A 54,700-nucleotide genomic window follows, 5' to 3' on the forward strand; every position below is an offset into this window, starting at 1 on the left:
GCAGAAAGATCGCCTGGGACGCAGAGCCCATGCACAAGCGCGATTTCGAAGACATAAAGAGGTTTGTCTCCAAGATCGACGACCCGCCATGGATGCCTCACCGCGACATGATCAAACCGATCTGGGGCAAGGAAGTGATGGATGGTCCCGAAGCGTGGGAAGAGCGCCCCGAAAACGTGCGCACCGGCTTCTGGCTCGACCTGCCTAAATCCAACATCGTCACGTGGGACATGCGCGAGGCGCGCGACGAGATGCGCCCAACATTCTTCAACCTTTTTGCGATTGGCGGCCTGATCGCCGCAAGCTTCGAATTCATGAACGATCCGGCCAAGTGGTGGCTCCACCTAGTTGGCGCAATTTTTATGATCGGCTGGTGGAGCTGGTGCATCAGCAATTCGACCTCGACGGTGCGGGGCCTCATGCGCTCCGAGATGAAAACCGTACCGACACAGCAGATGGCCATCATCTATCTGGCGCTGATCGCGCTCGGAGGGCTGTGGCTTCAGGCATATTTCGGGCTTAGCGCGCTATTTGCCGAGGCGAAGGACACGAGCTTCGAAGCCCGCGCGATCAAGGCCGCAATATGCGCCCTTTGGATCGCGCCGTTCTGGTTCGGCCTCAGATGGCTGTCGGAGCAGTATACCTACCGCGTCCTGTTCCGCTGAGGGCTTTAGTGTCTACCCAACCTGCGCGGGTTGTTCCCCGCGCTATCGCTTACCCCACCTGAGCGCGATGCATCAGCTTTGCGTCGGCCAGCACCAGCGCCATCATCGCCTCGACCACGGGCGTTCCGCGAATGCCGACGCAGGGGTCGTGGCGGCCCTTTGTGCGGACCTTGGTGGCTTCTCCGTCAGACGTAATCGAGTCCACCGGGGTCAGGATCGAGGAGGTCGGCTTGAACGCCACGCGGCAGACCACCGGCTGACCGGTCGAGATACCGCCCGCCGTGCCGCCAGCATGGTTGCTTGCGAAGACCGGCTTCCCGTCCTCGCCCGGGCTCATCGGGTCGGCGTTCTGTTCGCCAGTGAGGCGCGCTGCTTCGAAGCCGTCGCCGATCTCGACGCCCTTGGTCGCGTTGATGCTCATCATCGCGGCGGCAAGCTCGCTGTCGAGCTTGGCATAGACCGGCGCGCCCCAGCCTGCCGGCACGCCCTCGGCCACGCACTCGACCACTGCGCCAAGCGATGATCCGTTCTTACGGGCAAGATCGACCAGTTCCTCCCAGCGTTTCGCGGCCCAGCTGTCGGGGCAGAAGAACGGGTTCTGGTCGATGATGGCGTAGTTGATCGCGTCGCGCTCGATCCGGTCGCCGCCAAGCTCGCACACGAAGCCGGTGATCTTGACCTCGGGAATGATGAGCCGAGCGACCGCGCCTGCCGCCACACGAGCAGCGGTCTCGCGCGCGCTCGAGCGACCGCCGCCGCGATAGTCGCGGATGCCGTATTTTGCGTCATAGGTGTAATCGGCATGTCCGGGTCGATAGGCCTGCGCGATCTCCGAATAGTCCTTCGAACGCTGGTCGGTGTTCTCGATCATCAGGTGGATCGGCGTGCCGGTCGTCACCTGGTCGCCTTCGGATGTGGTGAACACACCCGAAAGGATGCGCACCGCATCGGCTTCCTTGCGCTGGGTGGTGAACTTGTTCTGGCCCGGCTTGCGCGCATCCATGAAGGGCTGGATATCGGTCTCGCGCAGCGGAATGCCCGGCGGGCACCCGTCCAGCACTACGCCAAGGCCGGGGCCGTGGCTTTCCCCCCATGTCGTGAATCGCAGGGACCGTCCGAAAGTGTTGAAGCTCATGGCTCCAAGCCTTTAGCGAAAGCGGCGGCGGTGTCGAGAATTCAGCCGATTTCCTACACGCAGGCGCGACGATATGGTGTGCGATCATGATGAACGGATGGAGCCTTTGCGATGCGCGAAATGCTGGCAAAAATCGGAAAGTCACACATCCTACAGCGGATTTTGCGAATTATCACCTCGAAACAGAGGCTTGAGAGACTGAGCAACTTTTCCAAACCATACCGATGCGCGTTCCACCCTCTGCTGGCGATAAGCGCGGCGCGGGGGTGGCGTTGCGATGCGCCTTGGGCCAAGAACAAACCATGATTGCAAAGCTATCAGGACGCCTCGACGAGATCGGCGAGGATTGGGCGATCGTCGATGTGCAAGGCGTGGGTTACCTCGTCCATTGCTCGGCCCGCACGCTCAGTGCGCTGGGCGAAAAGGGCGAGGCGTGCACCGTCCACACCGACCTTCAAGTGAGCGAGAACGACATGCGCCTCCTTGGCTTTGCGGAAAGCGCCGAGCGCGACTGGTTCCGCCTGCTGACACAGGTTCAGGGCGTGGGGTCGAAGGTTGGCCTCGCAATCCTCTCGGCGCTGTCGACCGGCGAATTGCGTGATGCCTGCGCCGCGGGAGACGCGGCCAGCGTGGCGCGAGCGAACGGTGTGGGGCCGAAGCTGGCCGGGCGGATCGTCAACGAGCTTAAAGACAAGGCCGGCGCGCTGCCCGGCGGCGGAATGGCGGGAGTGCCCGTGGGCGCCGCAGCCCCCGCAGGCTCGGCCAGCGCCGATGCGGTGAGCGCGCTCGAGAACCTTGGCTTCAAACCCGCCGTGGCCGCACAAGCCGTCGCCCGCGCTACCGCCGAACTGGGCGAGGATGCGCCCGAAGGCGACCTCATCCGCGTTGCTCTCAAGAAGGCTGCATCATGAAACACGCTCTCGCCCTTGCTCTTGCAACGCTCATCGCAAGTCCCCTCTCTGCCCAACAGGCGAGCCGAGAGGGTTTCGCAACCGGCCCCGTGTTCGAGGAGTTCGGCCCGCACGCGCCTGTCCCAGAGGCTGAACCGATCCCCAGCTTCTCGCGCTTCGAGATCGCCTTCGACGTCGCCACCGCTGCCGAGGACGGCGCGCGTAATCGCGGGTTCGAGAGTGCTGCCCGCTTCATGAACATGCACGTCGCAGCCGGAGTGCCTGAGGACCGCATCAAGCTCGTGGTGGTAGTCCATGGCCGAGCGGCAGGCGACTTGGTCAGCGGCGAGGGCAACACCTCCGAGCCGATGATCCGCGCCATGCTCGATCGCGGCATTCGCTTCATCCTGTGCGGCCAGAGCGCGGCAGCTCGCGGCGTCAATCCTGACGAGCTGATCGAGGGCGTCGAGATGCAGCTCTCCGCCATGACCGCCCACGCGCTGCTCCAGCAGCAGGGCTATTCGGTGAACCCGTTTTGAGCGATCTCGACCCTCCTATCCACTCCGGCGAGAACCAGCCCGGCGACCCGGACACGGCTCTGCGGCCAAAGCGGCTTGCGGAGTTCATCGGTCAGGAGGCGGCCAAGGACAATCTGCGCGTCTTCATCGATTCGGCCAGGGCGCGCGGGGAAGCGATGGATCACACGCTGTTCCACGGGCCTCCGGGCCTCGGCAAGACGACGCTGGCGCAGATCGTCGCGGGTGAGCTTGGCGTGGGGTTTCGGGCAACGTCCGGACCGGTGATCGCCAAGGCGGGCGATCTGGCTGCGTTGCTCACCAACCTCGAGCCGCACGACGTGCTCTTCATCGACGAGATCCACCGCCTCAATCCGGTGGTCGAGGAAGTCCTCTACCCCGCGATGGAGGACCGCGCGCTCGACATCATCATCGGCGAAGGGCCATCGGCAAGGAGCGTGCGGATCGATCTGCCGCCCTTCACTCTGGTCGGGGCGACGACGCGTCAGGGGCTGCTGACGACCCCCTTGCGTGACCGGTTCGGTATTCCGGTGCGCCTGCAATTCTACACCCATGACGAGCTCGACCAGGTGGTAACGCGCGGCGCGCGACTGCTCGGCCTCGACATCGAAGCGTCGGGCGCGCGCGAGATCGCGCGGCGCTCGCGCGGGACGCCGCGTGTGGCGGGCCGCCTGCTGCGGCGCGTGCGTGACTTCGCGCAGGTCGCAGGCCAGGTCACCGTGACCCGCGCGATGGCGGACGATGCGCTCACCCGGCTCGAGATCGACCGGCTTGGCCTCGACGCGATGGACCGCCGCTACCTCACCATGATCGCGGAGACCTACAAGGGCGGGCCGGTCGGGGTCGCGGCGATATCGGCGGGCCTGTCCGAACAGCGCGACACGGTCGAGGAGGTGATCGAGCCCTACCTCATCCAGCTTGGCCTGATCGCCCGAACCGAACGCGGGCGCATGCTTAACGATGCCGGCTGGGAGCATCTCGGAGTCGCAAAACCGGTGTCGCGTGGCGGCGCTCAGCCCTCGATGTTCGACGAGAACGACTAACACAGCCGCCGTTTTCGGTGTCAAAACGGGACAGCACCCCCGAAAAGCGCCCGATTCCGGCGTTCCGGCGCCGCTAACAAGCACCAAACATGGTTAACCGCATTGCCGTGATCCGGACTCCGATCCCATGACAGTATTGGATTTGGTGAAGGTGCGGGTGGGCCGCATCCAGCCAGGGCAGGCAAACAAGGTTCGGTTCTATGTCGATCAAACTGGCAACAGCGAAACTCGCAGCGACCGCTGCAGGCATCGCCCTTCTGCAGGGCGGGGCAGTGCGCGTCGCGGAGCCGATGAACACCGATCAGCCGCGCTTCACGACCGACGCCGACGGCAAGCTGGTCGAAGCGCAGCCAATCGCGGTGAAGGGCCAGCCTGAACCAATCTACGTCAAGGATCAGTCGCGCGTTCGCGAGCTTCCGCCGCTTCCCGAGCCTGATCGTCGTCGCCGCATCGTTGAGCGCACGATCGAATGCCAGCCGATTCCCGGCGGCTTCGGCGCAGCCGGTGCTGGCGCTGTTGCTTACAACGACGCGGGGCTGCCCGCAGGCGCCACAAGCGCCTACATCGACGCGGCTGAATGCCCGCCGATTGCGCAGGTCGCCTATGCACCCGCTCCGCTTCCCCCGCTTCCGCCCATCACCGGTGGCGGCGGCGGCTTTGGCGGTCCGGTCTTCGGCGGCTTCGGTGGAGGCTTTGGCGGCGGTTTCGGGGGCGGCTTCATTGGCGGCTTCTTTGGTGGCGGCGGTTCGTCATCGGGCGATCTCGGCGTCTCGACCACGACCACCACTTCGGGCGGCGATTTCAGCTCGACCACCAGCGGCGGCAGCTTCAGCTCCTCGACGAGCGGCGGCTCCAGCTCCACCTCGAGCGGTGGCAGCGGCGGCTCTTCGGGTGACATCAATATCGACATCGACGTCGATGCCTCGACATCCTCGGGCACGATCTCCTCGACCACCACGTCGGGCAGCGTGACGTCGACCTCTTCGACCGGCTCGATCAGTTCGTCGACCGGCGCAGTGTCTTCGAGCACCGGCGGCGTGTCGACCTCCACCGGCGGTGTTTCGACTTCGACTGGCGGAGTATCGAGCTCGACCGGCGCAGTCTCGACCTCGTCGGGTAACGTCTCAAGCTCCTCGGGCAATGTCTCGAGTTCGTCCGGGAACGTCTCCAGCTCCTCAGGCAACGTTTCGAGTTCCTCGGGCAACGTCAGCAGCTCGTCTGGCAACGTGTCGTCGAGTTCGTCGTCGAGCAGTTCCTCATCGAGCAGCTCTTCGTCCTCCTCATCGTCTTCGTCCTCGGGCGGCAATAACGGATCGAGCGGGGGCTCGTCCGGTGGTTCGGGCTCGTCGAGCTCTTCGGGTTCGTCCTCGTCCGGTTCCTCATCGTCCTCTTCAGGCGGTAGCGGCGGTTCGTCGGGCGGCTCCGGTTCGTCCTCGTCCTCATCGTCGAGCAGCTCTTCAAGCTCGTCGTCTTCCTCAGGCGGCAGCTCGGGTGGCATGACCAGCGGCGGCAGCAACGGTGGCAGCGGCAGTTCGTCGAGCTCATCCTCGTCGTCGAGTTCCTCGTCTTCGAGCTCGTCCTCGGGCGGAGCAACCAGCGGCGGTAGCTCAGGGAACATGACCAGCTCCACGAGCTCGTCCTCGTCCTCCAGCAGTTCCTCCTCTTCGTCTTCGTCGGGCGGTAGCTCGGGCGGCATGACCAGCACCGGCGGGTCGAGCGGTCACCCTGGCACCACGACCGGCGGTTCGTCGGGTGGATCGGGTTCGTCGAGCAGTTCTTCGAGTTCCTCGTCGTCCTCCAGCAGCTCGTCCTCGTCGGGCGGCTCGTCGGGCGGCAGCAATGGCGGCTCGTCCAGCTCTTCGTCGTCGGGTTCGAGCTCGGGCAGCTCCAGCTCCTCTGGCGGCAGCACGTCAAGCTTCGGTGGTTCGTCTTCGTCCAGCTCGTCAGGTTCTTCGTCGAGCGGCAGTTCGGGTGGCAGCACCTCGAGCTTCGGCGGAAGCAGCAGCAGTTCGTCGTCGAGCTCCAGCTCCAGCTCGTCGTCCTCGTCGAGCAGCGGTGGCACCGAAGTGCCTGCACCGCCGATGATGATCCTGTTCGGCCTTGCCGCGGCAGCGATCCTGGGACGCAAGAAGTTCAAGGTCGGTAACTCGCGCGCTCAAAGCTGACCTGGAAAGACTAAGGGCGGCACCCCCCCACGGGATTGCCGCCCTTTTGCTGTCCGATTGGTGAGCCCGCGCGACTAAGGCGTTTCGACCGCCTCGCCCGCTTCTTGCCACGCAAGGATGCCTCCACCCAGATGCGCCGCGGGTTTGCCGGTGTGAGCGGCCAGCTTCTCGCCTGCGATGCCCGAACGTCGTCCCGAGCGGCAATAGAGCACCACTTCGCGGCTATCCCCAAGGTCGAGGCTTGCCGGGTCGAAATCGCCGAGAGCAACATGCTCAGCGCCGGGAATGACGCCTTGAGCGACCTCTTCCGAGGTTCGCACGTCGATCAGGCGGATCTCGCCACCGTCGAGCTTTGCCAGAAGCTCCTCGACCGAAAGGTCGACGACGCTCGTCTCTTCGGCCGTGGCGGGAATGGCTTCCTTCGCCATCGCGAGTTCATAGCCAAAAGGCGGGCTCGAATCGCGCCCTTCGTCCTTGTCCTTGCTCGGCGCGCAGGCCGCGAGGGCGAGAACTGTTAGCGAGGACAGGACAAGGCGCGGTTCGATCATGGTTGTTCCTTAGGCGGCGAGCTTGCGCAGCACGTAGTGGAGGATGCCCCCGTTGCGATAATACTCCATCTCGTTCGCCGTATCGATACGGCAAAGCGCATTGAAGGTGAAGGTCGTGCCATCGCCGCGAGTGGCTTCGATCTCGATTGTCTGGCCCGGCGTGAGGTCGGCAAGGCCCTTGATCGAGAAGGTGCAGTCTGAATCGAGCTCGAGCGTCTCGCGCGTGGTGCCTTCTTCGAACTGCAGCGGCAGGACGCCCATGCCGACGAGGTTCGAGCGGTGAATTCGCTCAAAACTTTCGACGATGACCGCGCGCACACCCAGAAGGATCGTGCCCTTCGCCGCCCAGTCGCGCGAGGAGCCGGTGCCGTATTCCTTGCCGCCGACGACGATCAGCTGCGTGCCGTCCGCCTTGTGCTTCATCGCGGCGTCGTAAATCGGCATCTGCTCGCCGTTATAGGTGGTCACGCCGCCTTCGACGCCCGGGACCATCTCGTTCTTGATGCGGATGTTGGCAAAGGTACCGCGCATCATCACGTCGTGATTGCCGCGGCGCGAGCCGTAGGAGTTGAAGTCCTTCTTCTGCACCTGGTTCGACTTGAGATACTCACCGGCGGGCGAGTCCTCCTTGATCGCGCCAGCAGGCGAGATGTGGTCGGTGGTGACGCTGTCGCCGAGGATCGCGAGCGGCTTTGCATCCACAATGTCGGTGATCGGAGCCGGCGTCATATCCATGCCCTCGAAGTAGGGCGGGTTGGCGACATAAGTCGAACCTGCGCGCCACTGATAGGTGTCGGAAGGCTCGACCGTGATCGCTTGCCAGTGCTCGTCGCCGTCATAGACATTGGCGTAGCGGCTTTCGAACATCGAGCGATCGATGTTGGCAGCGCGGTGCTCCGCGATCTCGGCATTGGTCGGCCACAGGTCGGCGAGCATGACGTCATTGCCGTCCTGATCCTGACCGAGCGGCGTGGTGGTGATGTCCTCGGTGACGGTGCCCTTGAGCGCGTATGCGACCACCAGCGGCGGCGATGCGAGGAAGTTGGCGCGCACGTCAGGCGACACGCGGCCTTCGAAGTTGCGATTGCCCGAAAGGACCGAGGCCGCGACGATGTCGTTGCCGTTGATCGCCGCGCTGATCGGCGGGGCGAGCGGGCCCGAGTTACCGATGCAGGTGGTGCAGCCATAGCCGACAAGGTCAAAGCCGATCGCGTTGAGATCGTCCTGCAGGCCCGACTTCTCGAGGTAATCGGTCACAACCTGCGATCCCGGTGCGAGCGAGGTCTTGACCCAGGGCTTGGGCTTCATACCGCGCTCATTCGCCTTCTTGGCGACGAGACCGGCAGCAATCAGCACGTCGGGGTTCGATGTGTTGGTGCAGCTGGTGATGGCGGCGATCACGACGTCGCCGTCGCCAATGTCGTGGTCCTTGCCATCGACGCCGGTACGGTGTGGCGCATCCTTGCCATAGACCGTCTTGAGGTCGCCGTTGAACAGCTCATCCACCTCGGGAAGGATCACGCGGTCCTGCGGACGCTTGGGTCCGGCAAGGCTCGGGACGACCGAGGAGACGTCGAGTTCAAGGGTCTTGGTGAAGACCGGCTCATTGGCCGGATCGAACCACATACCCTGTTCCTTGGAATAGGCTTCGACCAGAGCGATCTCTTCTTCGCCGCGGCCGGTGAGGCGCAGGTACTCGATGGTCTTGTCATCGATGCCGAAGAAGCCGCAGGTCGCGCCGTATTCGGGCGCCATGTTGGCGATGGTTGCGCGGTCGGCGAGGGTGAGGTTAGCAACGCCTTCGCCGTAGAATTCGACAAAGCGGCCAACCACGCCCACTTCGCGCAGCATCTGCACGCAGGTGAGCACAAGGTCGGTTGCGGTCACGCCTTCGGCCATCTTGCCGGTCAGCTTGAAGCCGACGACTTCGGGAATCAGCATCGAGATTGGCTGACCGAGCATCGCAGCCTCGGCTTCGATCCCCCCGACGCCCCAGCCCAGAACGCCAAGGCCGTTGATCATCGTTGTGTGGCTGTCGGTTCCGACGCAGGTATCGGGATAGGCGACCATTTCGCCGTTCTCGTCAGCGCTCGACCAGATGCCCTTGGCGATGTGCTCGAGGTTGACCTGGTGGCAGATGCCGGTGCCCGGAGGGACAGCGGAGAAGTTCTCGAAGCTCTTCGAGCCCCACTTGAGGAAGTCATAGCGCTCCGCATTGCGCTCATATTCGAGCGCCATGTTGGCTTCCATCGCCTTGGGGTGGCCGAACTCGTCGACCATAACCGAGTGGTCGATGACGAGGTTCACGGGAACCTGCGGATTGATCTTCTGGGTGTCGCCACCGAGTTCCTTGATCGCATCGCGCATGGCGGCAAGGTCGACAACGCAAGGGACACCGGTGAAGTCCTGGAGCAGAACGCGCGCCGGGCGGTACTGGATTTCGCTGCCGGTCTTGGGATCGTTCTGCCAGTCGACGATCGCCTGGATGTGATCGCGGCCCACGGTGAAGCCTTCGTCTTCAAAGCGAAGGAGGTTTTCCAGCAGGACTTTCATCGAGGTCGGGAGCTTCGACACATCGCCAAGCTGCTCGGCAGCTTTGGAGAGTGAGTAGTAAGCGTAGCTCTTGCCATTCACGTCGAGAGTGGAACGCGTCGAAAGGGTGTCCTTGCCGGTGGCTGTCATGGGGTTATCGATCCTTTGTAGGGGCCCGCCAATGTGATCCCACTTGCGGGCGGAAAATCTGTCGCTGCAAGTGCTAGAGAGAAGGGGCTAGGTCAAGTCAAAGCGCCCGATTTGCGACCTTTTGCTAGTCGATTTGGCCCACTTGCGCGCTCAGGCCGGTTCAGGCTGCCTCTCGCGGCCCTTTCGCGTCGCCAGCCAGCACCCGGTCACAATAAGCGCCGTACCTGCCAAGGTCGGGATCGTGACCGCCTCACGGAAAAAGACCCAGCCAAGAACGCTCGCCCACAAAAAGCCTGAATATTCGATAGGAACCAGCGCTTGCGCTTCGGCGCGAGCATAGGCCCAAGCAAATGCCATGGCCCCGCAAACGGTGAGAACTCCGGCAAGAACCAGCGGGAGGATCGCTTCGGTTGCTACCGGCGTTGCGAGGAAGGGGGTGCCCAGCAGCAGGACAGCTCCGCCGACCCCGCTATGGAATGTCGCAATCTCTACCGGCCCGGCCATCTGCGACTGTCTGCGAATAACGATGAAGTTGTAAGAGTAGAGCAGGGCCGATACGAGCAGCGAGGCGAGGCCAAGCGCTGCGTCATTGTCGAAACTGTCCTGCCCGATCTTTCCGCTGATGATGACGATCGTTCCTGCGAAGCCGAGCAGGCTTGCGAAGATCGCCTTGGGCTGGATCACTTCGCCCAGCAAAATGCGCGCAAGATAGAGCGCGATAAGAGGGGCGATGAAGCTGATTGCAATGGATTCGGCGAGCGGAAGCTTGGTCAGGGCATAGAAGAAGGTCAGCGCCATGAAGGCCGAGATGATGCCGCGCTCGATATGCAGTTTGAGCGTTGCCCATTTCGGCCAGCCCGTGCGCTGCCACAGCCAGAACGGCGCGATGATCGCTGCCCCGATGAGCGAGCGCAGAATAGTCGCGGTGTAGGTTCCGGTCGTGAGCGCGGCTTCCTTCATGAAAGCGTCCATTGTCGAAAGGCACCCCACGCCCAGGGCCGCGACAGCGAAGGGTATCAGCCGGGAGAGGGGGGAAGGCTCGCTCATCGTGGGCTCGCTTTACGGCCAGTGCGCGGCTGCGTCACGCGTCTGACGCTCAATGGCTGTGCACCGATTAAGGTGAGGGCAAGCTGATTTGCTTGATAGCGCCTGTGAAACCGGAGTATATTTGGCTTCGAGACGCATTGCCGCCCGGTCGTGAGGCGGCTTTGCGCAAAGGGATGATACACATGCGTAATTGGGTGAGCAGCTTGGCAACCGGTGTCGCGGGTGCGGCACTTCTGGCGAGCGGAGCGCTCGCGCAAGACGAAACTGCGCCGATTGAGGAAGCGCCTTCTCAGCCCGAAACCCCCGCCGATGCGAGCTTCGACGAAGCCTTTCCGCGCATGGTTTCCGAGCCGCTGGTGCAGGGCGACCTTGCACCTCCCGGACCGCTGGTTCAGGAATGGGAAGTAAGCAATGTCGACGCTCTGATCAGTGTGATCGAAGGGATCGAAGCCGAAGGTCTCGATCCTGCCGACTACAACCTGACCGAGCTCAAGACGCTCGCCGCACAAGGTCGCTCCGAAGTGCTCGATGCGACGGCTTCGAAGAGCTTCGTCTGGCTGGTTGAGGACCTGCGCGATGGCCGCACTCCGATGTCGGCGCGTGTGCAGTGGTTCGTCGTCGATCCCGACCGCGACACTTATCGCACCGGCGATCTGCTGACCAAGGCTCTCGAAACGGGCGATGTCGCGGGCGTTCTTGCAGAGCTGAACCCTACGCACCCCGACTATGCTCGCCTTCGCGAAGAGCTGGCGGTGACGCCGGCGGAAGAGGCCGACAAGCGCAAGCTGATCCGCGCCAACATGGATCGCTGGCGCTGGCTCGCGCGCGATCTTGGCACGCAATATCTCATCACCAACGTGCCCGAGTATCAGCTGCGCCTGACCGTGCGCGACCGCATCATCAGCACATACCGCACCGTCGTCGGCAAGCCGGGTCGCACCGCTACCCCGCAGCTTGCCGAGATGGTGGAGGGTGTGGTGTTCAACCCGACCTGGACCGTGCCGCAATCGATCGTGAAGGGCGAAGGGCTTGGCGAACGCGTGCTCGGCAATCCGGGCTGGGCGCGCGCCAACGGCTACACCGCTACGCGCGGCAGCAATGGCTGGATCACGGTTGTGCAGCAGCCGGGTCCGGGCAACTCGCTGGGCCGGATGAAGCTCGAAATGCCGAACCCGCATGCGATTTTCTTCCACGACACCCCCTCACGGCACCTTTTCGCGAACGCCAACCGCGCGTTGTCACATGGCTGCATCCGGACAGAGCGCGCGCTTGAACTGGCAATCACCATGGCGATCCTCGGCAAGGGCGCTACCCGCGACGAGGCGGTCGAAATCGCGACCTCGGGCAAGTACACCAAGGTGATGATCGAGAAGCAGCTTCCTGCTTACATCACCTATTTCACCATGGGCGTCGATATCGAGGGCGAGCTTCGCACCTTTGACGATATCTATGGACGCGATGCGCCGGTCCTCGCCAGCCTCGACAAGCCGCGCGAAGCGAACCGTTCGGGCGAGAGCGATGACGAAGTTATCGTGATTGAGAACGATCCGCGCGGCGAGGCCTGAGCGCCCACCACAGTCCCAGCGCCGCGCCCCACACAAAGGGCGTCGTGAAAGCGTAGTCTGACGCTTGCGAGTACTCGTCCCACATGAACAGCGCGATGCAGGCGATCTGCACCGCGGTGGCAAACCCTAGGCTCACAGCCAGCGAGAGAAGGCTGCCGGGCTTCAAGCGCATGATGAGGAGCGCGCTCGGGATGCCGAAAGCGACTGCGCAAGGGATCACGTAGATCAGGCTGATCCAGCCGAACATGACCGGAGCCAGTGGCACCATCCACCAGTTCTCGAGCAGACCCGGCATGTTGCCTTGAGAAAGGAGCGTCAGCGTCAGGACGCCGCCGCCAATTCCCGCGCCTGCGACCATCGCAAGCCAGAGCGCATAGGCGAGGCGGTAGAGTGGTTCCTCGCCGAGGCTAGTAAACACCCGGATTGTACCGCTGGGTCAGATTCGGCTTGGCAGGCTGCAACACGGCAAGCTGCTGCTCGCGCGACAGCATCGCGCCGTCTTCCTGAAGTCCCAGGCTGTCAGCGTAGAGCAGGCGTCCGCCCGACAGGTTCATCAGCGCGTAGCGGAAGTCGTCCTGGCCAAAGGCGAAGCAGCCGTTCGAACGGCCAAGACGGCCCCAGCGATCGACATGCGAAGGTTCGGCATAGGCGGCGCGGTGCATGACGATATACCGGCGCAGCGCGGCATCGTTCGTCTCGTCGAGCCCGCCGAGCCTCACCGAAGTGCCATAGCGGCCCTGATACCACTCCCAAGTCACGTAGGCGCCCTTGCTCGTCGCGTTGGAACCTTCGACGTTGGAGTAAGTGTTGAGCCAGCCATCATGTTCAGGATCGGAGCCCGCGCCGTGGCTGCAATGGGCTGCGCTCACGTCTTCGCGGTCGAGGTTGACGAAGTAGAAGCGCGGCTTGGCCGAGTGAACGCCGAAATCGGCAATCCCGACGATGTCGCGCCGCCAGATCGCATCGCCTGCACGGTCAAGCTCGCGCTTGGCGATGTCGAACAGGGCGCGGTCGCGCTGGCTGCCAGCGCGCGGCTGGGCGGCGAGTTTCGCGGGCAGACCGGGAACGGCCATGGCGGCACCGGCGGCAAGGCCGGACTTGAGGAGATCGCGGCGGTTCATATCAACACTACTATTACCTCAAATATGAGGTTCCCGTGAATCCCTTTTCTTACGCAGCTTCATGAAGCGCTTTCGCCTTCATTCCAAGCTGGACGATGCCGGGCATGTTCGCCTGGATTGCAGGGGCGACTTTCGACAATGCGGCAAGGCGCGGGTCATTGTTCGCGATCATCTCAGCCACCGCCGGACCGGTCGGATGAAGGCGGCTTTTCGCATTGAAGGCGTTGGTCTTTTCGTTGTTCGAAAGGATCGCGGTGCTCATGAGGTTGGCCATCACCGCATAAGGATAGGTGTCGGTCGTATCGGTTAGCGGAGCCGGCGGGCAAAGTACATTGCGCTCCTCATCGGTCTCGAAATTGGCTTCGAGGAAGGCTGCGAGCGAGGCGCTGTAGGGCACGAACGGCGTCTGCGCCAATTGCAGCGTGATGGTGTCGCCATCGAAGAACGGGCGGGTGTTGGCGCGCTGTTCGAAGGGGACGGCGCTGGCGGTGCAATTGATGAAGAGCGTGTTTTCCGGAAGCTCAACCCGCTCGTCCCCGAACAGCATCGCCTCCGGCTCGAGCGCGGTAACGCGTCGGCCGCGATGCACGTTTGTGATCTGGCGCAGCAGCGCGACTTCTGCCTCGGATATGACGGCATAGTGGAACATCTTGGGCGTGACATCGGGGTCGATCCGAAGCATCGTCCCGCGCTCGTCCAGCTTCTCGAACATCTCGTCGCCTGTCTCGGACGACGCCGCGCATTCGGCAAGGTCGACCTGAAAGCGGATGAGGTCCTCGATGTGATGCTTGGCCGGTTGCAGCAGCTTGCGGTTGAACATCCAGCTGTCGCGCGGGCGGACCCAGTCGATCTTGTCCGGCGCAACGCCCGCTTCGAGCAGCCAAACGGCGGTGTCCATCGCGGTCTTGCCGCCGCCGATCACGACATAGTGATCGGGAAGGTTCTGAGTATCCTTCCAGAGCGCGGGCAAGTCACCCGGATTGGCAAAGCGCGTCCCCTCGGCGATCTCGAAGCCGGGCTTGTGCGTTGCAGGAACGCTGGTCTTGAACCACGTTGCATCGACCAGCTTGCGGCGCACATTGAACTGGATCGTCTCGCCCGACAGGATATGCCGCGCCGAATGAACGGCGCCATCCTTGCCGACATATTCGGTGAGCGAGTGGTATGCGACGCGTCCGCTCGGGATCAGGCGCTCGCTCATCAGCTTCGAATAGTAGGCGAGGATCTCCGAATGCTTTGCGAGCGGATACATGCCGGCATTGTGGCCGTGCGTGTCGACGCGGTCGGGACACAATTCCATCGAGTTGACGCCGTAAGTCGCGCTCGGCTGGTGCAGCGTCACGAAGGAGTAGGCGTCGTTCCAGTGCCCGCCTGGGGCCGCGTGCTTGTCGATGATGGTGATGTGGCAGTCAGGGTCCTCGTCGATCAGCGTGTCGGCAAAAGCGAGGCCAACGGCTCCGGCTCCAACGATGAGGTAGTCGGTATCCTGGCTGCTCATTCACACTCTCCCTGATGCGCGCTGATCTGCGGCTTGGCTCCATAGCGCATTTTCCTCGGCCATGGCGAGCATCGAGCGCGCATGGCGTGCCGCGACCGCGCGCTGATCGTCGCCGTACCCGCCGCCGAGCGCCGAAGCGACCGCGAGTCCGCGTTGCCGCGCCTCTCGCACAACGAAGCGATCGCGCTGCATAAGCCCTTCATCGGTGAGGGCGAGCCTTCCCAGCTTGTCCTCGACATGGGGATCGACGCCTGCCTGGTAGAAGACGAAGTCGGGCGCAAAGCTGTCAATGATGCGGGGCAGGTGCTTGTCGAGCGCTTCCATGTAGCCATCGTCATCGGTCCCGTCGGGTAGACCGATATCGAGAGTAGAACGCGCTTTTCGCACCGGGAAGTTCTTCTCGGCATGGACCGAGAGCGTGAAGACGTCCTCGCGCCCGGCCAACAGGCTGGCGGTGCCGTCGCCCTGATGGACGTCAAGATCGACAATCAGCACACGCGCCGCATCGCCTTGTGCGAGCAGGCGGTTGGTGGCGACGGCGAGGTCGTTGAAGACGCAGTACCCCGCTCCCGTATCGCCAAGCGCATGATGGCTGCCCGCCGCGCTATTCGCGGCGTAGCCGTGCTTCAACGCAAGCTGCGCTGCGAGCCATGTGCCGCCATTCGTGTGCCGCACGCGGTCGCGGATACGCTCTGTTACCGGGAAGCCGATGCGGCGTTCCTTGGCGTGGGGGACCTGCGCGCTGAAGACCTCTTCAACGTATTGGGGATCATGCACCGCCTCGAGCCAGTCGCGCGGCATTGGATCCGGCGCGTGCTCCGTGATCGCAGCGCCTGATCCGCGCAGCTCCTCCATCACGAGGTAGTACTTGTCGAACTTGAATGACCCGCGCGTGGGGCGCGGGGCCATGTAGTCGGCGTGGTGAACGACGTGGAGCATCAGATGACAGCTGTGTGTTCGAGGGCGATCTTGCAACCCAGCGCGATCAGGATCAGCCCTCCGAATACCCCAGCGGGACGTCCAAAGCGCTCGCCCGCGGCCTTGCCCAATTGCACTGCTGCGAGCGATAGAGCGAGCGTGCACGCCGCGATCAGTGCGACCGTGATCGGCGGATCGAGCGCGATCTCGGGCAGCGCAACCCCGGCGGCGAGAGCGTCGATCGAGGTGGCGAGCGCTGCTCCGAGGAGCGCGGCGGTCCCGAGGATCGGGCGCGCTTCATCGTCTCCGCCGCCGCGCAGCATCAGCAATCCGATAGCCACAAGCAAGGCGAAGGCTATCCAGTGGAAGACGCTCCCGGCCCAGACCAGCGCCGCCTTTCCGAGCGCCCATCCAAGCGCCGCCATCAGGCCTTGCGCCAAGCCGAAGACCAGCGCGATACGGACCGTCGGACCCAAGTCGGGACGGAACCGCGCGCCTTGGGCGAGCGCAACCGCGAACGCATCCATCGCCAGCGCGACAGCGAGCAGCAGCGCCTCGATCACGCCCGTGCCGTCTGCTTATCCCGCAAGGCTCGCCAGCTCGTCGTAGATGGCCTCTTCGCTGCGACTTGCCGCATTGCGCCAAGTCGTCGCGGTCTCGGCATTCACCAGCGTGCCGTCTGCGGTGAGCACCAGCACGTTGGGCGTGCCGGGCAGGTCGTCGAGGCCAAAGCGCTGCGCGATGTCGAGATTGTGGCCGTCACCTTGCTGAGGCATCCCGATATTGACGAAGACGAGCTCATATTGCTCGTCGACCAGCGCGCCGATCCGCTCGCTTTCGAGCCATCCGGCAAGCGCGCGGCTGTCGTGACACCAGTTGGCGCCCATGACCAGAAGCACGCGCTTGTCAGCCTCTGTCGCTCGGGAGAGCGCGGCGTCGACGTCGCCCATCGCATCGCTGGAGACAGCGTAGGATCGCGCCTCGGGGTAATCGTGAGCGGCATGACCGCCAGTGTCGGCAATGGTCGCGCAGCCGGTTACGAGGAGGGCTGCAGCGAGACCTGCAAGGATTGGCCTGATCATGCGGGCGTTACTCGGCGGCTTCGGCTTCGGTGGCATGCGGGTCGAAGGCAACCTCTTCGCCAGCCTCGATCTTGGCGGCCTTCTCCTCGACGAGGCGCACGATGTGGTCAAGCATGTCCTCATCCTCGATCGTGTGCGCCTTGACGCCGGAAAGATAGACCATGTGCTTGCCCGATCCGCCGCCGGTGAGGCCGATATCGGTCTCGCGCGCTTCGCCCGGGCCATTTACCACGCAGCCGAGTACGCTGAGGCTCATCGGCGTCTTGATGTGTTCGAGGCGCTTTTCCAGCGTTTCGACCGTGCGGATCACGTCGAAGCCCTGACGCGAGCAAGACGGGCACGAGACAACGCGAACGCCGCGGGTGCGAAGGCCCAGCGCCTTGAGCATCTCGTAACCGACCTTGACCTCTTCCTCCGGCTCAGCGGAGAGCGAGACACGGATTGTGTCGCCAATCCCCGCCCACAGCAGCGAGCCCATGCCGATCGAGGACTTGACCGTCCCGCCGATCAGCCCGCCCGCTTCGGTGATGCCAAGGTGGAGCGGGCAATCGACCGCGTCGGCAAGCCCGTGATAGGCGGCGACCGCGAGGAACACGTCGGAGGCTTTCACCGCGACCTTGAATTCGTGGAAGTCGTGATCCTGCAACAGCTTGATATGGTCGAGTGCGCTTTCGATCAGCGCTTCGGGGCAGGGCTCTCCATACTTCTCCAGCAGGTCCTTTTCGAGGCTGCCTGCATTCACGCCGATGCGGATCGCGCAGCCATTGGCCTTTGCGGCGCGCACCACTTCGGCGACCCGGTCATCGCCGCCGATATTGCCGGGATTGATGCGCAGGCATGCGGCGCCTGCATCGGCGGCTTCGAGCGCGCGCTTGTAGTGGAAGTGGATATCGGCAACGACCGGGATGTTCGCCGCGCGCGTGATGAGCGGCATCGCGGCGGTCGCATCCTCTGTCGGGCACGAGACGCGGATGATGTCGCAGCCCACGTCCTCACACCGCCTGATCTGGTCGATCGTTGCGGCCGCGTCTTCGGTGGGCGTGTTGGTCATGGTCTGCACCGTGATCGGCGCATCGCCGCCGACGGGCACATCGCCGACCATGATCTGGCGACATTCGCGCCGTTCAACCGTTCGCCAAGGGCGGATTGCGTTCATCTAACTGACCTGATTCCTGAAAGTGGACCGCATGTTACACGGTCCAGGGCAAAATAGCATGTCTGTCACCTTGGCCGCCCAAAGTGTCACCTTGGACGCCATTCGTGTCACCATATGGCGGCGGTTTTTCAGATTTGCGACCCTTTGCATCACTCTCGCATTAACACGGAGCATGGAGAGTAGGAAAACGTCGCGTCCTGCGCCATGGTGGTCGGTGATGGAAACAACCGGAACAGATGCGACCGAGGGCAAGGGACCGCTGATCTTCGGCTGCGTGCTCGACGGGAAGGGTGGTGCGACCCCGATCGGCAGGAAAGAGGTCGATGGCTGGAAACCGGCGCATCCCGGAGAAATCCTGTGGCTGCACCTTCGCCGACACGCACCCGAAGTGCAGCCATGGCTCGAAAACGACCTCGGCATTCCGGAGCCGACAGCTGAATTCCTCGTCTCCGATTCGACCAGACCGCGCGCCTTGCGCGAAGGCAACGCCATCGCCGCGGCTTTAAGAGGCATCAATTTCGCCGAGCAAGCGCAACCTAAGGACATGATCTAGTTGCAGGTCTGGTCCGATGGTGTGCGCCTCATGACCTTGCGCAAGGCACCTATGCAGACACCGCGCGACGTGCGCGCCTTGCTCGAACTGGGCAAGGGGCCGCTCGACGCTGGCGGGGCGATCACGGCAATCGTTGAACAGCTGACGGTCCGCATGAACCATACCATCGTCGACATGAACCTGCGGATCGACGAGCTCGACGAGATGGATATCGAGGATGATCACGAGGAAATCCTTCCCAAGATAACCGGAATCCGGCGCAATTGCCTCGCCTTGCAGCGGCACATGTCGCCGCAGCACGAAGCACTGCAGAGCATTGCTCGCGATGCGCCCGCATGGTTCGAGGATCACGACCGGCGCGAAATCGAGGAGTCGATTGCACGGCTCAGGCGCTACATCGACGATATCGAGATCAGCAAGGAAAGCGCTCTGGTGCTTCAGGACGAGCTGCGCGCCCGCAGCCTCGCCTCGAACGAGCACGCGACCTACATGCTTACCATCGTGGCGGGTATCTTCCTGCCGCTTGGCTTCCTGACCGGGCTGATGGGGATCAATGTCGGGGGTATGCCAGGCGTCGAGAACGGCGATGCGTTCTGGATCGTGGTCGGCATCTGCCTCACCATCATGGCGCTGCAGCTGGTACTGTTCTGGCGCTGGAAATGGCTGTGAGCCGTCCCGCGGGGGGACGGCTCACGCAAGTATTTTTCCTGAAGTTACCAGCGGATCAGCGGCGGGACCACGAAGCGGGCGGCGACTGCTGAGACCGCAACTGGCAGGACATGGACGATACCGACATGCGAAATCGTGTCGAGCGGGCAGGTGATGCCGTAAGCCAGCGATCCGAGCGATCCGGCGGCAAGGCCGGTGAGCCAGCTTGCACGCTCGATCGAAACCGGCGCACCCTGGCGCAGGAACATCACGGCGGCAGTTGCGACCAGAAGTCCGGCGCCAGTCCCATACAGCGCGCATTCGAAGTACAAGAGGGCCGGATCGGCAAAGGCGCTGACCGAATGATCGTGCGTTGCCTCGATCGAGAACATGGTCAGCAACGCTGCAACCGGCATGACGGCCAGCATCGCAGCGCTCCAGAACGGGGCGTTTGCGCGCGTTCCGACGCGGGGCAGCGCCGAGGCGACCAGCGCGGACGTGCTTGCCGCACCCAGCACCATCAGCAGGCCATTGGTGATCCAGAAGAAGCCCGAGGCTTCACCCGATACCATGCCGGTCCAGAACTCGAAGATCGCAATCGAGACAATCGCGGCAACGATCGTCGCAAAGCCGATCAGTATCGCCCCATTTGCGGGCTTTACGCGTTTTACCGGCGTCAGATCCTCGGTCAGGGCCGCGATGAGGGCGTCGCGGTCCATGCGGGTGGAAGAGGGAATGTCGTTTTTCATTTCAATCGGCTTTCTCGACCATGGCGGCCAGTTTCTTGAGGCCACGATGGATATTCACTTTCACCAGGCTTTCGCTCTGCCCGGTCTTTTCGGCGGCTTCGCGGATCGACAGGCCGCCAATTTTTACCAGTTCGATCGCCTCGGCCTGCTTGTCGGGGAGCTGGCCAAACAGGCGGTCGAGGCTGACCCGGGCCAGGACAACTTCTTCCTCGCTGTCTTCAACCGCGTCGTCTTCGAACAGTTCCTTCGCGTCATGCTTGTAGACCTTGCGCAGATGATCGACCCAGCGATAGCGCGCAATGGCTGCAAGCCATGGCAGGAAGGCCCGTGACGGATCCCAGGTCGCGCGCTTTGTGTAGAACGCGATCAACACATCCTGAACGAGGTCATCGATCGAATGCGGCGGGACCCGGCGTTTGAAGTAACGCTCGAGCCATACGCCCACCTCGGAGAGCAGCACATTGGTAGCGGCTTTATCGCCGTCCTGCGCTGCCACCATGAGGCGGGCGAATGTCGGTTCATCGGCAACCATGGTGATCCCCTCCCAAAGTCCTTATCGGACCTTAGGCCAGTTGGGGCTCCGCGCCACTCGATTTCTGCGAACCGGTGAACCGGCCCAGCAGGGCATCGAGCGAGAAGAGGCCGGGGCCACGGCTGATGATGATGGCTGCAAGAGCCAGAACGGTCAGATCCCATCCAAAGAAGTGAGCCCAGGTCGGGAACACGAAAATCTGGATGACCAGCGCCATCACGGCAAGCGCAGCAGCGGAAAAGCGGCTGGCAAGACCAATCAGGAGCAGGATCGGAAACGCGAACTCTGCATAGACGGTCAGCGGCACGGCGAGATCGGGGGAGATCGGCAGGCCGGTGAACTCGTTGGCAAAGATGAAGTATTGCGTTTCGTCGATTTGCAGCAGGCTGCCTTCGACAACCTTGGTTTCATAGGACCGCCAGAAAATCCCGGCGAGCGCAACGCGGCTCATGAGAAGCGCGATGCTTTCGAAGAACGTGCCGGAAAGGGCGCCGGTCAATCGGTTCCATGCTGATGTGATGCTGTTCATTGTCTTTCCTCCTTGAACCTGATCGGGTGGCCGAATGTTTGCCTGATTGGCCGCCTGATCAGTCTGTGTGTGGCAGGGCCGTGCGGTTTAGCGACGGATCGGGGTCAGCGAGCCTTTGCCCTTGGGCGTCTCGATGCTGGTGCAGGTGCCCTTGTCGACATAGACCCAGGCATTGCCCTGGTAATCGCGGGTCGAGGTACCGGCACAGCTCGTGCCCGGACCTGCGGCGCAGTCATTCTTGCCTGCAAGCGCAACACCGTAGCACTTCTCCTTGGCGCCCTGTGCAGCGACAGGGGTGGTGGCGAGACCGGCGGTGATGCCGGCGGTAAGGGCGAGACCGGCGAGAGCGGTGATCGACTTCTTGTTCATGGCAGTTCTCCAAACTCTTCAAAACTTGCGTCCAGCGAACGTTGCGGGACTGCCCTGTCATTCGGGCTGCCTCCGGGGTCGGTTACAAAAATCGCAAAAAAGTTGGATTCACGCCGCGTGGAATGTTCGCCCTACTAATTCGCCCTATTAAGTTCGCCCTACTAATTCGCCCTATTAAGGAGTGTAACAATGGCGCAGGCGGCGGCGAACCGGGGAGGCGACGGCAGCAATAAATGTCTGCTAAGGAGGAATTCATGCCAACCAGCCACGACCCCATTGCGCCCTTTGGCGGCTTCGGCCTTGGCCTCAGGCGCACGCATTACGACGACTTTCTGAGCGGCCCCGGATACGAAAACGGCGTGCCGGTCGATTTTGTCGAGGTCATTTCCGAAAACTACATGGTCGAAGGCGGACGCCAGCTGCGCGTGCTGGAGCAAGTGCGCGAGCGGCTGCCGGTGATCCTGCACGGCGTCTCGATGTCGATCGGTTCGGCGCGGGGGCTGGATGAGCAATATCTCAGGGCGCTCAAACGGCTGGAGCAGCGGATCGAACCCTTGTGGGTCTCCGACCACCTGTGCTGGACCCGCACGAGCGCGCACAATTCGCACGACCTCTTGCCGATGCCTCTTACCGAAGAAGCGCTTTCTGCTGTCTGCGCCAATATCGACCGCGCACAAGACGCGCTGGGCCGCGCAATGCTGTTCGAGAACCCGTCGAGCTACCTCACTTTCCCGGAGGATGAACTTACCGAGTGGGAATTTCTGACCGAGATGACACGGCGGACCGGGTGCTACCTGCTGCTCGACGTCAACAACATCTACGTGAGCGCGCGCAATCACGGCTTTTCGGCTGAGGACTACCTTGCCGGACTGCCGCTTGACCGCGTCCGCCAAATTCACCTCGCGGGCCACGATCCTGCCACGCCGGAGCGCGACATAATCATCGACACGCATGACCGCGAAGTCGCCGACGGTGTGTGGGACCTTTATGCGAAGGCTATCGCCATGCTTCCTCAACCGGTCGCGACCATGATTGAGCGCGACGGCAATATCCCGCCCTTGGCCGACCTGCTGATCGAACTCGACCGAGCGCGCGGGCTTGCGAGCGAGGCACTCGTCCCGGCATGACCGATCTGGCTGACCGGCAGGAGGCATTCCTTAGAGCGATCCTCGATGACCGCGCCGCGCTCCCCGAAGGCTGGGGCAACCGGCAGGCGGCGGGCATGGCGGTCTATCGCGGGAATTACCGCTCCGCGCTGATGGGCGCGCTCGAAGAAACCTTCGAGCGCACCCGCACCTATGTCGGCGAAGGGCCATTCAAGCAGGTCGCGATGCACCATGCGATCAAGCACCCCCCTGCTGGCTGGACTATCGACGAGGCTGGGGCAGGCTTTGAACGAACCTGCGCCGAATTGTTCGGCCAAAACCCCGAAGTCGCTGAACTCGCATGGCTCGAATGGACAATGATGGAAGTCGGCACCGCGCCCGACAGCGAGCCTGTCACACCCGAAGCCTTTGCCGAGGCAAGCGCGGGGTTCGGCGATGAGGACTGGGGCGCGCTCACGCTGACATTTCAGCCGCGCAGCACCGTCCGGCTGGTTGATCATGACCTTGAGGCCATGTGGCGCTCGCTTTCAGGCGGCAGCGATGACCGACTGGAAATCAATCTCGCCGCCCCGCAATCCTGCATTGTGTGGCGCGAGGGTGATCGGCCCACCTTCATCCTTGCAGAAGCCGATCATGCCGGTGCCATTCAAGCCATGCAAAGCGGGGCGAATTACGGCGAACTTATCGCGGTTCTGCTCGGTGAAAACGAGCCGACTCCTGAAGCGATCCAGGCTGCCGCGATGCGCGCAGGCGCGATGCTAGGACGCTGGCTGCAGGAAGGGCTCATTACCGGGATTGGCCGTCCGGCTGCTTGACACTCGGTCAGTCTCCGGCACTCTCGCACGCATAGGGGACAGACACATGCTAACTGACACATCCATCGAACTGCGCAGCGCAAAGCCCAGCATCCTGATGCGCGTGGTCAAATGGCTGATGGCGAAGCGCAAGCCGGTCTTCCCGCACACCGCTGACGCGTTCGAGGACTACATGGCGAAGCGTCCGCTTCCCAACGATGCATCGATGCCCAACCAGCTGAGGCACAAGCATAATGTGATCCACTGGACCGCCGCGCAGAACCCGGTGGTCACGATCCATCCCAAGTCCGGGCCGGGCGAGTGGCACATGCTCTATTTCCACGGCGGCGGCTTCGTCTTGCCGATGTTCAAGGAGCACTGGCCGCTGATCGAGGCGATGGTCGAGAAATGCGGGGTGAGCGTCACCGCGCCGCTTTATCCGGTCGTGCCCGAAAGCTCGTGGGAAGCGCAGGACGCAGTCGCCGACGCCACCTTTGCCAAGCTTGCCGAGGATCACGATCCCGCGAAGATCATCCTCAACGGCGACAGCGCGGGCGGGCATATGGCGCTAAGCCTTGCGCTCAGGCTGGCAAAAGCGGGCGGACTGCAGCCCGGCAAACTTGCGCTGTTTGCGCCGTGGCTAGATGTGACGATGGCAGACCCGGCGATCGAGACGGTCGAGCCGCACGATATCATGCTAAAGATCGGAACCCTGCGCTCTTGCGGGATCATGTTCGCAGGCGAGCGAGCACCCGGCAGCGCCCAATGCAGCCCGCTCTACACTTCGAAAGAGGAGCTGGCGCAGTTGCCGCCAACCCGCATCTGGACCGGACGGCATGACCTATTCATCATCGATTCCCGTACCTTCACCGGCAAGCTGCGCGATGCGGGTATCGATGCAAAGCTCTACGAATACGAGGCAGCGCCGCACGTCTTCATGGCGATCGTCCCCAGTCGCGAGGCAAAGGATACGCTCGCGCTGCTCAAGGACTTTATCGAGGAGTAGATCAGGCGAAAGTTACGCCGGTCATCTCTTCCGACATCGCCCAAAGCTTGTCCGCCGCTACAGGATCGAGCGCGTAAGTGCGAACGCCGCTATTTGGCGAAGTGTCATCGACTTCGGCAACGTGGCAGTCCTCGCAATAGAGCCCGCCTTTGCCTTCAAGATCGTCGGCGGTCGCAGCCCAGCTTTGCGTCGCTGCGCCTTGAGGGATCGTCTTCCATGAAAAGTCGGGATCGTTCTCGGTCACTCGCTCGACCAGTGCTGCGGATTCTTCCTCCGACATGTGTCGGCCAAGGTTGGTCTGGATGCCGCCGGGATGCACTGCGTATGAGTGGATACCCTTGTCGGCAAAGCGCTTCTCTAGGCCGACTGTGAACAGCACGTTCGCTGTCTTTGACCGGCCATAGCTCAGGAATGGCACGTAATCGGTGCTTTCGAAATTGGGATCGTCAAAATCGACCGGCGCGATGTGATGGCCGCGGCTCGACAGGTTCACGATGCGCTTGTCGGTTCCCGCCTCGACCAGCGGCATCAGGTGCTTGGTCAGCGCAAAGTGGCCTAGGTGATTGGTGCCAAGCTGCATCTCGAACCCGTCGGCGGTTTCCATCTTGGGGCAGGCCATGACACCGGCATTGTTGATAAGCAGGTCGATCTTGTCGAACCGCTCATTCGCCTCAGCGCCCGCCGCATGCACGCTGTCGAGCGAGGCAAGGTCGCATGTGATCGTCTCGAGATTGGCGTCGGGAACTTCCGAACGGATCGCGCTGACTGCTTCGTCGAGCTTGCCCTGGTCGCGCCCGGCGAGGATTACGTGGGCGCCTTTCGCGGCCATCGCCCGGCCGGTTTCCTGCCCGAGACCGGAATTTCCGCCGGTGATGAAGACCGTCTTGCCCGACAGGTCCTTGCCCTCGAGTACTTCGTCTGCGGTTGTGTCGTGGCCGAATTCGCTCATGGTGCATCTCCCGAATCTTGTATGTGGCCTGTTGCGCAGGTTTGAGCTAGCCATGCAAGCCATGAAAAACGCTCTGTTTGCTGCCGCGACTGCGGCTTTCGCCACGCTTGCTCCCACTCACGCCTTTGCAGAGGCCCATGAGGATGCAGACGCGCCCAAGTGGTCGATCGCGATCCACGGCGGTGCGGGCACGCTCAGCCCCGACAACATGACGCCTGAACGCCGCGCTCAGTATGAAGCTGCCTTGCAGGAAGCGCTCGATGCGGGCGCGCAGATTCTCGCCGATGGCGGCACCGCAATGGAAGCGATCCAGGCGGCGATCATCCCGATGGAGGACAATCCGCTGTTCAATGCAGGACGCGGCGCGGTCTTCACGTGGGAGGGCGAGAACGAGCTCGACGCCTCGATCATGGACGGACGCGATCGCAGCGCAGGTGCGGTGACCGGCGTTACCACCGTGCGCAATCCGATCCTGCTCGCCGACCGCGTGCGCACTGACAGCCCGCACGTTTTCCTGATGGGTGAAGGGGCGGAGCAGTTCGCGCTCGAACGCGGTTTTGATGTGACCGGCCCTGAATGGTTTGCGACCGAGGCGCGTCGTCAGTCGCTCGAGCGGATGAAGGCTGAGGAAATGTCCGCGCTCGATGTCGATCACAAGTTCGGCACGGTGGGTGCGGTGGCGCTCGACCAGGACGGCAACCTTGCAGCGGGCACTTCGACTGGCGGCATGACTGGCAAGCGCTGGGGCCGGATCGGCGATGCGCCGGTAGTTGGCGCGGGGACTTACGCGGACAATCGTTCTTGCGCGGTGTCGGCGACTGGCTGGGGTGAGTACTTCATTCGTGTCGGCGTGGCGCAGGAGATCTGCACGCGCTTGCGGATGCTTCAGCCGCCGCCTCCCGAGGTAATCGCAATGCGCATTAATGAGATCGGCGAAGTCTTGGAGGACGATGAGGGAGCCAACGAGATGTTCGAGTTGATCATGTCGGAGAATGCAAAAATACCGCAACAAATCGCTGATGACGTTATGGCCGAGGTCAAGGAACTGGGCGGCGATGGCGGGATTATCCTTGTCACGCCAGAAGGCAACGCGCTCTACAGTTTCAACACCAGCGGCATGTATCGCGGCCGCGCGACCAGCGATGGCGTCAACGAAGTTGCGATCTTTGGCGGCGACGCCGAAGCAGACGCGTCAGACACGCCCGACCACTAAAGCTCCCCAAGCTCGCAACCGCGCGCTTCGAGGATCGGCTTCATTTCCCAGAACGCCGCCGGCGTGCGGGTGAGCGGGATATAGGGGTGTAGGTGGTGCACGATGTGAAACTGCATCCACATCGAGCCCCAATTGCCGACCTTCGACTTCCACGCGCGTGAATTGCGATAGCGGCCCTGCTCATTGCTCGGGTGATGCGGCGCCCAGCTTAGGAAGAAGACGATGTAGGTGATGGCGATCTGATAGGGCAGCCACCACAAAAGCAGCGCTTCCAAAGCATAGCCATTCCACGCCAGCGTCCCGAGGATCGAGATGAAGCCGATCTTGTAGGCAAGGCTGAGCAGGATCAGGTCGGTGCGCCCGGCACGCATGATCGAGGCGGCGTAGTCGTGGTTGCGCTTCGCATTGGGCTGGCGGTTCTTGATGGCATACCAGATCGCCGACCACGGCCCCGGAGCCTTGGTGGTTATATCGACGTCGAGCTCGGGGTCGTTGGTGTGCCGGTGGTGGTCGAGGTGAGTGATGCGCAGGACTTCGAAAGGGAAGATCAGCATCCAGCTCGTCGCGTGGCCCACCAGCTCGTTGAGCCAGCGAAGCTTCGTACCGGGACGCGCGATGATATCGTGCTGCGCTTCGTGGGTGGGCAGATAGACGAGCGCCATGTTGATCGTCGCGATCGGAAACGCGATCCAGAGCGGCAGCAGCCCTGAAAAGACCAGCGGCCACAGCGACAGCCACACCGCCATATTGGCAAAGGCCCAGATCACCGCATCCCACGGCACCATGCCCGAATGCTTGCGCGCGATCTTGAGCTCAAGCCGCTTCAGTTCGCCGTCGGAAAGCTGGGAGAGATCATCGGGCAGGATCGCGGACTGCGCGTTCATATCCACCGCCCCGTGACCTGAGCGAACAGGCCCCAAGCGCCGCCGACAATCAGCGCGAATGTGAGTGTGGAGAGGCCAAACGGCGCGCCAAGTCCGAGCGCCTGCATCCCCTGATCAATCACAGGCACCAGGAATGCGAAGGCAAAGACGAGCGGCAGGCTGGCTGCGACAAGTTTGAGTGCGCGTTCCATGATCCCTTTCCTGACCGATCGGTAGCAGATCGAAACTTGAGAGACCAGTCAGCGCGTCAGAAGGGCCAGCGATCGGGCCTTTCGGCAAATGCACTCAAGACCTCGCCGACCCTTGCGAGTGCGGCTTCGGCAGCCGGATCGAGGCCATCGACAATGGTGCGCGGGCGGAAATAGGTCGCGAAGGTGAAGGGGCCCGACTTCCACTTTTCGCCGTCGCCGCTCTTGTCCGCTGGCGGCTCGACAAAGCCGATATCGACATAGAGGCTCTCCATGCCCGGCCATAGCGACGTGCCGGTCTTGTCGCCGCCGAGCAGATCTTCATGCAGGCCCGCGCGCACGCGCCGCACACCGGTGGGCGTGTCGATCATCCATTGGCGCAAGGTCGCCCGATTGTCGTCGGGCAGGATTTCGCCGTATCCGAGTGCTGCCACCGTGCGCGCCATCGCTGCGGGCGTGGTGGTGTCGCGATACTCGGTGACGGGGACATTGTTGAGCGCAGGCTCATATCGGTCGAGGCGGCTGACATTGTCGCCGATCCCGCTCCAGAACGCGGTCAGCGCCGCCGGGCCGCCATATTCGCGAAGCAGTATGTTGGCGGCGGCGTTGTCCGAAAACTTCTGCGTCGCCTCGGCCAGTTCGCGCAAGGTCGCCCCCTCGGTGAGACGCCGCGTGGTGAAGGGCGAGACGGCCATAAGGTCGTCTTCGCTCCACATGACGCGCTTGTCGGCATCGACAATGCCGAGCGAATCCGAGGCCAGCACCATCGCGGCAAGCGACAGTTTGAACGAAGAGCAATGGCCAAAGCGCCGGTCCCGGTTGATCCCGACCGAGTGTCCGGTCGAGACATCGAACAATTCGACCCCCAGCGTGCCGTTCGAATCTCCTTCGATCTGCCTGAGCATCGCCTCGAAGCGGTTGCCCGGACCGAATTGCAGCTGGGTCCCCGGCGGCAGGGTGATGTCGGGAAGGCGCGTCGAACACCCGCTCGCCGCGAGCCCGGCGCCCAGCGCACCAATGATGAATGCCCGCCTCTGGATCGTCATGAGAACTTGTCCGCCTTGCGTTTTCCGAAGCGCATGTCGCCTTCGAGCTTGGCCCGCAATTGCGCATAAAAGGCTTCAAGGAAAGCGCGTTCATCGCCTGCGCCCGGATCCCAGCCGATCTTCCTGCAGATCGCGGCATGCGCGGCGGCGAGAGATTCGGGCTGATCTTCGCGCAGCATGCGTTCGAGCACCTGCAATTCGTGCTCGCCATAAATCGATAGCTCGGCCTCGCCGAAATCGTAGCGCGCGCCGGTGACGTCGCTCTTCCCATTCGCAGCCGAGCCATTCACCGACATCGCGTCTGCGAGCTTTGCGCGCGGAGCCTCGACCACCCATGTTCCTGCGATGATATCGCCTGCCCGAAGCGCATCCTTGTTGAAGAAGGGGAAGGCCATGAAGGTGAGGAACCAGACGAGGCCTGCGAGCCCGAAGCTTCCCGCTTGACCGCTCGGCGCGACGAGGAGGAAGATGAGCGGCATGAAGAGTTCAATGTCGCGAAGGAGGTTGCGCGCGACCACTGCTTCGGGCGTGAGCCTGCCGCCGCCGCGCGCAGCCACGCGAATGCCGAGCACGCGCTTGCCCCAGGTCGCGCCGCGCGGGCCCAGTTCGAAAGCGAGGAAATAGCCGTAGCGCGCAAGGAAAAAGGTGAGGATCAGGAAGATGTTGACCGCTTCCGATGCCCCGGTGGTCACCCCGATGGCCGAAGCCAGCATTAGCTCGGCCGCCAGCCAGATCACCAGCAGGTAGATCGCAATCATGGCCGTGATGACGAGCACGAAATCGAGCACGAGCGCACCCAATCTGCTTCCGCGCCCTGCAACACGGATGGGCAGTGCGATGCCTTCCGGCGTGATGATCTGGCGCAGGCGCTTGTCGGCAGCTGCCTGCCGGGTCTGCGATGGGGAGGTTGTTGCCATGGTCATCCCGCCGCCTCGCTTTCATGCGCGGCAGAGGCGGGACGATAGAGGAAGAAATAGGACAGCCAGAAGGCAAGGAACGCTCCGCCGATCACGAAGCGGCTGCCTGCGCCTTCGACAAGCTGGCGCGGGAAGGCCTCGAGCAGCGCAGCTACGATCATCATGATGACGACGCCCACCATCACGACCGCTCCCCGCCGCCCGCTCTCAGCGGCTGCATCGAGTACCGACTTGTCGCCCGGAAACGCCATCGAGCGGCCAATATGCAGGCCCGCCGCCCCGGCAAGCAGAATGCCGAAAAGCTCGGTCGTTCCATGAACGCTCAGCCATGCGGCAAATTCGATGCCGAGACCTGCCGAATTGAACAGCCAAATCATCGCGCCCAGCACGGCAAGGTTGTGAACCAGCAGCAGGAGCGACGGGATGCCGAATGCAAAGCCCAGCGCGAAAGCGAGGATCGAGACGCCCGCATTGTTGCTGAACAACGAGGCGGCGAAGGTCGACAGCCCGCTCGCGCTTTCCTCGACCGCGAGCGTCGCCAACAACTCCTCGCGGCTCGCTCCGGGCACGCGCGTGTCGGCGAACTGCGTGGGGACGAGCCGATAGTACCAGTCGACATCGCGCACGACGAGCAGCCAGCCGACGATAGTGCCAGCGACCATCACGAACAGCGCGATGCAGATGTCGAGCCAGATCTCGCGAACGGCGCGGCTCCATCCGCCGAAAAGGAACCCGCGAAACCACGCGAAGAACCCCTGGCGCGGGCCGTAGACCTGGAACCATGCGCGCTGCACGAGGCCCTCGAGATAGCGCAAGGTCGCTGCATCGAGCGATGTTTCCCTCGCGACCGACAGGCTGGAAGCAGCGGTGCGGTAGAGCGTCGGCAGCGCAAGCAATTCGGCATCGTCAATGCGCGACAGGCCGCCTTTCTCCATCCGCGCAACGATATCCTCAAGCCGCTTCCAATCGCCCTCTCGCTCCAGCCGGAAGCGGTCTGAGCGCAAGGTCGCGCTTTCGATATCGACCGGTGCTGCGACTTCGCCACGCCCGAACCAGCTTGAAAGGATTGGCGAATTCATCCGATCGCCTCGCTGCGCTTGATCCTGAAATAGCTGTCGATCAGCTGGTAGCCGATTTGTTCGTAGGGGGCCTCGATCACGTCGACACCCATCTGCCGAAGACGCTGGAGCACGATCTGGCGCTGATGAAGCAGGCTGTCCGCCGTCACCGATTTTGCCAGCGTCGTGATGGATGTGGGCTCCTCGGCGATCATTTCCTCAAGCTCGCTGTCGGCGATCGTGACAAACAGGACGAGGTGCTTTGACACCAGTCGCCCGATGCTTTCGACCATGAGTTCCGCAGCGGTCGGGTCGGTGAAATCGGAGAACAGCACGATCAGCGAACGGCGCTTGAGTTTCGAGGTCAGCGTGGCGAGCGCGAGGGTGAAGTTCGGCTCGCTCGCATCGTAGTCGAGGCCTGCCGCTGCGCTCTGCAAACGGTGGAAAGAGCGCGTGTCGCTGACGAAGGGGGTCATCAGCTGCGGCCTTTGCGAAAAGCCGAACAGCGCCACCCGGTCCCCGCCTTTAAGCGCGACATAGGAACAGGTGAGCGCCGCCGAAACCGCGCGGTCGATGCGCGGCATCCCATCAACCGGCTCGCACATCGCCTGACCGCAATCGAAGGCGAAGACGATCGGGTTGTTGCGCTCGCTCTCGTTTTCGCGGGCATAGAGGTGATTGTGCCGCGCGCTTGCTTTCCAGTCGATCCGGCGGCGATCCATGCCCGGTTCGTATTCGCTCAACGCTTCGAACTGGGTGCCTTCGCCGCGAATACGCCGCGCGATGAGGCCGGTCTGAGCATCGCGCAGAAAAGTCTGCAATTCTTTCGAGCGCACGGGCGAGAGGTCGGGCCAGATGCGGATTTCTTGCGTCAGATCGCGGCTGGTCTGGCGCGCTCCGATGCCCAGGGGCCCGGTCCAGCGCAGCCACGCTCTGCTCAAGGCTGCAGTCCCGCGGCGCGAGGGCAAAGCCTCAAACGTGCCGCTCTGCGCGCCGGTATCGGGTTCGGGCACCAGCGCGATCGTGGCGCGACCGCCCGGGGCGAGCCTTGGGTCGAATTCAAGCGCTGCCTCGACGCCGCTCACCTGAGGGCGGTCGAAACGCGCATGCACGTCGAGCGCAGTCGTCTGGCCGATCTCGGTGTCGTCGGGCGCGATCACCTGCCAGTCCTCCACGCGGCCTGCGAGCATCCCGTCGAGCGCGATCAGCGCGGCGAATGCTACCGCCAGCACCGGGGCGATCACCCACAGAGCAGGCGAGACCGCCGCAATCACCAGTGCCACTGGGGCAAAGCCAGCTGCGATCCATGCCGCGCGTTCGGTCGGGACCAGGGGAAGGGCGGGGGTACCTGCCATCGGACTAGCGCGGCGCCTCGGTGCTTCCGATGAGCTCGGCAACCAGCGCCTCGATGTCGCGCCCGTCGATCTCGGCGGCTGGGCTTAGCGTCAGGCGGTGACGCAGGACCGGGAGTGCGAGCGCCTTCACATCGTCAGGGATCGTGTAGTCGCGCCCCTCAAGCGCCGCGCGCGCCCTTGCCGCCCCCGCCAGCATAACCGCCGCGCGCGGCGACGCGCCCACGGCAAGTTCGGAATGCTCGCGCGTCGCGCGGACCAGTCTCACGACATATTGCGTTATCTCATCAGCAACAGCGACCTGCGAAAGCGCGGCGTTGGCGCTCGAGAGAATCTGCGCATTCGCGACGGCTGTGACACCCAGATCCGCCGGGCGAGTGGGCCCGGACCTCGAACCATAGCTCGCGACAATTCGAGCCTCCTCGGCCTCATCGGGATAAGGGACTAGCAGCTTGAACAAGAAGCGGTCGAGCTGCGCTTCGGGCAGCGGATAGACGCCCTGATTCTCAATCGGGTTCTGCGTTGCGACCACCATGAATTGATCGGCCAGCTGGTGCGTCTCCCCATCGAGCGTCACGCGGCGTTCCTGCATCGCTTCGAGCAGCGCGGCCTGTGTCTTGGGCGGCGTGCGGTTGATCTCGTCGGCGAGTAGCAATTCGCAGAAGATCGGCCCGCGCGTGAGGGTGAATTGGCTCGTCTGGAAGTTGAAAAGGTTGGAGCCGAGAATGTCGCCGGGCAAGAGGTCGGGCGTGAACTGGATCCGTCCGAAATCGAGCCCGAGCGCGGTAGAAAAGGCCTGCGCGAGAAAGGTCTTGGCAGTTCCCGGCGGCCCTTCGAGCAGAACGTGACCACGGCTGACGAGGGCGACGAGCAGCTGGTCGACCATATCGTTCTGGCCAACAATCGCCTTGGCGACCTCTGCGCGGATCGCGTCGGCCAGATCGCGCAGTTCGGCGAGACTCATGCCGCCTGTCTGGGGCGGTGTATCAGTGCTCATTCGGCGGTTTTCCCTGTTAGTCTTGAAGTGAGCGCGCTGAGTGTCTTGGCAGCGCGCAGGATTTCGGTGGGGCTGCGGGCGTCGCGAAGCCGCGCTGCGAGACGGGAATACGGCTCCTGATCGGGCAGGCGCTGGGCGAGGGCGGCGTCGATCTTCTCGCTGTCAGGCCGCGCGATCCCTAGCGCCTTGCCGACGCGCCGCTCGGTCAGTTGGATGAAGGGGTCTGCCAATAGGCCCAGCCTGCGGGCGCGAACGATCAGGCCTGCTCCATTGCTGACCAGCTGGTTCTTGCCAAAGGCAATCGCCTGACCGCTCACAGCCGCCGGACCAAAACGAAGAAATGCCCTCCAGCCGACGATGAAAAGCGCAAGGATCAGGCACAGTGTCGCTGCAAGGAATGGCGGGCGGAAGGCCAGCGTCAGCAGGTTCATCGTCTGTCCGTAGCCAAGATAGGTCATGTCGAAAGTGACAGACTGCCCCTCGACATTGCTCGCCTGCCGAACGAGGTCGAGCGCCAGTCCTGCGCGTTGCCCGTCGGCGAGGCCGAAATTGTTCACAAGGTCTGGTTCGACGACAAAGATCACCCGGTTGATGCCTTCGTCGCCCGAAACCTGAAAGACGAGCGAATGGCTAGCGGTGTTGGTGACAAGCGCGCGATGCCCCTCATTCTGCTCCGCATGCAGCATGATCCGGGTCGGCATTCTTCCCTGCCGTCCATCGGCATACCAGCGGGGCGTGCCGCTCCCGCCGAATTGCTGAGCGCCGTAGGTGAACGTGTAAGGTTCGGGCAGGTCTTCGGTCCACGGCACGGGCGCAGTGCGCGACAGCGTGACCCAGTCATCGCGCATGCGAATCTGGTCCTCCTCAACGAGCTCACCCTGAGGCGGACCGGCAATCCATTTGGGCAGGATCACGAGGGTAGGGCCATAGAACCGGCGCGATTGGAGGGTGTCGGCAAATTCCTCGAAGTCGACATTCTGTGGCGGGGTCAGCACCAGCAGGTTCGAGGTCGTAAGGCTCTCGCGACTACGCGAGCGCTCGACAGTAAAGCCTTCTGCCTGAAGCAATCGGTAGAGGCCCGAATAGCCGTTGAGGCCATTAGCCGAGGCATGCGCACGGCCCGGACGTTCGCCGCCGGTATCGCCTGCGCTGATAAAATAGAGCATGGCGATGAAGGCAGTGAAACCGACCAGCACGATGGCGAGCACCGCTCCCCTGCTGAACGGCGATCTGCTGCGAGCGCTTGCTGGCGTAGCTGCCGTGGTCATGCGCTCGCCTGCTCGATTTCGACGCGGGCAAAATCTGCATAGGCGGCGCGAGCCGCTTCCCAGTCCTCCTTGGTGAGTGAGCGCAGCGCGAAAAGGCTGCGTTCGACGCGCTCGGATATCGCCCCGAACGCTGCGCGCGCCCGGTCCGATAGCGCGGGAAGCGCGGCAAGCTCGCGCGCGGTGCTCGATGGTTCGACCCAGTCCGGCTTTGCCGCCGCGATCTGCCGCACGCTGCGTTGCAAGAGAAGCCGCGTCGCTTCATCGAAGCGCCCCTGAGCGGCAAGCTCGTCAGCATCTTGCAGCAGGGCTGTGCTTTCCTTCTGGTCGGGCTGCCACTCAGGCTCGCTGGTCGCGCTTCTGGGCATCTGGCGACGGCGCGCAATGAGGCCGATATTGCGCGCGATCAGATAGAGGACGAAGGCGACGAGCAGGGCTAGCAGCACCCATTTCATCACCGGCCAGCTTTCTCCGAAAAAGGCCGCAACCGGAGACAGCACCTCACCCAGCCATGCAAACACTTCGCGCAGCATTTGCGAAAACCAGCTCGGCTCTGCCGGCTCGGGCAGCGGAGGTGGAACAATCGTCAGTTCTTCAAACTGGATGTCGCGCGCTTCTCTTAGCTCGCTCCAGCTTTCGGGGACGGGCGCGACGGATGCGGGATCAGCCAATGCGACCTCACGGCTCGCCTCAGGCGGGAAAGGGGGCCGCGTAATGGTCTGCGCCGCGTTGCTCATGCTCTTGTAGTGGTGGCACGGCTCATCGGCGCGCGCAACCGGCTTGGCTGACAGCCATGCTTAACCGCGTTTGCGGGCCTGTTCGTAGGTGCCGAGCAGGCGCAACTCCTTGGAATGAAACGCGCACTCCTCCAGCGCGCGGTCGACCGCCGGATCGCCAGGTGCACCGATAATGTCGGCATAGAACATGGTCGCCGAAAAGCTCGCCCCGATCTGGTAGCTTTCGAGCTTGGTCATGTTGACCCCGTTGGTCGCGAACCCGCCCAGCACCTTGTACAGCGCCGCCGGGATGTTTTTCACCTCGAAGATGAAGGTGGTCATCGCCGGTTTGCTTTCGTCGTGCGTGATGAAAGTGGGCCGGTCGGCAAGGATGACGAAGCGCGTCATGTTGTCATGCGCGTCCTCGACATTGTTCTCGATAATCTCGAGGCAGTAATGTTCAGCCGCGATAGCCGGAGCGATGGCGCCGATCGTCCTGTCGCCAAGTTCGGCCACATGAGCCGCAGCGCCGGCTGTGTCGATATAGCTCAGCGGCGTGATCCCGCGCTCGTGCAGATACTTGCGCGATTGGCCGAGCGCCTGTGGGTGGCTGTAAACCGCCTCGATCCTGTCGCCGTCTGCGCGAGGGCCGGGCGCCATCAGCGCGTGGTGGATCGGCATGAAATACTCGCCCACGATCGACAGCCCGCTTTCGGGCAGCAGGAAGTGGATGTCGGCGACCCGTCCGTGCTGCGAGTTCTCGATCGGGATGATCGCCTGACCTGCGCGCCCGTCCTTCACCGCTTCGAGCGCGTCTTCGAACCCGAAACACGGCAGCGGCAACGCGTCGGGACGCGCTTCGATCGCGGCGCGGTGCGAGTTCGCTCCGGGGGACCCCTGGAACGCAATGGCGCGTACAGGATCGGCCGCGGCGGCAGAGCGCAGCGCGTCGACAATGTGCAGGGCAGGTGCGGGAAAACTTTTCATGTGTATCGGGCGTGCTAAAGCTCTCATACAGGGGCGGCAAGAGGGCTTGCGAATAGTGCACGAATAGATGTTGCGTTTCGCCTTGCACGCGCGCGAGGGGGGCATTAAGGGAGCGCCGGGATGACAAACGACAATTCTTCAAAGAGCACGCCGGAAGCCGAAACTGGCTCGGGCGACATGTTCAACACAGCCGCAGGTTGGGTCCTGTTTGCAGGCGTGGTTGGCCTCGGCCTCTCGATCCTCGCGAGCAAGTATTTTCACGCCGACGATCCGCAGCGCCCTGAAACGCTGGGCTATGTGATCGAGCTTCCGGACGTGGAAGAAGGCCCCTCGGGCCCGACCTTCACCGAAGCGCTGAGCATGGTAACCGCTGCCGATGGCGAGCGCGTCTTCGCAAAGTGCTCGGCATGCCACAGCATCGAAGCCGGCGGCGCGAACGGCGTTGGCCCGAATCTTCACGGCATCATGGGTGCACCGGTCGGCGCCGTCTCGGGCTATTCCTACTCCAGCGCCATGGCGAGCTTTGGCGGCAACTGGGGCTGGGAAGAGATGAACAACTGGCTCGACAATCCGCGCGGCTACATGGACGGCACCAAGATGGGCTTTGCCGGCCTGTCGAGCATCGAAGACCGCGCCGCTGTCTCGCTCTACATGAATGAGAACGGTTCGGGCATTCCGGTGCCGGAATTCGTGCCGCCGGCTGAAGAAGCCGAAGAAGCGGCCGAGGGCGAGGCAGAAGCCGAGCAGGACGTCGCTGAAGAGACCTCCGAAGAAACCGCAGCCGCCGAGGGCTAAGCCCCGGTAACCTCAGGGGGCTATTCGCGCCCCTTGAACCCCTGCGCCACGACATACCACTCCGACGAGCCCTTGCGGCTCGCGGGTGGTTTGGCGTGTTTGACCGTCTTGAAGTGCCGTTTCAGCAGCTTGAGCAGCTCGGCATCGGTGCCTCCGGCCAGCACCTTGGCAACGAACGCGCCGCCTCTCTCCAGCGTCTCGACCGCGAACCACGCGCCCGCCTCGACCAGCGCCATGGTGCGCAGGTGATCGGTCTGTTTGTGGCCGACCGTGTTCGCCGCCATGTCTGAAATGACGAGATCGGGCGGGCCTCCCAGGGCCGATTCGAGCTTTTCGGGCGCAGCGTCGTCCATGAAATCCATCTCGAAGATTGTAACGCCTTCGATCGGTTCGGTCGGGAGCAGGTCAATGCCCACGATCTCTGCCTTCGGAGCCTTTGCGCGAACCACCTGGCTCCAACCGCCCGGCGCAATGCCTAGGTCGACCACGCGCCTCGTGCCGCGCAGGAGCGAGAACTTTTCGTCGAGTTCGAGCAGCTTGTAGGCCGCGCGGCTGCGATAGCCATCGGCCTTGGCCTGCTTCACATACGGATCGTTCAGCTGGCGTTGCAGCCAGCGTGTCGAGCTTTCGGTCCGCTTCTTTGCGGTCTTAACCCGCTTGTCGGGGTCGCGGCCTGAACGTGCCAAGTCTTATTCTCCGTTGCGCGGTGTTGGACGACCGGCGCGATTCTCATGCAAGGCTTTGAGGCTGCGCTCGCTCTGACGTTCGGCTGCCATCAGGCTGCGAAGGATACCTTCGCGAATGCCGCGATCTGCCACGCCAAGCCGCTCTGCCGGCCAAAGGTCGAGGATCGATTCAAGAATGGCGCACCCTGCCACCACCAGATCGGCGCGGTCCTGTCCGATACAGGGGAGCTCGCTGCGCTCCTGTGGTGACATGGCCGAAAGCCTTCCGCTGATATCGCGCATCGCGGCAGAGGGTACGATTAGCCCGTCCACCGCCTTGCGATCATAGTGAGGCAACTCAAGGTGCAGGCTCGCGAGCGTCGTGACCGTGCCCGATGTGCCGAGCAAGCGGATATCGCTGCTCTTAGCGGCATCGGCGATCCTCTCTGCGAAGGGGGCAAAGGCGTCGGAGACGATGCCGCGCATCTTGCGATAACGCTCGATCCTCGCCTCGCGGCCCGACTCCCCGCGCCCGACCGTGTCGGTGAGCGAGACAACGCCCCAGGGTACGCTCTGCCAGTCGATGATCTCGGGGATCTTCCCGCCTGGCTTGAGTAGCACCAGCTCGGTCGAGCCGCCGCCAATGTCGAAAATCACCGCCGGGCCTTCGCCCGATTCGAGAAGGATATGGCAGCCAAGGACGGCAAGCCGCGCTTCTTCCTGAGCGGTGATGATGTCGAGCATTATGCCGGTCTCGCGCTTCACGCGCTCAATGAATTCCTCGCCATTGGTAGCACGCCTGCAAGCCTCGGTCGCGACCGAGCGGGCAAGACGCACATTGCGGCGGCGCAGCTTCTCAGCGCAGATTGCGAGCGCACCCACCGCGCGGTCCATGGCCTCATCGGACAGTCGCCCGGTCTTGGCCAAATCCTCGCCCAGTTTCACAACCCGGCTGAAGGCGTCGATTACGGTAAAGTCACGGCCAGAGGGACGGGCAATGAGCAATCGGCAATTGTTCGTGCCCAGATCGAGCGCGGCGTACGCCTCGTTCTTGCGCGGTTTGAAATTGGTGCGGTGGGGGTCGTTGAGAGCCTGCGCGTGCTTTGCCGGGCTACGCACTGCCTCCGGCTTTGCGGAGCCGTTGGCGCGAGCACCGTTTGCGCGGGAATTTGCCTGGCGCGACCCTTTTCCCTGCTGGCTGGAGCGTTTGTAGCGAAAATCGGCTACCTTGCCGGACTTGCCGCTCCGTTTTTTACCAGCTCTCCTGTTTTCGTCCGGCGGAAGCGCATCCGCCATAAACCTGATCTTTCCTAATCACTGACGCGAACCTCTTGCGCCAGCACCTGAAGGCGACGCTAACCCAAGCTCTGCGCAAGAGCAAGCAAGTCGCCCTTGACCCAGCCTTCGCACAAAACTAGATGCCCCCTCTCGCGTGGCGCCGGACACTGATTCCTTGGTCCCTTCGCGCTGATGCCCCGTCGTCTAATGGTAAGACTACGGACTCTGACTCCGTCAATTGAGGTTCGAATCCTCACGGGGCATCCAACTTCCCTCTTTTAACAAACCGCTAACACGGCAAATTCATTTGCCTTGCCGCTGTCACGCGGCGGGCCTAGGGGCGTTCTCCTATGACTGAAAAAGACCTAACAGACCGCAAGTTCTACCGTGCCGGCGAAGAGAGCCGGTTCGCCGACGAATCTCCCGAACGCACTCCGCAAACCGAGCATCCCGCCTACAAGCTCGCTTTCCGCGACCACGATTTCCTGCTGCGCGACGAGCTTCGCCCGGTGCGCTTCCAGCTTGAGCTGTTGAAGCCCGAAATGCTGCTCGACGAAGCGCGCGTGGGCTCGACCATGGTGATGTATGGCTCTGCGCGTATCCCTTCACCCGAAGAGGCGCAGGCCAAGATCGACGCGGCCAAGAATGGTAGCGAGTACGAGCAGAAAGTCGCTCAAAGCCTCGCCGACAAGGCCAAGTATTACCACGAGGCTTACAAGCTCGCGCGGCTCGTTTCTGAAAAGGCGATCATCGAAGATGGCAAGCGCCAGTTCGTCGTCACCACCGGCGGCGGGCCTTCGATCATGGAAGCGGGCAATCGCGGCGCAAGCGATGCGGGCGGTGAGAGCATCGGCCTCAACATTGTGCTGCCGCACGAGCAGGCGCCCAACTCCTACGTGACGCCTTACCTGTCGCTCAACTTCCACTACTTCGCCCTGCGCAAGATGCACTTCCTGCTGCGCGCGCGCGCTGTTGCGGTGTTCCCGGGCGGCTTTGGCACGTTCGATGAATTGTTCGAGCTTCTGACCCTGATCCAGACTGGCAAGATGAAGCCGATCCCGATCATGCTGTTCGGCAAGGACTTCTGGGAGCGCGTCGTCGACTTCGAAGCGATTGCCGAAGAAGGCACGATTGCGAAGAGCGATCTGGACCTGTTCAGCTGGTGCGAAACCGCCGAAGAGGCGTGGGATTGCGTGTCGAAGTTCTACGAACTCGAACAATAACCAGCGTTAGTTCAGGCTCCTGACGGCGTGATGGCCCAGCGGCCCATTGCCTGCACCAAAACCGGGCGCTTCCTCGATGGCGCGCAGAACGAAGTTGCGCGCCAGCCTTACAGCATGTTCGAGCGGCTGGCCGTGGCCTAGCAGCGTCGCGATTGCCGATGAAAGCGTGCAGCCGGTGCCATGCGTGTGCGGCGTGTCGATCCTGGCATGCTCGAACTGCACCGCGCGTGCGCCCAGTGCGCTGTCGGGCGCGTAGAGGACGTCGACGATGCGAGCATCTTCGGTATGCCCGCCCTTGGCGAGCACGGCAGCGCCGCACTTGTTCGCAAGCTCCTCTGCCGCTTCTGCCATCTCAAGCGAGGTGCCGAGGCTGCGTTCCAGAAGGTGAGAAAGCTCAGGCACGTTGGGGGTGATCAGTGCAGCGCGCGGGAACAGCGTGTCGCGAAGCGCCGCTATGGCCTTCGGATCGATCAGCGCCGATCCGCTGGTCGAGATCATCACCGGATCGAGCACGATCGGGACCGACACGCCCTCGAGAGCATCGGCCACGGATGCGATAATCTCGGCATCGTGTAGCATCCCAATCTTGATCGCATCCACGCCGATATCGTCGACGCACGAAGCGATCTGCTGCGCGACCACGTCGCCCGACATGGGAGCTATCGCCTGCACCCCGACGCTGTTCTGAGCGGTGACCGAGGTGATCGCTGTCATCGCATAGCCGCCGAGCATCGCAATGGTCTTGATGTCAGCCTGAATCCCAGCACCCCCGGAGGAGTCCGAACCGGCAATCGACAGGATGCGTGGCGGTTTCTTCGCCATCGTCAAGCCGCTGCGCGCACCGCGTCGCACACGCGGTCGACGACGTTTTCGACCTGACTGGAATCGTCACCCTCGGCCATCACGCGAATGACCGGCTCGGTCCCTGATGGACGAATGACCAGGCGGCCTTTTCCTTCAAGCTCGCCTTCGACTTCGGCGATTACCGCCTTCACGGTCTCGTTCTCGAGCGGAGCGCCTGCATCATAGCGGACATTCTTCAGAAGCTGGGGCACAGGTTCGAATTTGTGCAGGATTTCGCTGGCGGGTTTGCCCGAGCGAACGAGGCTGGAGATTACTCGGAGCGCTGCAACCGTGCCGTCTCCCGTGGTGGCATGGTCGAGCAGGATCATGTGCCCCGACTGCTCGCCGCCCACGTTGAAGCCGCCTTCCTTCATTCGCTCGAGCACGTAGCGGTCGCCGACCTTGGTGCGTTCGAGCGTGAGGCCGAGCCCGCCGAGATAGCGCTCAAGCCCGAGGTTCGACATGACTGTCGCCACCACGCCGCCACCGGTAAGCGCACCCTTCTCATGCATGCGTGTGGCGATCGCGGCCATGATCTGGTCGCCGTCGACCTTGCGTCCTTTCTCGTCGACCACGATCAGCCGGTCAGCATCGCCATCGAGCGCGATGCCGATATCCGCGCCTTCTTCGACCACCTTGGCCTGAACCGCTTCGATTGCCGTCGAGCCGACGCCGTCATTGATGTTTATCCCATTGGGTTCGACACCAAGCGTCACGACCTCTGCGCCAAGCTCCCAGATCGCGCTGGGAGCAACCTGATACGCCGCTCCGTGCGCGCAATCGACCACGACCTTGAGGCCATCGAAACGCACTTCATTGCCGACCGAGCCCTTGATCGCGTGGATATACCGCCCGCGTGCATCCTCGATCCGGCGTGCGCGACCGATCTTTTCGGCCTCCACGAGCTGCGGCTGTTGATCGAGCAGCGCCTCGATCTCGGCCTCGGCCTCGTCCGACAGCTTGAAACCATCGGGGCCGAACAGCTTGATCCCGTTGTCGGGAAACAGATTGTGGCTCGCCGATATCATCACGCCCAGATCAGCGCGCATTTCGCGGGTCAACATCGCGATGGCCGGTGTGGGCAGGGGGCCGGTCATGATCACATCCATGCCGACGCTAGTGAAGCCCGCGACCAGAGCGCTCTCCATCATGTAGCCCGACAGGCGCGTATCCTTGCCAATCACGACCCGGTGCCGGTGGCCGCCGCGCACGAAATAGTGGCCCGCTGCTTGTCCCACCTTCATGGCGGTCGCCGCTGTCATCACGCCTGCATTGGTGCGGCCTCTGATCCCGTCAGTACCGAAGAACTTGCGCGCCATATCTTGAAACTGCCCCCATCGCTGGTCGGTGTTGGAATTGTCAGGCGCTAATGACGCAGGTAACGCGCGAAGGGAAGGGGCCTGTCGCCTCGCATGAGCAATCCGGCGAGAATTGCGCCGAGGCAAGGAAAACGGTTTGAACAGCACCCCAGAGGCGCCCGGCGGCGAGGCAATCGGCAAAGACGCAGGCAGCCCTTTCGAGCTCGTCACGATCCGCCTGCCGGTCGTTGCGACCTTCATTGCGCTGATTGCAGGCCTTGGCGCGGGTGTCCTGCTCGCCGGTGCTGCGCTGCCCGACTGGTTCCTTGAGACGACCGCGCTGGTCGGCACGCTATGGCTGCGCGCGCTTCAGATGACCATCATCCCGCTGGTCGCTTCGCTGCTGGTGCTCGGCATCGCGCAAATGAGCCGTGCGGCGAGGGCGGGTGCGGCGGCACGCTATTTCATCGCGCTGGTGCTTGGCGTGTCGATCCTTGGCGGCCTGTTCACCGCGAGCGTGTTGCCGCCGCTGCTTTCCGCCGTGCCGATCCCTGATGGGGCGAGCGCCTTTCTGGCCGAAGTGCCCGACGGCGAGCAGCAGGTGCCCGACATCCTCGATTTCGTGGCATCTCTCGTCTCGCCAAACGTGATCGCGGCGGCGGCGGAGACTTCGATGCTTCCGCTGACAGTATTCTTTGCCCTGTTCGCGCTCGCGATCTCCCGCCTTCCCGATGAGCAGGGTGAGCGGTTGCTCGGCTTCTTTCATGCCATCGCCAACGCGATGTTGGTCGTGATCGGATGGGTGCTGTGGGCGGCGCCTGCCGGCGTGCTGGCGCTGGCCTTCGGCGTAGGGCTCAAGAGCGGGGGCGGGGCGTTTGCGGCGCTTGCGCACTATATCCTTGTCGTTGCGGGCATGGGTGCGTTCATTCTCGTGCTGGCTTACGTCATCGCGGCGGTGCTCGGCGGTATTGGGCCGCTGCGCTTTGCCAAGGCGCTGATCCCGGCACAGGCGGTCGCAGTCTCTACGCAAAGCTCGCTCGCCAGTCTTCCTGCCATGCTGGACAGCGCCGGGCGCCTGGGCTTGCGAGAGGCGACTTCTGAGTTCGTCCTGCCGCTAGCCGTTGCGATCTTCCGCGCGACCAGCGTGGCGATGAACCTCGCCGTCGCGCTGTATGTCGCGCAGCTGGCGGGGATTGAGGTGGCATGGCCGCTAATGCTGGCAGGGATTGCGGTGGCCGTGATCATTTCGGTCGGGTCGGTCAGCCTGCCCGGCTCTATCAGCTTTGTCGTGTCGATCGGCCCCATCGCGCTTGCCATGGGTGTGCCGATTGAACCGCTGGCGCTGCTGGTCGCGGTCGAGATGCTGCCCGATATCATGCGCACGCTTGCCAATGTGACGATGAACGTTGCGGTTGTGAGCGCGGTCGACCGCTCGCGGCAATAGTCAGCCGAGCCCTTCGGGGAGCGGCGCTTCGGGCTCCTCGCCCGTGAACAGGGGTTCGCCGAACAGGAACCCGATCACGTTGGGCTTGCCGATATGGTCGAACAGGCCCGTCAGCGTCAGCAGGATCGGGACCGACAACAGCGCGCCAATCGCGCCCCAAATCCAGGTAAAATAGGACAACGCGATGAGGATCATAACCGGGCTCATCGTAAAGCGCGCGCCGAGGATCGAAGGCGTGACCGCGTTCCCCTCGATCGCGTTAAGGACCATGTAGGAAAGCGCCGGAACAAGGCCGAGCCAGATCGTGTCCGCTGTTCCCAACCCGAACACGGCGAGAAGCGCCATCAGTGCGAGCGGGCCGATATAAGGGATGAAGTTCAGGATCATGGCGAGCCCGCCCCACATGATTGGAGCGTCGAGCCCCCAGGCCCATGCGGCGAGGCCCACGACTATGCCAAGCCCTGCGTTAATCATGCTCACCGTGATGATGTAGGCGGCCACGCGGTCCTGCACTTCGCGGATGGCGCGTGCGGCTCGCACGCTCGACCCGAAGCTAGCGCGGTCGAACAGCAGACTGCGGCGCATCCGGCCACGCGCTTCGATCATGAAGAACGCCATCAGGAACATGACCAGCACCTGCACGACGACGCTGGGCGTTGCGAATGCGATCTCTTCGAGCATGCTGGGCGCGGCGATCACGACTTCGCGCGTGTCGCCTTCGCCCATCGCGCCCGACATCTGCTCGTCGATGCCCGACACCCATGCAAACTCGGCTTGCAGTTCGGCGAACCGCTCGCTCACCTGCGCGATGATTTCCGGCATCCGGTCGAAGAGCGCGGCAGCCGGTTGAAGGATTAGGGCGAGCGCAGCGACCAAGACGCCAAAGAACATGAGCAGCGAACTCAGCGAAGCGAGCGCGTTGGGAATGCCTGAGCGAACCATCCAGTCGGCAAGGGGGGAAAGCAGGATCGTCAGCACCAGTGCCGCGACAATTGGCAGAAACACTACTGACATATGCGACAGGACGAAGGGCAGCGCGAGAAAGGCGCCAAAGCCGAGAAGCAAGACAAGCGCGGAAAGAAGCCGCAATTCTTCCAGCGAACGCGAGCGAGCGGGCGACGCGTCGTCCGACACTGCGGTCTTGTCAGTTCCCTCGCTGTCCATGCATGCCCCCCTGGCGTTCAGGCAGGACTGTATTGCAGTGCGCCTAGCGCGCGCAAGCACTTAGGTCTTAGCCGCCGACCGGCTTCTCACTTTATTCGGAGGGCGATGCTTTCGCGCTGCCGCCCACAACACGGTCCAGCTCATCAAGGATCGAGCGATGAGCGCTGTCCTTTCCGCGGTTCTCGTCAGGCAGACTGCCCTTGCTCAGCATGTCATTGAGCGCGGCACGGGCACGCCCCACGCGGCTCTTGATGGTGCCAAGCGCACAGCCGCAGATATCGGCTGCTTCCTCGTAGGAAAAACCACCAGCGCCCACCAGCAACAGCGCCTCGCGCCGCTCCGGCGGCAAGGCCTGGAGCCCGCGATGCAGGTCGGACAGGTGGATCGGTTCTTCCTGGTCGGCAGGCGCGGTCAGGATGCGCTCTGCTGTCGTCTCATCGTAGTCGCCTCGGAACCGGTTGCGCCGCATCTCGGTGAGATAGGCGTTGCGAAGGATCACGAAGGTCCATGCGCGGATCGAAGTTCCCGGCTGGAACCGGTCCTGCGCGGCCCACGACTTGAGCAGCGTTTCCTGCACCAGATCGTCGGCAAGATCGGGATGCCCGCAAAGGCCGCGTGCAAATGCGCGCAGGTGAGGGACGACTTCGGTAAGGTCGCGCTTGAACTGCGCGCGTTCAGCCGCAGTTCTCACGGGTGGTGGTTGCTTGGCATCACCCATCAGTTGGACTTATCCGAAGTATCAGCTGAACCCTTGCCGGTGCCTTTCGGGTCGCTGTCTTTGGCAGCCGGCTCATCGTCGAACTTTTCCAGAAGCTCAAGGAACGAGTCCGGTAATGGTTCGTCGACAACCGAATCGTAAAGCTCCTTGAGCCCATCAGCCCATGCCGGTGCTTCATTTTCCTTGTCGGAAGTCTTGTCGCCTTCGCTGGACGAAGGGTCGATTTCGGATTTCTTCTCGGTTGCCATGCTTCGCTCTGTGCCCGCCTAGCCCTACAGTGCCCGAGGCTTCATGCCAAATTGCATCTCTTTTTCTCGCATGCCTAGTGACAAGGTCTAGGCAGCCTTGTGCCGTGGTGACGCGAAGAACAGGGCCTGACTGATAGTTGCTTTAACGGTTTCCTCGCGGAATGGTTTCGTAACCAGATAAGTGGGCTCGGTAGTTTCGCCGGTCAGCAGCCTTTCGGGGAACCCGGTAATGAAGATCACCGGGACATCGATCTGGGTAAGGATTTCCGCGACAGCTTCGACCCCTGAAGACCCATCGGCAAGCTGGATATCGGCAAGGACAAGGTCGGGCTTGTGAGCCTGCACCGCCCGGATAGCTTCCTTGTGGGTGGTCGCCCTGCCGCAAACTTGATGGTCCATGGAAAGCACGAGATCTTCCAGCTGGACCATGATCATCGGCTCATCCTCGATGATCATGACCTGTGCCGCTTGTTCGCTGTTAAGCTCTGCGATTGCGTCCGCGACCAGGGCCTCGACCTTGTCGAGATCGAGTTCCATCACTTGTGCTGCTTCGGCGAGGGAGAACTCTTCTACCGTCGTGAGCAGCAGTGCCTTGCGGCTTGCAGGCGTGATTCCGCCCAGCCGGCCTTGCGCAGCGGCTTCGCGCTTGGATGCATCGGCCGCGCTTGTCGGGCTTTCTGTTTTTTCTTTGGCAAGAACCTGGAGGAAGAGGCGATAGAGCGGAACTCTGCCTTCGTTGAGCGACTGCCTCAGGGCCTCGTCCGCGAGAGCGGTTTCAAGCGTCAGGCGCACCATCGAGTTGCCGGCTGCCTGCGAGCCAGTAAGAGCACGTGCATACCGTCTGAGGTATGGCAAATGCGATGCAATTTTTTGGCTCAAACTCATGGCCGACTCTCCGTTCGCCACTTGGTTCTGTTTCAATGACTTAGTCGCCTAGACGGCTCTTGCATTTGCTGCAACCGCTTTGCCGAGATCCCGCGCGGCAAGCGTGTGCAGCAACCTTGTATACATTTTTCGAAAAATGTTTGGGAACCGAAATTGAGGGAGATCATTTATTTTCTGTCACTGCCGATTCTTCTCCCGTCCGAGCGGCTGTGATACGATCCCGAAGGCCTCCACTTTCCGTAAGTGGAGGCCTTTAATCTTTCCTTCTCAAGACTTGTGATCAGCCTGCCGAAAGCGGCTTTTCATAGATCGCATATTCGCGGTTGATCGAGCTGTCGATGGCATCTGCGATTGCTACCATCCCCTGATTGTCATCGAGGATCCAGCCAATCTCTGCGCGCTGCGAATCAAAGCGCTGCGATGCGTTTTGGCGGATGTAGCTGATCATCATGAAAGCCAGCTGGCTGGCGAGCCGCGAATTCTGGAATTCCTTGAGCACGCCCATCAACGGCACGCGCATGTCCGAACCGGTTGGGTTCTTGAGCCAGCGCAGCATGTGGAACCAGCCCAAGGGGAACAGCTTGCCATTCGTGCGCGCCAGAACGTTGTTCACGTCGGGAAAGGTCAGCATGAAAGCCACCGCGCGCCCGTCGACCTCGGCGATCATGTTCAGTTCTTCATGGATGATCGGCCGAAGCTTCACGCCGGTATGCGCGATCTCTTCAGGGGTGAGCGGGATGAAACCCCAATTGTCGGACCAGGCGTCGTTCAGAATACCGAGAATCTTGTCGACCTCTTCATCCCAGTCGGCCTTGCGAACCTGTCGGACCGTGATCTTGGAATTGCGTTCGCCCGATTTGACGATCCGCTGGATCAGTGGCGGGAAGTCGTGGCTGACGTCGAGATCGTAGGTGTAGAGCGTCTTGGCGCGAGCAAATCCGGCATTTTCGATCCAGCCCGCATATTGTGCCGGATGGTGGCCCATCATGATAACCGGAGCATGATCCTGGCCACGAACGAGCAGACCCGGCTCTTCCCAGATAGACATCGAAATGGGACCGACGATCTTGGTCATCCCCTCCTTGGCGAGCCATTCCTGAGCTGTGCGCAGCAGCTCTTTTGCGACGTCTTCATCCTCGGCATCGAAATAGCCGAACATGCCGGTGCCAGGGCCGAAGCCCTGTTCTGGCGGCATCTGCAGGGCAAGTTCGTCAATATGAGCCGAAATCCTGCCCACCGGACGCCCGCCTCGATGTGCGATGAAGAGCTGCGCGCGAGCATGGCCGAAAAACGGGTTTTTGTCCGGATTGACCAATTCAAGCTGTTCGCTGCGCAGTTGCGGCACGGAATTGGGCACTTTTGCGGCAAAATCGCGCCCAAGATCGACGAAGCGCGCACGCCCTTTCTTGTCTGAGACGGGCTCAATGCTTATCTGGCGCTCGTTCACGCGGGGTTTTCCTCGATCGTGTATGAATATCTTACGATTTGGCCTGCGTACCTAGTCGCGCAATGTCCAGTCGCCAACCCAATCGATCACAGCCATAAACAAACCCGGTTTGCCGAGAGCCCCTGACTTGCGGTAAGGACACGCCACTTACGACTGCCAACAGCCATGACCATGCACCAATCGATCACCACGTCCACTGCGGCTCAAGTCACTCGCCAGAAGGCGGTGCGCGCCGATTTCATCGAGACCGATGACAAGGACATGCTGCGTGCTGCGCGCGATCTAACCAAGGATCTGGGCGAGGCGCGGGCCAATATCTATTGGCCCGACATGCTGATTTCGGCTGGACTCGGCTATGGCGCGATCGCTCTGGCTATCCTGACGAACAATCTCGCGATCGCTATCATCTCGGGGCTTGTCGCCTCGCTTGCGCTTTACCGCGCGCTGATGTTTATCCACGAGCTCACCCACATTCACAAAAACGCGCTGCCGGGTTTCCGAACCGGGTGGAACCTGCTGGTCGGCATTCCGATGCTGACGCCGAGCTTCATGTATGAAGGCGTGCACGTGATCCATCACAAGCGCACGCAATATGGCACGGTGGAGGATCCCGAATACCTGCCGCTCGCACTGATGAAGCCTTGGAGCTTGCCGCTGTTCGTGATCGTCGCGCTGCTGGCGCCGATTGCACTCATCATCCGCTCGGCCATTCTCGTGCCGCTGGGGTCGATTTTCCCTGCCGTGCGCAATTGGACATGGGGCCGAGTTTCGGCCCTCGCGATCAATCCCGATTTTCGCCGCAAGGCGCCCACGGGCGAATTCGCCAAGCGGGTGCGCTGGCAGGAAGCCGGCGCGAGCATCTGGGCGATTACGCTGATCGCCAGCACCTTCGTGATCGGGTGGAAGCCGCTGCTGGTCGCGCTCGCGATCTTCTCGTTCACCGCATTGCTCAACCAGCTGCGCACGCTGGTTGCTCACCTTTGGGAGAATGAGGGTGAGCCGATGACAGTCACTGCGCAATTCCTCGACAGCGTCAACGTGCCGCCGCCGGGCGTGATCGCCGAGGTATGGGCCCCGGTTGGTCTTCGCTATCACGCGCTGCACCACCTGATGCCCTCGATGCCGTATCACGACCTTCCCGAAGCGCACCGCCGACTCAATCGTGAGCTCGGCAATGGTTCGACCTATGAAGGCGCGAACCACCCCGGCATGGCAAACCTCGTGTCGCGCATTGCGCGCAGCACAATGATTTCGCGCTAGGGTCTATTCGACCGGGTCAGCCGGTTGCAGCTTCGATCCCGGACCGGGCGCACCTTCATCCTCGCCACCATAGATGCTCGGATCGTCATTCGATCCGCTCTCCATCGTGGGCGGGGGATAGGCGTTGTCGTCCGCCGCATCGGCGCTGCCGTCCATGCTGTCGTCTTCTGCTGCACCCGCGCTGTCTGCGTCGTCATCTAGCGGGATCGCCTCCTCGATATCGGGAGTTTCCTCAGGCTGGTTCTGACAACCTACCAGCAGGATCGAGAGAGCCGCCATCGAGGCAAGGGGAGCGTAACGCATTGGGTGTCCTCCTGACTTTTGTGCGCTTTATAGCGCAGCGCGCTCAATCGAGGAAACAGATCATGGCGCAGCGCCTTTCGGCAGGCAGGCCATGATCGGCCTCGACCGCGAGTTCTCCGGCAAGGCGCGGATGAGCGTCGAGAGCGGTGACTTCCTCAAACCCAAGCTTTTCGTAGAAGGGCGCGTTCCAGGGCACATCGCGAAAGGTGGTGAGCGTAACGGCGCGAAACCCTGAATTGCGCGCATCGACCATGCAGGCGCGCATTAGCCCAGCGCCGATGCCGCGGCCCTGCTGGTCCGGGTGAACGTCGACTTCCCAGATATGCAGTTCGCGGCGGAAGGGCTCGTTCACAAGGAAGCCGACCATCTCGTCGCCAACATGCACGACGAGGCAGTGCCCCTTGCGGATGTAACGCTCAAGCCTCTCGACTGGCAGCGTGTGCTCGCCCGCAAGTCCGGCGAGCCCATCGACCGTACGAAAGAGTTCGCCCGCTGCCGCCTCAATCGCCGGCATGCGTTCGGCGTCGGCTGGCCGGGCAAGGCGCAGCGACCAGTCTGGCCGGCTCATTCCTCGGTTCGAATGAGGACTGTCTCACCCACCAGCAGAAACAGGAAGAACGGCGCCCATGCGGCAAGGAAGGGCGGGTATCCGCCAAAGCTGCCCATCGCGAGCGCGGCGTTATCGACGACGAAATAGGCAAAGCCCAGCGCCATCCCGATCACCGCGCGCACGAACAGTTGGCCTGAACGCGCAAGACCAAAGGCCGCTACCGATCCGAGCAATGGCATGAGCAGCGCCGACAAAGGACCGGACAACCGGTGCCACCATTTGGCCCGCATTTCGGATGTGCGGCGACCTGCGGCTTCGTAAGCGTCGATCGTTTCGGACAGCTCCCAGAAGCTTTGCGCATCGGGATCGACCGATTGCAGGTCGATCTGTTCCGGCGTGAGCCCTTCGCCTACCACTATATCATCGATGGGTTCGGTCGTTGCTGAGCCCACGTCGAAACGCTTGGGGTTTTCCAGCCGCCAGCCGGGGGCTGCATAGGTGGCGCCGGTGGCCTTGATCTGTTCGCTGATGATCCCGCCCGGCGCGCGCGCATACCAGGTGACGTTATCAAGCTCGATATCCTCGCCCGACCCGATCAGCGATGACGCGGTGAGGATGTTGTCGCCATCGGTGAGATAGACATTGGCGCGCACGCCCGACTGCTCGGGGATCGGACCGTACTCGACTGCCTCCCAAGCCTTGAGTGTCGAGTTTGCGCGGGTGACGACGCGCTCGTTGAAGGCAAAGCTTATAAGAGCGACGACCGCTGCGGTAAGAAGCAGCGGGGCCAACACCTGGTGCGCTGAGAGCCCAGCGGCTTTCATCGCCACAACCTCGCTGTTCTGGTTGAGCGTCACCAGCGTGATCAGCGTCGCCAGCAGCACTGAATAGGGCAGGAAACGCGCGATCAGCTGGGGTATTCGAAGGCTCGCATATTTGATGATCTCGGCCTGCCCGTTGCCTTCAGGTTCAAGGATCTTGCCGGTCGAACCAAGCAGGTCGAGCGCCATCAGTACGAGCACCAGCATCACCAGCACCGCCAGGATGCGCACAACGAACATCTTCGCAAGATAGAGCGTCAGGCTGCGCGATGGGAAAAAGTCGAGCTGCATGGTGAGAGGGCCTGCCGTCTATTCCGCCGGAGCCAGCGCAGCATCGCTCTCGGCCGAGTGGTCGGACTTGAGCGAGGCGCGCTCGCGGCGCTTGAACAGCTTGGCGATGCGTTTGGAAATCTTGGCGAAGATGGTCTCAAGCGCGCCGAGCGCCTGACCACCCGGCACATAGGCCGTTCGGTAATACATCCAGATGATCAGCGCCGCAAAGGCGCAGAACGGCCCCCACAAGGCTATGATCGGATCGATCCGCCCGAGCGCGGCGATGTCCTCTCCGTATTGGTTGATCTTGTGATAGGCGACGACGAGGATGATCGAAACGAACACGCCGAGCGCGCTGGTAGATCGTTTGGGCGGTATCGCGAGCGCCACGGCCAGCAATGGCATCAGCAACATCATCACCACTTCGACCGTGCGATAATTGAACGCCGCCTGCACCGCGTCGCGCTCATCTTCCTCGGCCTGCTCGCTCCATCCTATCCTGAGCAGTTCGGGCAATATGTATTCGCGGCTCGCCTCGCCGCGTGCGCGGAATTCCTCGACTGCTGGCAGGTCGATGGGCAGGTCATGGCGACTGAAAGAGAGGACCCGCGGGGTCTCGCTGCCGGTGTCCTGTACGATGGTGCCTTCGGTAAGGCGCAGGATGATGGTGTCGGGATCGTCGGTGGTCGCCATGAACGACCCCTCGCGCGCGCTTATCGAGAGCACCTGATCGCGCGAATTCGAGACGCGGGCAAAGATGCCGATAAGGCGCTGTCCATCATCCTCGCTTCGCTCGATCCGCAGCGCCATGCGGTCTGCGAGCGTGGTGAACTCGCCCACCTTAATCGAAGCGCCCAGCGCGCCCGAGCGCAGCTCGTACTCCATCTGCTCGTAGTAATAGCGGCTAACCGGCTGGATGTAGAAAACAAGCGCGATGTTGACCGCGACCAGCACCAGCGTGATCGCGTAAGGCACGCGCAGCAGCCGCCAGTAAGACAGCCCCACTGCGCGCATCGTATCGAGTTCGGAAGAGGTCGCGAGTTTGCGGAAGGCGAGCAGCACGCCGAGCAATAGGCCGAGCGGTATTGCAAGGCTCGCATATTCAGGGATCAGCGCGCCGAGCATCTTGAAGACGACGCCAATCGGGCCGCCTTCGACCGCGACAAAGTCGAACAGGCGCAGCATCTTGTCGAGCAGCAGCAACGAGGCCGCAAGCGCGAACACGCCCAGCATCGGCACGATCACGAGCCGAAAGATATAGCGGTCGATACTCGGCAGAAAGTTGAGCACGTATTGTCCGTCTACTGAGCGTAAGTTTCAAACTCTGGCGCCGCCCTAGCGCGAAATGTCGCCCCCGTCATGCCCCCTTGGCGATGAACGTCACCAGAAGCGGCTTCCAGGTATGCCTTTGAAGGGGCCTGCCTCGTATTGGCTGATCCATCCACCGTAGAAACCGCCGGGCTGCGGCGTGATTTTCTCGCCATCGACGAGGCATTCATCGAGGGGGTCTGGATAGAAGGCGATCATGTCGCGGATGGCGGCAAAGCCGGGCGTGGGCTCGGGATAGGTCCAAGCGCCTGCATCAATGCGCGTGCCGCCAATCGCGATGTCGAAATAGCGCGCCTGCCCTTTCCATTCGCACAGCGAGCGACGCGCACTGGGTTTAAGATAGTCCATCGCGATGTCTGCGCGCGGTATGTAATATGTGGGTGGGTGCGAGGTTTCGAGCGTGCGGTAGGCAGAGGTGCTGTCGACGAGATGGACGCCCTTGTGACGCACCTGAATGCGGCGCGATGTCGGTTCGCAGATTGCAGGGCGGGGGTAGTCCCAGACGCTTTCCTGTCCGGGGCCGGGCGTATCGGGCTCTGGATGGCCCATCACACGGGTCACGCCTTTTCGAGCGTGCACTGAAGCGGGTGCTGGTTCTGGCGAGCGAAGTCCATCACCTGGTTCACCTTTGTCTCGGCCACTTCGTACGGGAAGATGCCGCAAACGCCGACGCCCTTTTGGTGGACGTGAAGCATGACTCGTGTCGCCGCTTCCAGGTCCATTCCGAAAAATCGCTTAAGAACCATCACGACGAATTCCATCGGTGTGTAGTCGTCGTTTAGCATCAACACTTTGTACTGGCTCGGCTTCTTTGGCTTGGTGCGGGTCTTGGTCGCAATGACGACCTGACCGTCCCCTTCATCGGTATCGCTGCCGCCGTCTTTCTTCTCATCGTCGTCCGCAAGTCGCACAGCAGCGAACGCTGCACCATACGCGCGATCAAAGTCCTGGTCGGCAAGGGGAAGAACGGTGTCGGCCATCGGTCCTACATTATGGGTGCACGCATGCGGCTTCGCAAGACTTGTCGGGCAAGCGGTCTGCACAAAGCGTTAAGCCGCTTCTAGGGTGCAAAAAGTAAAGGGCCGGACGAACCGCTTTTGGTTCGTCCGGCCCTTGCGCTTTCGCGCGCTTTCATAAGCCGGGTTTGGGAGAGAGAGGAGAGAGGCCCGGCTCAGAAACTGGTTGGCTTAGGCAGCCTTGTTGAAACGCTCGGTTGCAACGCTAACGCGGTTCGAAATCGGAGCGAATGCGTCGTTGTAGAGCTTCACGAGAGCTTCGGTGCGCTTCGAGCCGAACGAAACGGCAGCGTCGAAGTTGCGACGTGCGAGTTCGCCCTGCAGTTCGAAGAGCTCGGTCGGCGACTTGACGGCTGCGACCTTCTTGGCGTCTTCGGTGACGGTTTCGACAACGCTCTTGCCGGTTTCGACGTCCGATTTCACGATTTCCTGTGCGCCGGCGAAGAAGATCTTGCCGCTTTCGACGACAGCTTCGACGTTTGCCTTGTTGAATTCGCCTGCTTCCGAAGCGAGTTCGGTTGCCTTGGCGTAGGCGCCCTTTACGCGGGTCTGCACGTCAGCAGCCATTTCCTTGGCCTGGGCGGTGATGTCGGTCTTTTCAGCAGTTGCCATGATGGTGTCCTTGAGTTTGGTAACGGGGTTGGTTGTCGAGGTCTTTGCGCCTGCCTTGGGGGCGGTCTTCTTGGCGACCGGCTTCTTGGCAGCAGTCTTGCGGGCGGGAGCCTTTTTCGCAGCAGCCGGCTTCTTGGCGGCAGTCTTGCGAGCAGGTGCCTTCTTGGCAGGCGCCTTGCGTGCCGGAGCCTTCTTGGCGGCGACGGCTTTCTTCACCGTCTTGGCCTTGGGAGCCGGCTTGGGCGCATCGGCTTCAACAGCTTCGGCGACCTTTGCAGCGCTTGCAGTTTTCTTTGCAGCTGCATCGGCATATGCCTTTTCAGCAGCAGCATCGATCTTCGATTTGTTTGCGGCGTCAGCCATAAAAACCTCGCAGTAATGTTTGCGTTTGTTGCAGTGCACAAAATAGGCATTGCAGCTGCGAAGTCAAGGACTTTTTGTGCAGTGCACAAAAATGCCGATAGCTATGATTTATATGGGCTTTCTTGCGTGATCGCGCAATTGCAGCAAGAAAATTATGGCCTCACCGCGTCTTTACATAGCGGCCTGGCGCGTCTTCGATCACCTTGTCGCCGCGCCCGCCGGGTTTGCGCTTGCCGGTCGCGGGAACGCGCTCGGG

Annotated in this window: 60 protein-coding genes and 1 tRNA gene (2 of these 61 running past the window's edge); 16 read left to right on the plus strand and 45 right to left on the minus strand. The window is 62.5% G+C overall.

The window, feature by feature from the left end:
- Positions 1-665: the 3' portion of a DUF4274 domain-containing protein gene (locus AC0V6T_RS00565; RefSeq protein WP_486123383.1), read on the plus strand. Its footprint begins 364 nt before the window's first position; only the last 665 of its 1,029 coding nucleotides appear in the window; its start codon lies beyond the left edge, outside the window; its stop codon occupies positions 663-665.
- A 49-nt stretch (positions 666-714) separates the two neighbouring features.
- Here AC0V6T_RS00565 and aroC read toward each other — a convergent pair whose 3' ends face one another.
- A complete protein-coding gene (gene aroC / locus AC0V6T_RS00570; RefSeq protein WP_007165318.1) occupies positions 715-1,800 on the minus strand; it encodes a chorismate synthase in 1,086 nt (361 codons plus the stop codon).
- 302 nt (positions 1,801-2,102) lie between these two features.
- On the opposite strand from aroC, the gene ruvA reads away from it, so the two are divergent.
- From ruvA to ruvB, 3 genes are read left to right on the plus strand one after another with little or no spacing between them, the layout of a single operon-like run.
- Positions 2,103-2,711 carry a Holliday junction branch migration protein RuvA gene (ruvA, locus tag AC0V6T_RS00575; RefSeq protein WP_486123385.1) on the plus strand — a complete coding sequence of 203 codons (609 nt, stop codon included), beginning with the start codon at positions 2,103-2,105 and terminating at the stop codon, positions 2,709-2,711.
- On the plus strand, positions 2,708-3,229 hold the full coding sequence (locus AC0V6T_RS00580; RefSeq protein WP_486123387.1) for a DsrE family protein: 522 nt from the start codon (positions 2,708-2,710) through the stop codon (positions 3,227-3,229). The genes ruvA and AC0V6T_RS00580 overlap by 4 nt, the downstream gene beginning before the upstream one ends.
- Positions 3,226-4,269 (plus strand): Holliday junction branch migration DNA helicase RuvB, encoded by a 1,044-nt coding sequence (gene ruvB / locus AC0V6T_RS00585; RefSeq protein WP_007165315.1) that lies wholly within the window; start codon positions 3,226-3,228, stop codon positions 4,267-4,269. Before AC0V6T_RS00580 ends, ruvB begins: the two co-directional genes overlap by 4 nt.
- 601 nt (positions 4,270-4,870) lie before the next feature.
- On the opposite strand, the gene AC0V6T_RS00590 is transcribed toward ruvB, so the two are convergent.
- The 5 genes from AC0V6T_RS00590 to AC0V6T_RS00610 form a co-directional block, all read right to left on the minus strand.
- Positions 4,871-5,965, minus strand: a complete 1,095-nt coding sequence (locus tag AC0V6T_RS00590; protein WP_486123389.1) for a hypothetical protein — start codon at positions 5,963-5,965, stop codon at positions 4,871-4,873.
- A gap of 24 nt (positions 5,966-5,989) precedes the next feature.
- On the minus strand, positions 5,990-6,406 hold the full coding sequence (locus AC0V6T_RS00595; protein WP_486123391.1) for a hypothetical protein: 417 nt from the start codon (positions 6,404-6,406) through the stop codon (positions 5,990-5,992).
- Between the two features lie 102 nt (positions 6,407-6,508).
- Positions 6,509-6,982, minus strand: coding sequence for a rhodanese-like domain-containing protein (locus AC0V6T_RS00600; RefSeq protein WP_486123393.1), 474 nt, complete (start codon positions 6,980-6,982; stop codon positions 6,509-6,511).
- A 9-nt stretch (positions 6,983-6,991) separates the two neighbouring features.
- Complete coding sequence (gene acnA / locus AC0V6T_RS00605) at positions 6,992-9,664, minus strand: aconitate hydratase AcnA (RefSeq protein WP_486123395.1); 2,673 nt, start codon at positions 9,662-9,664, stop codon at positions 6,992-6,994.
- A gap of 150 nt (positions 9,665-9,814) precedes the next feature.
- Positions 9,815-10,711 (minus strand): DMT family transporter, encoded by an 897-nt coding sequence (locus AC0V6T_RS00610; RefSeq protein ID WP_486123397.1) that lies wholly within the window; start codon positions 10,709-10,711, stop codon positions 9,815-9,817.
- Positions 10,712-10,893: 182 nt separating this feature from the next.
- On the opposite strand from AC0V6T_RS00610, the gene AC0V6T_RS00615 reads away from it, so the two are divergent.
- Complete coding sequence (locus AC0V6T_RS00615) at positions 10,894-12,276, plus strand: L,D-transpeptidase family protein (RefSeq protein WP_486123399.1); 1,383 nt, start codon at positions 10,894-10,896, stop codon at positions 12,274-12,276.
- Here AC0V6T_RS00615 and AC0V6T_RS00620 read toward each other — a convergent pair.
- From AC0V6T_RS00620 to ispG, 7 genes are read right to left on the minus strand one after another with little or no spacing between them, the layout of a single operon-like run.
- On the minus strand, positions 12,239-12,694 hold the full coding sequence (locus tag AC0V6T_RS00620; protein WP_486123401.1) for a hypothetical protein: 456 nt from the start codon (positions 12,692-12,694) through the stop codon (positions 12,239-12,241). The genes AC0V6T_RS00615 and AC0V6T_RS00620 overlap by 38 nt on opposite strands.
- Positions 12,684-13,397: a murein L,D-transpeptidase catalytic domain-containing protein gene (locus AC0V6T_RS00625; protein WP_486123403.1), complete on the minus strand. Its 714-nt coding sequence runs from the start codon at positions 13,395-13,397 to the stop codon at positions 12,684-12,686. Before AC0V6T_RS00625 ends, AC0V6T_RS00620 begins: the two co-directional genes overlap by 11 nt.
- 49 nt (positions 13,398-13,446) lie before the next feature.
- Positions 13,447-14,895, minus strand: a complete 1,449-nt coding sequence (locus AC0V6T_RS00630; RefSeq protein WP_486123405.1) for an NAD(P)-binding protein — start codon at positions 14,893-14,895, stop codon at positions 13,447-13,449.
- Positions 14,896-15,834, minus strand: a complete 939-nt coding sequence (locus AC0V6T_RS00635) for a histone deacetylase family protein (protein WP_486123407.1) — start codon at positions 15,832-15,834, stop codon at positions 14,896-14,898.
- A complete protein-coding gene (locus AC0V6T_RS00640) occupies positions 15,834-16,376 on the minus strand; it encodes a manganese efflux pump MntP (protein WP_486123409.1) in 543 nt (180 codons plus the stop codon). The genes AC0V6T_RS00635 and AC0V6T_RS00640 overlap by 1 nt, the downstream gene beginning before the upstream one ends.
- 15 nt (positions 16,377-16,391) lie before the next feature.
- Complete coding sequence (locus AC0V6T_RS00645) at positions 16,392-16,895, minus strand: thioredoxin family protein (protein ID WP_486123411.1); 504 nt, start codon at positions 16,893-16,895, stop codon at positions 16,392-16,394.
- 7 nt (positions 16,896-16,902) lie between these two features.
- Complete coding sequence (gene ispG, locus AC0V6T_RS00650; RefSeq protein WP_486123413.1) at positions 16,903-18,051, minus strand: flavodoxin-dependent (E)-4-hydroxy-3-methylbut-2-enyl-diphosphate synthase; 1,149 nt, start codon at positions 18,049-18,051, stop codon at positions 16,903-16,905.
- Between the two features lie 217 nt (positions 18,052-18,268).
- Between ispG and AC0V6T_RS00655 the strand changes: the two genes are divergently transcribed.
- Both AC0V6T_RS00655 and AC0V6T_RS00660 read left to right on the plus strand, forming a co-directional pair.
- On the plus strand, positions 18,269-18,604 hold the full coding sequence (locus AC0V6T_RS00655; RefSeq protein ID WP_486123415.1) for a hypothetical protein: 336 nt from the start codon (positions 18,269-18,271) through the stop codon (positions 18,602-18,604).
- Positions 18,605-19,273 (plus strand): CorA family divalent cation transporter, encoded by a 669-nt coding sequence (locus AC0V6T_RS00660; protein ID WP_486123417.1) that lies wholly within the window; start codon positions 18,605-18,607, stop codon positions 19,271-19,273.
- Between the two features lie 44 nt (positions 19,274-19,317).
- Here AC0V6T_RS00660 and AC0V6T_RS00665 read toward each other — a convergent pair whose 3' ends face one another.
- The 4 genes from AC0V6T_RS00665 to AC0V6T_RS00680 form a co-directional block, all read right to left on the minus strand.
- Positions 19,318-20,001, minus strand: coding sequence for an NrsF family protein (locus AC0V6T_RS00665; protein ID WP_040464417.1), 684 nt, complete (start codon positions 19,999-20,001; stop codon positions 19,318-19,320).
- 1 nt (position 20,002) lies between these two features.
- Positions 20,003-20,533, minus strand: coding sequence for a sigma-70 family RNA polymerase sigma factor (locus AC0V6T_RS00670; RefSeq protein WP_486123419.1), 531 nt, complete (start codon positions 20,531-20,533; stop codon positions 20,003-20,005).
- 31 nt (positions 20,534-20,564) lie between these two features.
- Entirely contained in the window at positions 20,565-21,062 is a 498-nt protein-coding gene (locus tag AC0V6T_RS00675; RefSeq protein ID WP_486123421.1) for a DoxX family protein, read from the minus strand.
- A gap of 87 nt (positions 21,063-21,149) precedes the next feature.
- Positions 21,150-21,431: a BufA1 family periplasmic bufferin-type metallophore gene (locus AC0V6T_RS00680; protein WP_007165296.1), complete on the minus strand. Its 282-nt coding sequence runs from the start codon at positions 21,429-21,431 to the stop codon at positions 21,150-21,152.
- Positions 21,432-21,685: 254 nt separating this feature from the next.
- Here AC0V6T_RS00680 and bufB point away from each other — a divergent pair, with 254 nt between their 5' ends.
- Genes bufB through AC0V6T_RS00695 form a run of 3 tightly spaced genes read left to right on the plus strand, consistent with a single transcriptional unit; the run spans position 21,686 to position 24,337 of the window.
- Positions 21,686-22,558, plus strand: a complete 873-nt coding sequence (gene bufB, locus AC0V6T_RS00685; protein WP_486123423.1) for an MNIO family bufferin maturase — start codon at positions 21,686-21,688, stop codon at positions 22,556-22,558.
- Positions 22,555-23,352: an HvfC/BufC family peptide modification chaperone gene (locus AC0V6T_RS00690; RefSeq protein ID WP_486123426.1), complete on the plus strand. Its 798-nt coding sequence runs from the start codon at positions 22,555-22,557 to the stop codon at positions 23,350-23,352. Before bufB ends, AC0V6T_RS00690 begins: the two co-directional genes overlap by 4 nt.
- Before the next feature lie 46 nt (positions 23,353-23,398).
- Positions 23,399-24,337, plus strand: coding sequence for an alpha/beta hydrolase (locus AC0V6T_RS00695; protein ID WP_486123428.1), 939 nt, complete (start codon positions 23,399-23,401; stop codon positions 24,335-24,337).
- 1 nt (position 24,338) lies between these two features.
- Here AC0V6T_RS00695 and AC0V6T_RS00700 read toward each other — a convergent pair whose 3' ends face one another.
- A complete protein-coding gene (locus tag AC0V6T_RS00700; protein WP_486123430.1) occupies positions 24,339-25,286 on the minus strand; it encodes an SDR family NAD(P)-dependent oxidoreductase in 948 nt (315 codons plus the stop codon).
- A 52-nt stretch (positions 25,287-25,338) separates the two neighbouring features.
- Between AC0V6T_RS00700 and AC0V6T_RS00705 the strand changes: the two genes are divergently transcribed.
- The gene (locus tag AC0V6T_RS00705) at positions 25,339-26,499 is read left to right on the plus strand and encodes an isoaspartyl peptidase/L-asparaginase family protein (RefSeq protein WP_486123432.1); all 1,161 of its coding nucleotides are present in this window, start codon (positions 25,339-25,341) and stop codon (positions 26,497-26,499) included.
- On the opposite strand, the gene AC0V6T_RS00710 is transcribed toward AC0V6T_RS00705, so the two are convergent.
- Genes AC0V6T_RS00710 through AC0V6T_RS00755 form a run of 10 tightly spaced genes read right to left on the minus strand, consistent with a single transcriptional unit; the run spans position 26,496 to position 35,909 of the window.
- Positions 26,496-27,383 carry a fatty acid desaturase gene (locus AC0V6T_RS00710; RefSeq protein ID WP_486123434.1) on the minus strand — a complete coding sequence of 296 codons (888 nt, stop codon included), beginning with the start codon at positions 27,381-27,383 and terminating at the stop codon, positions 26,496-26,498. The genes AC0V6T_RS00705 and AC0V6T_RS00710 overlap by 4 nt on opposite strands.
- Positions 27,380-27,574, minus strand: a complete 195-nt coding sequence (locus AC0V6T_RS00715) for a hypothetical protein (RefSeq protein ID WP_486123436.1) — start codon at positions 27,572-27,574, stop codon at positions 27,380-27,382. Before AC0V6T_RS00715 ends, AC0V6T_RS00710 begins: the two co-directional genes overlap by 4 nt.
- Before the next feature lie 56 nt (positions 27,575-27,630).
- A complete protein-coding gene (gene bla, locus AC0V6T_RS00720) occupies positions 27,631-28,617 on the minus strand; it encodes a class A beta-lactamase (protein ID WP_486123438.1) in 987 nt (328 codons plus the stop codon).
- A complete protein-coding gene (locus tag AC0V6T_RS00725) occupies positions 28,614-29,540 on the minus strand; it encodes an RDD family protein (RefSeq protein WP_486123440.1) in 927 nt (308 codons plus the stop codon). Before AC0V6T_RS00725 ends, bla begins: the two co-directional genes overlap by 4 nt.
- Positions 29,537-30,613 (minus strand): stage II sporulation protein M, encoded by a 1,077-nt coding sequence (locus tag AC0V6T_RS00730; protein ID WP_486123442.1) that lies wholly within the window; start codon positions 30,611-30,613, stop codon positions 29,537-29,539. The genes AC0V6T_RS00725 and AC0V6T_RS00730 overlap by 4 nt, the downstream gene beginning before the upstream one ends.
- Positions 30,610-31,947 carry a DUF58 domain-containing protein gene (locus AC0V6T_RS00735; RefSeq protein WP_486123444.1) on the minus strand — a complete coding sequence of 446 codons (1,338 nt, stop codon included), beginning with the start codon at positions 31,945-31,947 and terminating at the stop codon, positions 30,610-30,612. The genes AC0V6T_RS00730 and AC0V6T_RS00735 overlap by 4 nt, the downstream gene beginning before the upstream one ends.
- 4 nt (positions 31,948-31,951) lie before the next feature.
- Positions 31,952-32,908 (minus strand): AAA family ATPase, encoded by a 957-nt coding sequence (locus AC0V6T_RS00740; RefSeq protein ID WP_486128458.1) that lies wholly within the window; start codon positions 32,906-32,908, stop codon positions 31,952-31,954.
- Positions 32,909-32,937: 29 nt separating this feature from the next.
- On the minus strand, positions 32,938-34,209 hold the full coding sequence (locus AC0V6T_RS00745) for a DUF4350 domain-containing protein (RefSeq protein ID WP_486123446.1): 1,272 nt from the start codon (positions 34,207-34,209) through the stop codon (positions 32,938-32,940).
- The gene (locus AC0V6T_RS00750; RefSeq protein ID WP_486123448.1) at positions 34,206-34,943 is read right to left on the minus strand and encodes a hypothetical protein; all 738 of its coding nucleotides are present in this window, start codon (positions 34,941-34,943) and stop codon (positions 34,206-34,208) included. The genes AC0V6T_RS00745 and AC0V6T_RS00750 overlap by 4 nt, the downstream gene beginning before the upstream one ends.
- A 60-nt stretch (positions 34,944-35,003) precedes the next feature.
- A complete protein-coding gene (locus tag AC0V6T_RS00755; protein WP_486123450.1) occupies positions 35,004-35,909 on the minus strand; it encodes a prephenate dehydratase in 906 nt (301 codons plus the stop codon).
- Positions 35,910-36,029: 120 nt separating this feature from the next.
- Between AC0V6T_RS00755 and AC0V6T_RS00760 the strand changes: the two genes are divergently transcribed.
- Positions 36,030-36,704: a c-type cytochrome gene (locus AC0V6T_RS00760; RefSeq protein ID WP_486123452.1), complete on the plus strand. Its 675-nt coding sequence runs from the start codon at positions 36,030-36,032 to the stop codon at positions 36,702-36,704.
- 20 nt (positions 36,705-36,724) lie between these two features.
- On the opposite strand, the gene AC0V6T_RS00765 is transcribed toward AC0V6T_RS00760, so the two are convergent.
- Together AC0V6T_RS00765 and AC0V6T_RS00770 are read right to left on the minus strand one after the other, a co-directional pair.
- Positions 36,725-37,390, minus strand: coding sequence for an RlmE family RNA methyltransferase (locus tag AC0V6T_RS00765; protein ID WP_486123454.1), 666 nt, complete (start codon positions 37,388-37,390; stop codon positions 36,725-36,727).
- Positions 37,391-37,393: 3 nt separating this feature from the next.
- Positions 37,394-38,665, minus strand: a complete 1,272-nt coding sequence (locus AC0V6T_RS00770) for a Ppx/GppA phosphatase family protein (RefSeq protein ID WP_486123456.1) — start codon at positions 38,663-38,665, stop codon at positions 37,394-37,396.
- A 175-nt stretch (positions 38,666-38,840) separates the two neighbouring features.
- Between AC0V6T_RS00770 and AC0V6T_RS00775 the strand changes: the two genes are divergently transcribed.
- Positions 38,841-38,914: transfer RNA gene (locus AC0V6T_RS00775), tRNA-Gln, on the plus strand.
- A gap of 83 nt (positions 38,915-38,997) precedes the next feature.
- Positions 38,998-39,870: an LOG family protein gene (locus tag AC0V6T_RS00780; RefSeq protein ID WP_486123458.1), complete on the plus strand. Its 873-nt coding sequence runs from the start codon at positions 38,998-39,000 to the stop codon at positions 39,868-39,870.
- A gap of 6 nt (positions 39,871-39,876) precedes the next feature.
- Here AC0V6T_RS00780 and thiD read toward each other — a convergent pair whose 3' ends face one another.
- Positions 39,877-40,692, minus strand: a complete 816-nt coding sequence (thiD, locus tag AC0V6T_RS00785) for a bifunctional hydroxymethylpyrimidine kinase/phosphomethylpyrimidine kinase (protein ID WP_486123460.1) — start codon at positions 40,690-40,692, stop codon at positions 39,877-39,879.
- 2 nt (positions 40,693-40,694) lie between these two features.
- Complete coding sequence (glmM, locus tag AC0V6T_RS00790; RefSeq protein WP_486123462.1) at positions 40,695-42,032, minus strand: phosphoglucosamine mutase; 1,338 nt, start codon at positions 42,030-42,032, stop codon at positions 40,695-40,697.
- A gap of 136 nt (positions 42,033-42,168) precedes the next feature.
- Between glmM and AC0V6T_RS00795 the strand changes: the two genes are divergently transcribed.
- Complete coding sequence (locus AC0V6T_RS00795; protein ID WP_486123464.1) at positions 42,169-43,455, plus strand: dicarboxylate/amino acid:cation symporter; 1,287 nt, start codon at positions 42,169-42,171, stop codon at positions 43,453-43,455.
- Here AC0V6T_RS00795 and AC0V6T_RS00800 read toward each other — a convergent pair whose 3' ends face one another.
- The 5 genes from AC0V6T_RS00800 to AC0V6T_RS00820 form a co-directional block, all read right to left on the minus strand.
- The gene (locus tag AC0V6T_RS00800; RefSeq protein ID WP_486123466.1) at positions 43,456-44,619 is read right to left on the minus strand and encodes an AI-2E family transporter; all 1,164 of its coding nucleotides are present in this window, start codon (positions 44,617-44,619) and stop codon (positions 43,456-43,458) included. It abuts the gene before it with no gap.
- Between the two features lie 91 nt (positions 44,620-44,710).
- Entirely contained in the window at positions 44,711-45,337 is a 627-nt protein-coding gene (locus AC0V6T_RS00805; protein ID WP_007165272.1) for a sigma-70 family RNA polymerase sigma factor, read from the minus strand.
- The gene (locus AC0V6T_RS00810; RefSeq protein WP_486123469.1) at positions 45,337-45,585 is read right to left on the minus strand and encodes a NepR family anti-sigma factor; all 249 of its coding nucleotides are present in this window, start codon (positions 45,583-45,585) and stop codon (positions 45,337-45,339) included. Before AC0V6T_RS00810 ends, AC0V6T_RS00805 begins: the two co-directional genes overlap by 1 nt.
- Positions 45,586-45,672: 87 nt before the next feature.
- Positions 45,673-46,470, minus strand: a complete 798-nt coding sequence (locus tag AC0V6T_RS00815; RefSeq protein ID WP_486123471.1) for a response regulator — start codon at positions 46,468-46,470, stop codon at positions 45,673-45,675.
- Positions 46,471-46,750: 280 nt separating this feature from the next.
- On the minus strand, positions 46,751-47,917 hold the full coding sequence (locus AC0V6T_RS00820; protein WP_486123473.1) for an N-acetyltransferase: 1,167 nt from the start codon (positions 47,915-47,917) through the stop codon (positions 46,751-46,753).
- 165 nt (positions 47,918-48,082) lie between these two features.
- On the opposite strand from AC0V6T_RS00820, the gene AC0V6T_RS00825 reads away from it, so the two are divergent.
- Positions 48,083-49,177, plus strand: coding sequence for a fatty acid desaturase family protein (locus AC0V6T_RS00825; RefSeq protein WP_486123475.1), 1,095 nt, complete (start codon positions 48,083-48,085; stop codon positions 49,175-49,177).
- A gap of 3 nt (positions 49,178-49,180) precedes the next feature.
- On the opposite strand, the gene AC0V6T_RS00830 is transcribed toward AC0V6T_RS00825, so the two are convergent.
- The 8 genes from AC0V6T_RS00830 to AC0V6T_RS00865 form a co-directional block, all read right to left on the minus strand.
- Positions 49,181-49,480 carry a hypothetical protein gene (locus AC0V6T_RS00830; RefSeq protein ID WP_486123477.1) on the minus strand — a complete coding sequence of 100 codons (300 nt, stop codon included), beginning with the start codon at positions 49,478-49,480 and terminating at the stop codon, positions 49,181-49,183.
- A gap of 43 nt (positions 49,481-49,523) precedes the next feature.
- Positions 49,524-50,048, minus strand: coding sequence for a GNAT family N-acetyltransferase (locus tag AC0V6T_RS00835; RefSeq protein WP_486123479.1), 525 nt, complete (start codon positions 50,046-50,048; stop codon positions 49,524-49,526).
- Positions 50,045-51,142, minus strand: a complete 1,098-nt coding sequence (lptG, locus tag AC0V6T_RS00840) for an LPS export ABC transporter permease LptG (RefSeq protein ID WP_486123481.1) — start codon at positions 51,140-51,142, stop codon at positions 50,045-50,047. The genes AC0V6T_RS00835 and lptG overlap by 4 nt, the downstream gene beginning before the upstream one ends.
- An 18-nt stretch (positions 51,143-51,160) precedes the next feature.
- Positions 51,161-52,414, minus strand: a complete 1,254-nt coding sequence (locus AC0V6T_RS00845; RefSeq protein WP_007165264.1) for an LptF/LptG family permease — start codon at positions 52,412-52,414, stop codon at positions 51,161-51,163.
- A 90-nt stretch (positions 52,415-52,504) separates the two neighbouring features.
- Positions 52,505-53,002 carry a DUF427 domain-containing protein gene (locus AC0V6T_RS00850; RefSeq protein ID WP_486123484.1) on the minus strand — a complete coding sequence of 166 codons (498 nt, stop codon included), beginning with the start codon at positions 53,000-53,002 and terminating at the stop codon, positions 52,505-52,507.
- A gap of 8 nt (positions 53,003-53,010) precedes the next feature.
- A complete protein-coding gene (clpS, locus tag AC0V6T_RS00855; protein WP_040464935.1) occupies positions 53,011-53,364 on the minus strand; it encodes an ATP-dependent Clp protease adapter ClpS in 354 nt (117 codons plus the stop codon).
- Between the two features lie 276 nt (positions 53,365-53,640).
- Positions 53,641-54,444, minus strand: a complete 804-nt coding sequence (locus tag AC0V6T_RS00860; RefSeq protein WP_486123486.1) for a phasin family protein — start codon at positions 54,442-54,444, stop codon at positions 53,641-53,643.
- Between the two features lie 160 nt (positions 54,445-54,604).
- Positions 54,605-54,700 carry the 3' end of a PHA/PHB synthase family protein gene (locus tag AC0V6T_RS00865; RefSeq protein WP_486123488.1) on the minus strand. The gene runs 1,866 nt beyond the window's last position, so only the last 96 of its 1,962 coding nucleotides appear in the window; its start codon lies off the right edge, out of view — the gene reads right to left on this strand; it ends in the stop codon at positions 54,605-54,607.

This window comes from Erythrobacter sp. S158 (assembly GCF_057364915.1).

Coding starts and splice junctions, on each gene's coding strand:
- AC0V6T_RS00805 (WP_007165272.1), bottom strand. CDS start 45,337: ATGGGTGATGCCAAGCAACCACCACCCGTGAGAACTGCGGCTGAACGC.
- AC0V6T_RS00860 (WP_486123486.1), bottom strand. CDS start 54,444: ATGGCTGACGCCGCAAACAAATCGAAGATCGATGCTGCTGCTGAAAAG.
- AC0V6T_RS00740 (WP_486128458.1), bottom strand. CDS start 32,908: ATGAGTCTCGCCGAACTGCGCGATCTGGCCGACGCGATCCGCGCAGAG.
- AC0V6T_RS00645 (WP_486123411.1), bottom strand. CDS start 16,895: ATGATCAGGCCAATCCTTGCAGGTCTCGCTGCAGCCCTCCTCGTAACC.
- AC0V6T_RS00730 (WP_486123442.1), bottom strand. CDS start 30,613: ATGAATTCGCCAATCCTTTCAAGCTGGTTCGGGCGTGGCGAAGTCGCA.
- AC0V6T_RS00700 (WP_486123430.1), bottom strand. CDS start 25,286: ATGAGCGAATTCGGCCACGACACAACCGCAGACGAAGTACTCGAGGGC.
- acnA (WP_486123395.1), bottom strand. CDS start 9,664: ATGACAGCCACCGGCAAGGACACCCTTTCGACGCGTTCCACTCTCGAC.
- AC0V6T_RS00590 (WP_486123389.1), bottom strand. CDS start 5,965: ATGCCGCCCGAGCTACCGCCCGACGAAGACGAAGAGGAGGAACTGCTG.
- ispG (WP_486123413.1), bottom strand. CDS start 18,051: ATGAACGCAATCCGCCCTTGGCGAACGGTTGAACGGCGCGAATGTCGC.
- AC0V6T_RS00625 (WP_486123403.1), bottom strand. CDS start 13,397: ATGAACCGCCGCGATCTCCTCAAGTCCGGCCTTGCCGCCGGTGCCGCC.
- bufB (WP_486123423.1), top strand. CDS start 21,686: ATGCCAACCAGCCACGACCCCATTGCGCCCTTTGGCGGCTTCGGCCTT.
- AC0V6T_RS00635 (WP_486123407.1), bottom strand. CDS start 15,834: ATGCTCCACGTCGTTCACCACGCCGACTACATGGCCCCGCGCCCCACG.
- AC0V6T_RS00850 (WP_486123484.1), bottom strand. CDS start 53,002: ATGGGCCATCCAGAGCCCGATACGCCCGGCCCCGGACAGGAAAGCGTC.
- AC0V6T_RS00710 (WP_486123434.1), bottom strand. CDS start 27,383: ATGAACGCGCAGTCCGCGATCCTGCCCGATGATCTCTCCCAGCTTTCC.
- AC0V6T_RS00690 (WP_486123426.1), top strand. CDS start 22,555: ATGACCGATCTGGCTGACCGGCAGGAGGCATTCCTTAGAGCGATCCTC.
- ruvA (WP_486123385.1), top strand. CDS start 2,103: ATGATTGCAAAGCTATCAGGACGCCTCGACGAGATCGGCGAGGATTGG.
- AC0V6T_RS00600 (WP_486123393.1), bottom strand. CDS start 6,982: ATGATCGAACCGCGCCTTGTCCTGTCCTCGCTAACAGTTCTCGCCCTC.
- AC0V6T_RS00810 (WP_486123469.1), bottom strand. CDS start 45,585: ATGGCAACCGAGAAGAAATCCGAAATCGACCCTTCGTCCAGCGAAGGC.
- aroC (WP_007165318.1), bottom strand. CDS start 1,800: ATGAGCTTCAACACTTTCGGACGGTCCCTGCGATTCACGACATGGGGG.
- bla (WP_486123438.1), bottom strand. CDS start 28,617: ATGACGATCCAGAGGCGGGCATTCATCATTGGTGCGCTGGGCGCCGGG.
- glmM (WP_486123462.1), bottom strand. CDS start 42,032: ATGGCGCGCAAGTTCTTCGGTACTGACGGGATCAGAGGCCGCACCAAT.
- AC0V6T_RS00705 (WP_486123432.1), top strand. CDS start 25,339: ATGCAAGCCATGAAAAACGCTCTGTTTGCTGCCGCGACTGCGGCTTTC.
- AC0V6T_RS00670 (WP_486123419.1), bottom strand. CDS start 20,533: ATGGTTGCCGATGAACCGACATTCGCCCGCCTCATGGTGGCAGCGCAG.
- AC0V6T_RS00750 (WP_486123448.1), bottom strand. CDS start 34,943: ATGAGCAACGCGGCGCAGACCATTACGCGGCCCCCTTTCCCGCCTGAG.
- AC0V6T_RS00800 (WP_486123466.1), bottom strand. CDS start 44,619: ATGGACAGCGAGGGAACTGACAAGACCGCAGTGTCGGACGACGCGTCG.
- AC0V6T_RS00830 (WP_486123477.1), bottom strand. CDS start 49,480: ATGCGTTACGCTCCCCTTGCCTCGATGGCGGCTCTCTCGATCCTGCTG.
- AC0V6T_RS00630 (WP_486123405.1), bottom strand. CDS start 14,895: ATGAGCAGCCAGGATACCGACTACCTCATCGTTGGAGCCGGAGCCGTT.
- AC0V6T_RS00580 (WP_486123387.1), top strand. CDS start 2,708: ATGAAACACGCTCTCGCCCTTGCTCTTGCAACGCTCATCGCAAGTCCC.
- AC0V6T_RS00725 (WP_486123440.1), bottom strand. CDS start 29,540: ATGACCATGGCAACAACCTCCCCATCGCAGACCCGGCAGGCAGCTGCC.
- AC0V6T_RS00815 (WP_486123471.1), bottom strand. CDS start 46,470: ATGAGTTTGAGCCAAAAAATTGCATCGCATTTGCCATACCTCAGACGG.
- AC0V6T_RS00835 (WP_486123479.1), bottom strand. CDS start 50,048: ATGAGCCGGCCAGACTGGTCGCTGCGCCTTGCCCGGCCAGCCGACGCC.
- AC0V6T_RS00770 (WP_486123456.1), bottom strand. CDS start 38,665: ATGGCGGATGCGCTTCCGCCGGACGAAAACAGGAGAGCTGGTAAAAAA.
- AC0V6T_RS00760 (WP_486123452.1), top strand. CDS start 36,030: ATGACAAACGACAATTCTTCAAAGAGCACGCCGGAAGCCGAAACTGGC.
- AC0V6T_RS00665 (WP_040464417.1), bottom strand. CDS start 20,001: ATGAAAAACGACATTCCCTCTTCCACCCGCATGGACCGCGACGCCCTC.
- AC0V6T_RS00825 (WP_486123475.1), top strand. CDS start 48,083: ATGACCATGCACCAATCGATCACCACGTCCACTGCGGCTCAAGTCACT.
- AC0V6T_RS00715 (WP_486123436.1), bottom strand. CDS start 27,574: ATGGAACGCGCACTCAAACTTGTCGCAGCCAGCCTGCCGCTCGTCTTT.
- AC0V6T_RS00680 (WP_007165296.1), bottom strand. CDS start 21,431: ATGAACAAGAAGTCGATCACCGCTCTCGCCGGTCTCGCCCTTACCGCC.
- AC0V6T_RS00615 (WP_486123399.1), top strand. CDS start 10,894: ATGCGTAATTGGGTGAGCAGCTTGGCAACCGGTGTCGCGGGTGCGGCA.
- AC0V6T_RS00695 (WP_486123428.1), top strand. CDS start 23,399: ATGCTAACTGACACATCCATCGAACTGCGCAGCGCAAAGCCCAGCATC.
- AC0V6T_RS00745 (WP_486123446.1), bottom strand. CDS start 34,209: ATGACCACGGCAGCTACGCCAGCAAGCGCTCGCAGCAGATCGCCGTTC.
- AC0V6T_RS00655 (WP_486123415.1), top strand. CDS start 18,269: ATGGAAACAACCGGAACAGATGCGACCGAGGGCAAGGGACCGCTGATC.
- AC0V6T_RS00755 (WP_486123450.1), bottom strand. CDS start 35,909: ATGAAAAGTTTTCCCGCACCTGCCCTGCACATTGTCGACGCGCTGCGC.
- AC0V6T_RS00780 (WP_486123458.1), top strand. CDS start 38,998: ATGACTGAAAAAGACCTAACAGACCGCAAGTTCTACCGTGCCGGCGAA.
- thiD (WP_486123460.1), bottom strand. CDS start 40,692: ATGGCGAAGAAACCGCCACGCATCCTGTCGATTGCCGGTTCGGACTCC.
- AC0V6T_RS00610 (WP_486123397.1), bottom strand. CDS start 10,711: ATGAGCGAGCCTTCCCCCCTCTCCCGGCTGATACCCTTCGCTGTCGCG.
- AC0V6T_RS00735 (WP_486123444.1), bottom strand. CDS start 31,947: ATGGCAGGTACCCCCGCCCTTCCCCTGGTCCCGACCGAACGCGCGGCA.
- lptG (WP_486123481.1), bottom strand. CDS start 51,142: ATGCAGCTCGACTTTTTCCCATCGCGCAGCCTGACGCTCTATCTTGCG.
- AC0V6T_RS00675 (WP_486123421.1), bottom strand. CDS start 21,062: ATGAACAGCATCACATCAGCATGGAACCGATTGACCGGCGCCCTTTCC.